Below are 55,015 nucleotides of genomic sequence, written 5' to 3'. Positions count from 1 at the left end.
TGGCCAGGTCCGAACGCACCTGGTCCAGCAAACGCATGAAGGTGAGGCCCTCCGCATCGAGCCGGCGATGCAGGGTGCGGCGGTCGACGCGCAGCAGCCGCGCCACCTCCGCCGCGGTGCAGGTGCCATTGGGCAGCAGCGCCAGCATCACCTGCCGGCAGCCTTGCTGCGCACTCGGGCTGCGGTCGACGCCGAGGTCCGCTTCCAGGAACTTCCTGGCGTAGCCCGCAGCCACTTGGTCGCCGGATTCGCGCGGCATCGACAGGTCGCTCGCCGAGCAGACCAACCCGTTGAACTCCTGGTTGAACTTGGGCGTGCGGCGAAAGAACGCGCGGTGCGCGGAAACGTCCTGCGGCGGGCGGTGCGCGAAGCACACCTCCTGCGGCCGCCACTGCGGGCCGATCAATTCGGCCAGGATCCGGAACATCGTGCCCACCGCCAGTTCCTCCGACTGCCGCATCGACAGGCCGGGCGTCGGCTGCAGGTCTTCGCGAATGATCACGACGCTGCCGGCGTCTTCCACGAGGATCGTCAGCGACGCGTTCACCAGCCTCAAGTAGCGGCAAAGCGTGTCCAGGGCAGCGCGCGGCGTCGGATCCTCGCGCATCACCAGGCTGACCGGCCCCAGGGTGGAGAGCCTGCGGGGCGCCGCCAGCCGCAGTGCGAAATCCTCGACCTGGGTGGCGCGGGCGGTGATCTCCAGCAGCTCGCGCACGGCGTCGCGCGGCACCAGCATCTCGGAATCTTCGAGCAGCTTCGCCTTCAGGCCCACGCTGCGCAGGAAGGCGTTGGGGTCGCGGCCGAGCGAGCGGACCAGGTCGACGTAGCCGTTCAGGCTGCCGCTGCGCACGAAGTCCGAGCCGTGTTTCACGGCCGCATCATCGCACCCGCCGCACCGCCTGTTGCGCGCTGGCCAGCCCGGCCCCCGCCACGCCGGCATTCAGCCAGAAGATGGGCAACACGCCCAGCACGCCGATCGCCGAGCCGAAGAACAGCGGCATCAGCACCGACGAACAGTTGCCCAGGAAATAGCGCAGGCCCAGCGCCTCGCCGCTGCGCGAGCGCGGCGTGGCCGCGTGCAGCAGCGACAGGATGTTCGGCTGGCTCAGGCCGATGGACACGCCCAGCAGCAGCGCCAGCACGATGAACAGCGCCGGCGCACGCACCAGCGGCAGCAGCACGAACATCGCCACGATGCCCACCAGCGAGGCCCGCACGTTGTGCCACTCGGGGAAACGCACGGCCAGCGTGGGCGTCAGCGCGCGGCTGATGAAGATGCCCAGCGCGAAGGCCGACGAGATCGTGCCGACGAGGGAGGCCGAGAAGCCGAGCCGCGTGCCGACCACCGGCAGCATGATGACGAACAGGTCCCAGCTGGCGGAGATGGTCAGGCCCACGAGCAGCAGCTGGCGCAAGCGCGGGCGCCGCAGCAGGTCGAACAGGCCGCGCACGGCCACCTCGGACCGGCGCGGCTGCGGCAGCTCCTGCGGCTCGGGCACGGTCTGGCCCAGGCGCGTGAAGACCAGCAGCAGCGTCACCAGCGTGCACGCCGCCGTCACCAGCAAGGCCACGCGGAAACCGAAGGCGTCGATCAGCACACCCGCCAGCGCCGGGCCGAGCGTCGCCGAAGTCGCGAAGCCCAGGCCCAGCCAGCCGAAATTGGCCAGCCGCTGGCGGCTCGACGCCGCATCGCCGGCGGACGCCGCCGCGTGCAGGCCCGCCATCGAGACGAGGTTGTAGCCGATGCCCACCAGCAAGGCCATGGCGAACAGCGAGGGCACCGACAGCCACAGCACCGGCAGCCAGGCGCCGGCCAGCACCAGCAGCGTGCCGCGCTGCATCACCCGCCGCGCGCCCACGCGGTCGATCCAGCGGCCCGAACGCAGCGAGGTGCAAAGCGGGATGAAGGCGAACAGGCCCATGAACACGCCGGCCCACAGTTCGCCGGCGCCCGAGCGCAGCGTGTAGAGCGACCCCGACAGACGCCCGCCGGAAAGCGCCAGGTGCGAAGTGAGGTTGACCAGGATCAGCGTGGGCAGGGGCGCGGCAAGGCGCCACCAGGGCGGTGTCGCGCTGGCCACGCCTTCAGCCGGCATGCAGGCTGCCACTCGGGCGGAAGCGGCTGCCCAGGCGATAGCGCGAGGCCGGATGCCAGCAGCGCACCATGGTCACCACCTGCTCCTGCATCCAGGTGCGCCGCGTCAGCAGCAGGCAGGGCTCGGCCTGCTGCATGGCGAGCTGCAGCGCCTGCTCCGGCGTCGGCAGCACCGCGTCGACGACGTGCTCGATCTGGTCGAAGGGCACGTTGCGCCGCAGGTACTCGCCGGGGGGTTCGATCGAGAAGTCCTGGTCCAGGAAGGCCGGCGCCATGCGCGCGTTGACGTAGCGGTCCTCCAGCTGCACCGGGATGCCGTTCTCGAAGTGCAGGCACACCGCGTGGAACACCGGCTCGCTGGGTGGCAGCTCCAGCCAGAAGCCGACGTCAGGCGGCGCCGCCAGCCGCTGGCGCGCCAGCGTCTGGCAGCGGTACTCGTGCCCGCGGGCGCGGATCTCCTCCGAGATGACGCCGAGGTGCACCAGCGTCGACTGCGGCTTGTTCTCGGCGACGTAGCTGCCCACGCCCTGCACGCGCACGATCAGCTTCTCGGCCACCAGCTCGCGCAGCGCGCGGTTCACCGTCATCCGCGAGATGCCCAGCTGGTCGACCAGTTCGTTCTCCGAGGGCAGGCGGTGGCCCGCGGGCCAGTCGCCGCTCTGGATCCTGCGCACCACGTGGTCCTTGACCTGCGCGTAGCGCGCGGGCGAAGTCTCCAGCGCGTCGGTGCGCTTCATGCTGCTTCAGCCGGCGCTGCGGACGATCATCAGCGCGTCCACGACCCGCAGTTCGCCCGTCGCCTTCTTCACGAGCACGGGGTTCAGGTCGCAAGCCGTGATGAGGTCGCCCAGGTCTGCGGCAAGGTCGGACAGGCCGCTGAGCAGCCTTGCCAGCGGCGCGATGTCGGTGCGCGGCATCAGGCTGCGGTAGCCATCCAGCAGCTTGCCGAGGCGCGTCTTCCCTATGAGTGCCCTGCCCTCTTCCACCGACAGCGGCGCCAACTGCAGGGCGCGGTCGTTCAGCAGTTCCACCATCGTGCCGCCGGTGCCCACCACCATCAGCGTGCCCAGCGGCGGCGTCTGCGCGAAACCGATCAGCGCCTCGGCGTCGCCGGCGATCTGCTCCTGCAGCTCGAAGCCGTCGATGACGGCCTGCGGCGCGTGCTGCGCCACGTTGCGCGTGATCGTGGCGAGCGCGTCGCGCAGCGCGGAGGCATCGCGCACGTCCAGCACCACGCCGCCGATGTCGGAGCGGTGGTTGATCTGGCGCGAAGCCACCTTCACCACCATCGGGAAGCCGACCTCGCCGGCGCGCGCCGACGCTTCTTCGGCGCTGGAAGCGATGAGCGATTTCACGACCGGCACGCCGTAGCTGCGCAGCAGGCGAAAGGCGAGTTCCGGCGGCAGGCTGCCGCTCAGGGCGGCCAGCTCGCGCCGCCACTGCGCCGCCGCGGGATTGCGCAGCGGCCGGTCCGGGCGGTGGGCGTCGGCCCAGGCCTTCGCGGCGCCGGGCCGGCCGCGACCCAGGTGGTCCATTGCGACCAGGCCTTCGCGCAGGCCGCGCAGCACCGGCACGCCGCTGCCCTGCACCGCTTCCTCGATGCCCGCATGCAGCCCTTCGCCGGTGGGCGAGATCATCACCACCGGCTTGCCCGTCTTGCGGGCGATCTCCGCATAGCCGGGGATATGCAGCATGTAGTTTTCGTAGGTCCTGGGGTTCAGGCTGGCCTGCGAGTCCTGCAGCAGCGCCAGTGCGCCTACCTCCGGATCGTTCAGGATGGCTTCGAAGGCGGCCGGCGTGTTGCGGTCTTCCTTGGAGACCGTGGCGCCGATGTCCACCGGGTTGTGGCCAGGCGCGCCCGGCAGGCTGGCATGCACGGTGGCCTGCGTCGCCTCCGAGAACACGGCCAGTGCTACGCCGGCTGCCTCCGCCACGTCGCAGGCCAGGGCCGTCTGGCCGCCCGAGATGCCGGCGACCGCGATACGTCCAGCACCGGGCCGGCGCTTGGCCAGCACCGCGCATTCCAGCGAAGCGACCAGTTCGTCGTAATCGCGCGCGATGGCGATGTCGCAGGAGCGGAAGAAGCTGTCGAAGGCGTCGCGGCTGCTGACCAGGGCCCCGGTGTGGGCCTGCGTCGCCGCCGCGCCCATCTCGGAATTGCCGACCTTCAGCACCACCAGCGCCTTGCCCGCCGCATGCAGCTTGTCGGCCGCATAGGCGAAGGCGACCGGGTCCTGGATGGATTCGGCGACCACGCCGACCACGGTCGTGGCCTCGTCCTGCGCCAGCCACACCAGGTAGTCGGCGGCCGTCACCTGGTACTCGCTGCCGACGGTGACGACCTTGGACAGCCCGGTCGTGATGCTGTTCATGACCGAGATCGCCGCGGAGCCCGACTGCGCCACCAGCGCGACGCGCCCCGGCTTCAGGCGCAGCGAGGGCCGCGACGGATACAGCGGCGCCTTGTCGGTGAAGTTCACCAGCCCCATGCAGTTGGGGCCGTTGATCGACATGGCCGTAGTCGTGCCGAAGGCGCGGATCGCGGCTTCCTGCTCCGCGCTGAAGCCGTTGGAAAACACGTTGGCCGAGCGCACGCCGGCCGCTTCCAGCTGGCGCAGCGTCTGCAGCACCTCCGCCGCCGGCACGGCGACGATGGCCGTGTCCACCGCAGGCGGCAGCGCAGCCGCGCCGTTGCAGGCGGGCAAGCCGTCGACCTCGGCGGCGCTCGGGTGCACCGGGAGGATGCGGCCCGGGTAGCCCCAGGCGCGCAGGTTCTCGATCACCACGTTGCCCTGGGTGCTGCGTTTGGCCGAAGCCCCCACGATGGCAACGGCCTGGGGCCGCACGAGCGCCGCGACGTCTCTGTACAAAGTGTGCTCCCGTCCCTGCTTACTTCTTCGCGAACCAGGCTTCGGCCCAGTTCGGGTGCGTGTTGAACGAGAAGTCGAACTGCGCGTCCAGGCCCTGCAGCCTGGTCGACACCGCCTCGTGCATCTGCTGGCTGGCCAAGGTGATCTGGTTCAGGTCGCGCGCCACGATCTCGGCATACACCTTGTACGCAGCGCGTTGCTTGTCCAGCGGCACGGTGGCCGCCGTGTTCACGGCCTTGTCCATCTCGGGGTTGCAGTAGCCGGTGGGGTTGACGAAGGGCAGGTTGCCCGTATTGCAGATGTAGCTGCGGTCCACGCCCAGCACCGGGTTCGTGCGGCCGGTCAGCGAGATGACCGAGGTGTCGAAGGCGTTCTGCTTGTAGACCTTGTCGGTCCAGATCTGCGGGTCCAGGCCCGCCATCTTCACGTCGACGCCCACGGCGTTCCAGTTGCTCTGCACCACCTTGGCCACGGCGTCATAGGGCGGCCGCGTGATGTAGGTCAGCTCGATCGTCATGCGCTTGCCGTCCTTCATCGGGTAGCCCGCTTCGTCCAGCAGCGCACCCGCCTTCTTGGGGTCGTACGGGTACAGCTTGTCGTAGTCGACCGAGGGGTCGTACAGGTTGGTGAACTGGTTCGGGATGGCATTCTTGGCCGTCTCGGCCAGGCCCTGGTAGACGTCGGCGACGACGCGCTTGCGGTCGATGGCCTGGAACAGCGCCTGGCGCACCTTCAGGTTGTTGAACGGCGCCTTGCGCATGTTGAAGTCGACCACCGCGCGCTCGGGCGCGTTGTTCTCGATGCGCAGCACCTTGTAGCCGCCCGACTTCTCGCCTTCCCGGGCCGCCAGCACCTGCGCGGCTTCGGGCCGGAACCACTGGATCTCGCCGCGCATCATCGCGTTCAGGCGCTGTTGCGGGTTCGGGATCAGCGCGAAGACCACCGAGTCGAGGTAGGGCTTGGGCGCTTCCCAGTAGAACGGGTTGCGCACGAAGGTGATCGAGCGGCCGCTGTCCCAGGACTGGAACTTGAACGGCCCCAGGCCCACCGGCGCGCGGTTGGCCGGGTGCGTGGCGACGTCGGCGCTGCCCTCGTACACGTGCTTGGGCATGATCGGGAAGACCTCCTTGTCGAAGAGGTCCAGCGTCGCGGTCAGCGGCTCCTTCAGCGTGACGACGAAGGTGTAGGGGTCCGGCGCCTCGGCCTTGTCGACGATGGGCAGCAGCTTGCCGAGGTAGGTGTTGTACTTGGCGAAGTTGTTCAGCGTGAACAGCACGTCGGCCGAGGTGAAGGGCTGGCCATCGGACCACTTCACGTTCTGCCGCAGCTTGAAGGTGTAGACCTTGCCGTCGGGGGAGATCGTCCACTCCGTCGCCAGGCGCGGCAGGCGCTTGCCGTGGCGGTCGTAAGTCATGAGGCCGTCGGCCCAGACGTCCGCCATGAACAGCATCGAAGTCAGCGACGTCAGGTGCGTGTTGAAGCTGGAGATGGCGCCGGGGTCGAGCGCGGCGATCACCGTGCCACCGCGCTGCGGCTGGCCCTGGGCCATGGCGGCGGGTGCGGCGGCGGCGAAGCAAACTGCCGCGGCCATGCTGGCGGCCAGCTTCTGCAGGGAGGTCCTCATGGTCTGGGGTCTTTCGTGGGTGTGTCGGGGGAATTCAGGCAATGGCCAGCCGCGCCCGGGCCTGGCGGGGATCGGGCGGCAGGCGGGCCGCCAGCAACAGCTTGGTGTACTCGTGCTGGGGACGGGCGAACACTTCGGTGCCCATCTCCACGATGCGGCCCTGGTGCATGACGGCCACGCGGTCGGCGATGGCTTCCATGGCATGCAGGTCGTGGCTGATGATGACGAAGCCGACGCCGGTGCGCTGCTTCAGCGCGCGCATCAGGTCCAGGATCTGGCCCTGGATGGACACGTCCAGGCTGGACAGGGGCTCGTCGGCCACGATGATGCGCGGCGCCAGCATCATGGCCCGCGCGATGGCAACCCGCTGCTGCTGCCCGCCGGACAGCTGGTTCGGGTAGCGCGTCATGAAGCTCGCGGGCGGCACCAGGCCGACGGAAGCCAGGTGGCCTTCGATGCAGCCGGCCTCGCCATCGGCGTCCGCCAGCGCGTGTCGCCGCACCACGTGGCCCAGCGACTCGGCCACCTGCATGCGCGGGTTCAGCGACGCGGACGGATCCTGGAACACCGCCTGCACGCTGCGGCGGTAGTCCGCATGCTGCGCGCCGCTCAATTGCTGCAGCGAGGTGCCGCGGAAGCGCACCTCGCCGCGCGTGGGCTTGTTCAGCGCCAGCAGCAGTTTGGCCAGCGTGCTCTTGCCGGAGCCCGACTCGCCGACGATGGCCAGGGTCTCGCCCTCATGGACGTCGAGGCTGACGCCATCCAGCGCGTTCTGGTAGCGGCGCCGCCAGCCTTGCTGGTTGCGGCTCACATAGGTCTGCGTGACCTCGTGCAGGCTGAGGATGGGTGCCGTCACGCCGCCTCCGCCGCCTCGCGGCCGCGCCGCGTCATCTGGATCAAGCGGGCCGAGTAGGGGTGGCGCGGCGCATCGAACAGCGCCAGCGTGTCGGCCTCCTCGACGACCTTGCCGCCGTTCATGACGTACACGCGATCGCACAGGGCCGCCACCACGCCGAGATCGTGCGTGATGATCACCATGCCCATGCGCCGCTGCTGGTGCAGCCGCTTCAGCGTCTCCAGCACCCGCAGCTGCACGGTCGCATCGAGTGCCGTCGTGGGTTCGTCAGCGAACAGCAGCTGCGGTTCGCTGGCCAGCGCGATGGCGATCATGATGCGCTGGCGCATGCCGCCGGACAGCTCGTGCGGGTAGCGGCGCGCCACGTACTCCACGTCGCGCAGCCCCACTTCGCGCAGCAGCGCGTAGATGCGCTCCTGCTCCGGCATCGCATGCTCGCCGGGGCTCAGGGCTTCCCGGACCTGCTTGCCCACCCGCATCGTCGGGTTCAGGTAGCCCATGGGATCCTGGAAGATCATCGAGAAGCCGGCCTTGCGGCGCAGGCGGCGCAGCGCTTCAGGCGCCATCGCCAGCGTGTCCGCGCCGTTGAAGAGGGCCTGGCCGCTCAATTCGGCGAACTCCACGTTGGCCATCAGGCGCGACACGGCGCGGGCCAGCGTGCTCTTGCCCGAGCCCGATTCGCCGACGATGCCCACGCATTCGCCGGGCATGACCAGCAGGTCGACGCCATCGACCGCCCGCACCACGGCGCCGCCGGTGCGCAGGTGCACCTTGAGGTCGCGGACGTCCAGCAAGGCTTCCATCTCAGTCCTCCAGTCCGACTTGCGGACCCTTGCGCCGGTTGTCCGCCATTTCGTTGAGGCCGTCGGCGAAGAGGTTGAAGGCGATCACCGCCAGGCAGATCGCCGCGCCCGGGAACACGCTCATCCACCAGGCCTGGCTCATGAAGTCCTGCGCCGCGAACAGCAGCTGGCCCCAGCTCACCATGTTCGGGTCCGACAGGCCGAGGAAGCCCAGGCCCGCCTCGATCAGGATCGCGACGCTGGCGTCCAGCGCCACCTGCACGATCACCGGCTGCATCGCGTTGGGCAGGATCTCGCGCAGGATGATGTGCGGGGTTGACAGGTCGAGCACCCGGGCCGCGGCAACGAACTCGCGATCGCGCAGCTTCAGGTATTGGCCGTAGACGAGGCGCGCTTCCACCGGCCAGATCGCCAGGGTGACGGCGGCGATCAGCAGCCAGAAGCTGGTACCGAACAACGCCACCGCCAGCAGCACGAACAGCACCACCGGCAAGGTCTGGAACAGCTCGGTGACGCGCATCAGCACGGCCTCGATCCAGCCGCCGAAGTAGCCGGCCAGGATGCCGACGCTGCCGCCCACGACGAGCGCGGCGAAGGCGGCGCCGAAGCCGATGGCCAGCGAGGCGCGGGTGCCGTAAAGCACCATCGAGAAGATGTCGCGCCCCACGTTGTCGGTGCCGAACAGGTGGCCCGCACCCGGCGCGGCCAGGCTCAGCGGCGTCTGTTGGAAGGGACCGTAGGGCGCGATCCAGGGCGCGCACAAGGCCACGAGCGCCAGGAAGGCCAGCAGCACGAGGCCGATGAAGCCATGGCGCGTGCGCAGGATGCCGCGCAGCGCTGCGCCCAGGCCGTGCAGCACCGGGCGTCGCGGCGAAGGGACGATGCCCGGGGTGGCGGAAGTGGTCGTCATGCGGGAGATTCAGCGCTGGTGCCGGATGCGCGGGTCGATCAGCGCGTACAGAACGTCGACCACGAAGTTCATCGTCACCACCGCGAGGGCGGAGAAGATCACCACGCCCATCACCATCAGGTTGTCGCTGGTGCGGATGGATTCGATCAGCAGCAGGCCCAGGCCCGGCCAGGTGAACACGGTTTCCAGCAGCACGGCGCCGCCCAGCGCGGAGCCGATGGCGTAGCCGGCGATGGTGACCAGCGGCAGGCTGGAGTTGCGCACGATGTGGCGCCAGATGATGGCGCTGCGCCGCAGGCCCTTCGCGCGCGCCGTCACGATGTAGCCCTGGCCCAGGGTGTCGATGACGCTCGCACGCATGATGCGGGCCACGCGCATGCCGTCATGGATGGCGAAGGCCGCCACCGGCAAGGCCAGGTAGTGCAGGCGCTCCAGCACCCACTGCAGGCCGGTGGCCTGCGACAGCAGCGGGCCCATGCCCTGCGTGGGGAACCAACCCAGCTTCAGCGCGAACAGGATGACCAGCAGCTGCCCGAGCCAGAAGGTCGGCACGGCATACAGGATCAAGGTGACTGTCGTCCCCGCCTGGTCCATCGACCTTCGCCGCGTGGTGCCGGTCAGCACGCCGATCAACATGCCCAATGGTATGGCGACAGCGAAGCCCGCAGCCGCGAGCAGGATGGTGCGCGGCGCGCGCTCGAGCACCATGTCCAGCACCGGCCGCTGCGCGTGGTACGAGAAGCCCAGGTCGCCGTGCAGCAGGTTGTTGAAATAGGTGCCGATGCGCACCGGCAGCGGATCGTTGAGGCGGTACTTCTTCTCGATGGCCTCGCGGAAGGCCGGCGGCACCGGGAAGTCGCCCACCATGGCCTGCACGGGGTCGCCGGGAATGGCCTGCTGCATCAGGAAGATGGCCAGGATCACGGCCACCAGCAGCGGCACCGCGTGCAGGATGCGGAAGATGGTGAAGCGCAGCATGCGCGGTGGCCGGCCTCAGCCCAGGCGGAAGAAGGTGGCGGCGTTCGTGTACAGCCACTTCTCCATCACTTTTTCCTTGATGGGGAGCGACTGGTATTCCTGGATCAATTCGCCGAACGAGCAGCCGAACAGGTAGCGCGACAGGCCCACCATGATCTTGTCCTGCAGCAGCGTGTTGCCGAACTGCAGGAACTGCTCCCAGCCCGAGCCCTCCTGCGCCAGGTACTTGGGGCGGTGCGCCGCCGTGTCGGCATACAGGTTGGGGTGGCGGCGCAGCAGGCCCACCATGTCGTTGATCCAGGGCCAGCCGCCCAGGCCGGCGATGACGCGCAGCTCGGGGAAGTGAATGCAGATGTCGTCCAGGTGGCGCGGGTGCGCGATGTCGTACGGACGGTCGTTGGCATACGTCATCGAGGTGTAGATGCGCACCGGCACGTCCAGCTCCACGCACTTCGCGTAAAGCGGGTAGTAGCGCTTGTCGTTGGCGGGAATGCAGGTGTAAAGCGGCGAGACGCGGATGCCGCCCGCGCCCTCCTCGCGCACCAGCCGCTCCAGCTCGCGCACGCCGCGCATGCCGTCGTTGGGATCGATCGTCACCAGGGTGAAGAAGCGGCCGGGAAACTTCTTGTGGATGGCGCCGATCTGGTCGTTGCGCGCGCCCACCAGCAGGCCGGCTTCGATGCCGGCCGCGTCCATGTCCTTGACCAGTTGCTCCGTGCCGCCGTCATGCTGCGCTTCGCCGGCCGGCTTGCGGTTGGTGGCCTGGCGGAACACGTGCTTGTAGTTCTCGAAGCCATAGCCCGGGGGGCGCGGCAGCGAGCCGGGAAACGGGTTGCCGGGACGGCCGTTGGTGATCTCGTGGATCGAAGGATCCGCTTCGCTCTTGGGCAGGGAGATCTCGAGATCGATGACGCGTGACATGGAAATCCTTCCGCAGTACGCGTTGCAGTCTCGCGGCCGGCCCCTTATCTTGTATATACAGGTTTACCCGGGCTGCTTTCCTCGCGCGCGCACGGCGTCTGCCAGCCAACGTTCCACCAGCTGCACGACGGCGGCCACCGACTGCACGCCCATCTTCTCCATGGCGCGCGCGCGATGGACCTTCACCGTCTTCTCGGCGATGTCCAGGTCGTAGGCGATCTGTTTGTTCAGGCGGCCGCTCATCACGTGCTGCAGCACCTCGAACTCGCGGGCGGTCAGCGTCGCCAGCCGGCGCTCGGCGTCGCTGCGCTCCGCCCGCCGCTCGCGCATCTGCGCGTCGCGTTGCAGCGCGCGCTCCAGCGCGGCGACCAGCATCGCCTCGTCCACGGGCTTCTTCAGGAAATCGACCGCGCCGTGCCGCATCGCCGCGGCGCAGGTCGCCACGTCCGCGAAGCCGCTGAGGAAGACCAGCGGAGGACCGTCCCGCTGCAGCAGCAGCGCCTGCAAGGCCAGGCCGTCCATCCCCGGCATCGCCACGTCCACCAGGGCACAACACGTCTGCGCCGGGTCGTAGGCGTCCAGGAAGGCTTGCGCACCGGCGTGGATGGCGACGTCGAAGTCGTGCAGCCGCAACAGCCGCGCAATCGCCGCCAGCACCATCGGGTCGTCGTCGACGACGTGCACCTTGCGCGATGGTCCGCCTGCCTCCTGTCGCTGTTCCGCGAGTCTTGTCATGCCTACTGCTCCGTCCAAGCGGCCGATCCTAGGAAGCGCACGGTCAGCCCCCACTCAGGCTGGCGCGATGCGTCAAGTCCTGGCGTGCAAAGTCAAGTCCCAGTGCTTTTCCACTACTATCGGCCGATGGGACCCCTGATCCGGAGCACCTTGCTGGTCAAGTTCACCGAAACCGCGAAGCGGGTGGGCGTCGATGCCGCCGACATGTTCCGCCACGTCGGCGCCGACCTGCAGTGCCTGGGAACCCCGGAGCTGCTGGTCCCCGAACGCTGGCTGGCCGGCATGCTCGATGCCACCGAGCGGCGCACCGGCTTCGTCTCGGTGGGCCTGGCGATGGCGGAGACCTGGCGGATGGCCGACAACGGCCCGCTCGCCCTGCTGCTGCAGCACCAGCCGACGCTGCGCCACGCCCTCGGCCACTACGAAAGCTACCGCCACCTGCGCAGCGAAACGGTGACCTTCCGGCTCTTCGAGTTCGGCGAACTCGCGGTCATCCGCCTGGAACTGGAGACCGAGCGCGCGCTCCCGGGCCGCCAACCCGTGGAACTGACGCTGGGCAGCCTGATGTCGCTGCTGCGCTGGTGCCTGGGCCCCGCCTGGAAGCCGAGAGAGGTCCGCTTCACCCATGCGGCGCCGCGCGAGCTGGACGTGCACGCCCGGGTGTTCGGATGCCCCGTGGAATTCGGCTGCGACTTCGACTGCATCGTGCTGAAGCAGGCGGACCTCGACCACCCCAATCCGCATGGCGACGTCCGGCTCGCCCGCTTCGCCAAGGAACTGCTCGATTACCAGCCCCACGGCATGCGCGCGCTGACGACGCTGGCCGTCCAACGCAACCTGAAAGTGCTGCTGCCGAAGGGGCGGTGCTCGATCGCGGAGGTCGCCTCGCAGCTGGGCACCAGCGCCCGCACGCTGCAGCGCCGGCTCGAGCATGAGCGCACCGAGTTTTCGGCGGTGACGAACGACGTGCGGCGCAGCCTGGCCAGCCTGTACCTGAGCGACGCGCGCTATCCGGTCTCGCAGGTCGCCACCTTGCTCGGGTTCTCCGAGCCCAGCGCCTTCTCGCGCTGGTTCGGCGCGCAGTTCGGGCAGTCGCCGCGCGAGTGGCGCGCCGGCGCCGTCGTCAGCTGACGGCGGCTCCGTCCCGGTAGACCTGGCGCTGCCGGCCCGAGGGCGTGACCAGTTCATAGCCGCTCGCGGCTGGCATCACCACCAGGTCCGCGGGCGCGCCGACGCGCAGCCGTCCGTCCCACGCCAGCCCCATGGCGCTTGCGGGGTTCGTCGTGATCGCATCCAGCCACGCCGCGGCATCGGGCAGGTGCGCCATCTGCACGGCCAGGCCCCAAGTCTCCAGCAGGTCGTAGCTGCCGTAGGGATAGAAGGCATCGGCGACGTTGTCGGTCGCGACGCAGACGTTGACGCCCGCCGCGCGCGCCTCGCGCACCCGCGTGATTCCGCGCTGCACCGGCGTGCCGCTCCAGTCCCCCTGCAGGTACAGGTTGGACGTGGGCAGCGCCACGAGGTGGATGCCGGCCGCCGCGCAGCGCGCCAGCGTTTCCTCGGCCTGGGCCCGCGGCTGGATGGCCAGCGAGCAGGCGTGGCCGCAGGTGACGCGTCCTTGCAGGCCGAATTCGACCGTCAGGTGCGCCACGGCTGACAAGGCCTGGGCGTCTGGGTGGAGGCCTTCGTCGACGTGCAGGTCCAGCAGCAGATCGTTGCGCGCGGCGAGTTCGAACACGCGCCTCAGCTTGTCCGCCGCGGCCTCGTTGCGGTACACGAAGGCGCCGAGGATGCCGCCGTGCTGGCGCAGCGTACCCGCACGCCGCTGCGCCGCGCCATCGACGTCGAACAGGTCGAGCGCGGTCAGCGAGACGAACTGCAGTTCGATGCGCCCCCGCCATTCCTCGCGCACCTCGCGCAGCACCGGCAGCGCCACCGGCACTTCCACGCCGGTCCAGTCCAGGTGCGTGCGCATCGCTCGCGTCCCGCTGGCCCAGGCGTCCTGCAAGGCGCGCGTCATGCGCGCGCGGACCTGCGCCTCGGTCCAGCGCCCGCGCGCGGCCTGCATCTTGCCGATCGCCGTCTGCAGGTCGCCCTGCGCCTCGCCCACCTCGTCCACCGTGTAGGTCTTGTCGATGTGCACGTGCAGGTCGACGAAGGCGCTGGCCGCGATGCCGCGCGGCGGCCCCGCCACGGGCTCGATCTGCGTGATGCGGCCCGCCGCCCACGCGAGGCGGAAGGCCCGGGCCGGCGGCGCCCCGGAGGCGAAGCCGCGCAGGGGCGGCGGGATGGCGACGGCGTCGATCTGCTGCTGGGTCATGGGATGCGCGCGTTTGTACACCGGCGCGGCCCGGCCCGGCAACGGCGGCACGGCTTCAGGGTTTCCACTGCGTCGCAATTCCGGGCCGCGGTCCCAGAATTCCGGAAGGTTTGACCAAACGGACAAACCACTCGTAACGGGAAGAGACGATGAAGCGCTTTTGGGCCGATTACTCCGCGCCGGAACTGGCCGCCCTGGACCGCGACCGGCTGATCGCCGTGCTGCCGGTTTCCGCCATCGAACAGCATGGGCCGCACCTGCCGCTGTCGGTGGACACCACCATCGTCGAAGGCATCGTGCAGCGCATCGCCGGGCAACTTCCCGACGACGTGCCCGCCCTGTTCCTGCCCACGCAGCGCATCGGCAAGAGCAACGAGCATTCGCGCTACCCCGGCACCCTGACCTTGTCCATCCAGACCCTGGTCAACCTGTGGATGGAGATCGGCGACTGCGTGGCTGCCGCGGGCGTGCGCAAGATGGTCATCTTCAACAGCCACGGCGGCCAGGGCATGGTGGGCGAGATCGTCGCCCGCGACCTGCGCGTCAAGCACGACATGCTGGTGGTCGCCACCAACACCTATTCCTTCGGCACGCCGCCCGGCCTGTTCAGCGCCTCCGAGACGCAGCACGGCATCCACGGCGGCGACAAGGAGACCTCCGTGGTGCTGGCCCTGCGGCCGGACCTGGTGGACATGACGAAGGCGCGCAACTTCCGCTCCAGCGCCGAGAAGCTGGTGGCGGAGACCCGGCACCTGTCGATCAACGCGCGCGCCAAGCTGGCCTGGCAGATCCAGGACCTGAACCCCGAAGGCGCCTGCGGCGACGCCAGCAACGCCACGGCGGAAAAGGGCCACGCCGTCATCGACCACGTCGCCACGCAGTTCATCGAGATGCTGCGCGACCTGGACGCGACCAGCCCCGACTGGCTGGCCCAGCGTCCGCTGCACGTCTGAGTTCTCGCCCATGCAAGACACCGAGGCCCCCGGCCGGCTGATCCGGCTGGCGCGCGCCAACAAGCGCTATTCCAACGGCACGCTCGCCCTGCGCGACATGACGCTCGACGTCAACCGCGGCGAGTTCATCAGCCTGCTGGGGCCTTCGGGCTGCGGCAAGAGCACGGCGCTGCGCATGATGGCCGGCCTGCTGGAGCCCTCCTCCGGCAGCGTCGAGTGGACCGCCGGCGCCAAGGGCGCGAGCGAGCACACGCGCGACGTCAGCTTCGTGCTCCAGGAGCCGACCCTGATGCCCTGGGCGTCGATCTTCGACAACGTCTACCTGCCGCTGCGCATTGCCGGCGTGTCGCGCGCCAAGGCCGCCGACGAAGTGAGGTCTGCGCTGGCGCTGGTCGGCCTCTCGCGCTTTGCCGACGTCTACCCGCGCGAGCTGTCCGGCGGCATGAAGATGCGCGCCTCGATCGCGCGCGCCATGGTGACCAAGCCGCGCCTGCTGTTGATGGACGAGCCCTTCGCCGCGCTGGACGAAATGACGCGCGCCAAGCTGAACGACGACGTCCTGCAGCTGTGGAGCGACCTGGGCCTGACGGTGGTCTTCGTCACGCACAACGTCTGGGAAGCCGTGTACCTGTCCACCCGCGTCGTCGTGATGGCCGCGCGCCCGGGCCGGGTGCTGGAGGAGATCGCCATCGACGGCCCGCAACCGCGCCAGGAAGCGTTCCGCGCTTCCGCAGGCTATGCCGAGCAATGCGTGCGCATCTCCGGTGCGCTGAAGGAGAGCCTGGTCCATGTTGGCGCCGACCATTGAAGTCCCCGAGGCCGCGCTGGCCGAAGACGACACGGCCCGCACGCGCGAGCGTGCACGGGTGCGGCGCGAACGGCTGCTGACCATCGGCGCGCCCCTGCTGCTGATGGTGCTGGCGCTGGGCGCCTGGGAAGCCTTCGTGCGCCTGAAGGAAATCCCGCCCTACATCCTGCCGGCGCCTTCGCTGGTGCTGAAGACGCTGTGGCTGAAGTGGCCGTCGCTGCAGCCTTCGCTGCTGTTCACCGCGAAGCTCACCTTGCTCGCACTGGGATGCGCCGTGCTGGGCGGCGTGGCGCTCGGGACGTTGTTCGCCCTCTCGCGCTACGTCGAGGTGGCCCTGTTCCCCTACGCAGTCATCCTGCAGGTAACGCCGATCGTCGCGATCGCCCCGCTGATCATGATCTACGTGGACAGCACCACGGCCGCCCTGCTGATCTGCGCGTGGATCGTCGCCTTCTTTCCCATCCTGTCCAACACGGTGATCGGCCTGCGCAGCGCCGACCACAACCTGCGCGACCTGTTCACCTTGTACAAGGCCAGCCCCTGGCAGCGCTTCCGCCTGCTGCTGGTGCCCACGGCGATGCCCAACTTCCTGGCCGGCCTCAAGGTGTCTGGCGGCCTGGCGCTGATCGGGGCGGTGGTGGCGGAGTTCGTGGCGGGCGCCGCCGGCAAGGAGACGGGCCTGGCTTCGCGCATCTTCGAGGCCAGCTTCCGCAGCGACGTGCCGCTGATGTTCGCGGCGCTGCTGCTCGTGTCCATGTGCGGCATCGTCATCTTCCTGGCCACCACCTGGCTCACGCGCAAGGTGCTGGGCCACTGGCACGAAAGCGAAATGAAGAGGGAGCGATGAACAACCTGGCTGCGTTCCAGCGCGATATCGAAGGCATCGCCTGCCTCACCAGCGACGGCGAGCTGCGCTCGCGGGCGCGCGACTACTACTGGTACAGCCCGGTGCTGGACGCGCAGCTGAGGGACTGCCGTGCCGACATCGTGGTGCTGCCGGCCACCGAGGACGAAGTGCTGCGCGTCGCCGCGGCCGTCGCGCGGCATCGCCTCAAGGTGACGGTGCGTGGCGGCGGCACCGGCAACTACGGCCAGGCCGTGCCCCTGCAAGGCGGCGTGGTGCTGGACATGACCCTGCTGAACCGGGTGCTGGAGATCGGGCCGGGCTTCGTGCGGGTGCAGGCCGGCGCCTGCCTGGAGGCGGTGTTGAACACGGTGCGGGCCGAGGGCCAGCAGCTGATGATCTACCCCTCGACGATGAGCATCGCCACGGTGGGCGGCTTCATCGCCGGCGGCTCGGCCGGCATCGGTTCGGTGCGGCACGGCATCCTGCGCGAATCCGGCACGATGCGCTCGCTGCGCGTGGTGACCCTGGAGGAGCAGCCGCGGGTGCTGACCCTGAAGGGCAAGGACGTCGAACTGGTGCACCACGCCTGGGGCACCAACGGCATCATGATCGAGGCGGAGCTCGCGCTGGTGCCGGCGGTGGACTGGCTGCAGTGCGTGGCCCTGTTCCCCAGCTATCCGGAGGTGATCCGCTTCGGCTCCGCGGTGCAGGCGAGCGGCATCGACGTCTTCCTCCTGAGCGCCGTGGACCGGCGCTTCGGCCCCTACTACCGGGACTTCGGCGCCCGCTTCGACGGCAGCGCCGACGCCATCTTCACGATGGTGAACCCGAGCGACCGCGCTCGCTTCACCGAGCTCGTGCAAAAGCACGGCGGCACGCTGTCCATGTGCATGACGCCGCAGGAGGCGCAGGCCGCGGGCCTGCCGCCCGTGCACGAGTGCGCCTACAACCACACGACCCTGCGCGCGCTGAAGGTCGATCGCGGCTGGACCTACCTGCAGATGGTCGTTCCGGTCGACCGCGCCCCCGAACTCGTCGCGCAGCAGATCGAGCGCTATGGCGACGAGATGCTGATGCACCACGAATTCGCCCGCCTCGCCGGCCAGCCGCGCCTGTCCGGCCTGGTGCTGCTGCAGTACCTGGACGAGGAGCGGCTCGACGAGGTGCAGCAGGAACTGCGGCAGGACGGCTGCCACGTGATGAACGCGCACGTCTACGTCCTCGAAAAGAGCGGGCGCAAGGAAATGGGCGACGAGGAGATCCGCTTCAAGCACAGCACCGACCCGCTGGGCCTGATGAACCCCGGCAAGATCCTTTCGCTCTCTTGACCCCACCGAACACCACGAAGGAGACAGCATGATCACGAAACGCATCGCCCTGGCGCTGGCCGCCGCCGCCCTGCTGCTGCCCGCCCTGGCGCAGGCGCAGCAGAAGATCGTGTTCGCCACGAACTGGAAGGCGCAGGCCAGCCACGGCGGCTTCTACCAGGCGCTGGCCGACGGCACCTACAAGAAGTACGGGCTCGACGTGGAGATCATGCAGGGCGGCCCGCAGGTGAACCCGCGCCCGCTGATGCTGGTGGGCAAGGTGGACATGATGATCCCGCTGGGGATGATCAGCATGATGGAGGCGAACAAGAGCAAGCTGCCCACCATCCTGGTCGGCGCCTTCATGCAGAAGGACCCCACTTCGCTGATGGCGCATGCGGGCCAGTACAAGACCTTCCAGGACCTGACCAAGGCCAAGACGATCTACATCGCCAAGGGCAGCCAGTTCAGCTTCTGGAAGTGGATGACGGCCAGCCGCGGCTTCAGCGACGACCAGTTCAAGCCCTACAACTATTCCTCGGCGCCCTTCCTGGCCGACAAGGCCTCCGTGCAGCAGGCCTACGTGACGGCGGAACCGATCTACCTGGCCATGGACGGCGTGAAGACCGATGTCTTCATGCTGGCCGACCAGGGCTGGGAGGCGTACGCGAACATGATCGAGGTGCGCCGCGACCTGGTGGAGAAGAACCCTGCGATGATCCAGAAGTTCATCGACGCGTCCGCGATCGGCTGGTACCAGTACCTGTATGGCGGCGACCGCAAGGCCGCCTACGCGCTGATGAAGAAGGACAATCCGGAGATGACGGACGAAAAGCTCGACGCCGAATTCCACAAGCTGCAGGAGATGGGCATGGTGGACGCGGGCGATGCTCGCGCCAAAGGCATCGGCGCGATGTCGATGGACCGCATCAAGCGCTTCAACGCGGAAATGGTGAAGGCCGGCGTGTTCGGCGCCGGCGACATCGACATCAACGGCCTGGCCACCGACCGCTTCGTCAACAAGGGCGTGGGCCTGGACCTGCGCGCCAAGCTGGCCAAGTAGTGCTGGAGGAACGCACGGTCGACGCGCGCTCGGCGGCTTTCGCCGAGCGGCGCGCCGGCATGATGGACCGCATCCATGCCGCGGGGCTGGAACAGTTCTCGCGCCATGGCCTGCAAGGCACGTCGACGCAGGACATCGCCGCGCGCGCCGGCATCTCCAAGCAGCAGCTGCACTACTACATCGAAAGCAAGGAAGCGCTGTACGAGTCCATCCTGCGCCGCACGATGCAGCACTGGGCGCACATCGGCCTGAACGTCGACGAGGACCACAGCGACCCCGCGGTGTCGCTGGCGCGGCTGGTGCAGCGCAAGCTGGATTTCACCTTCGAGCATCCGCAGGTCTGCCGCCTGTTCGCCGGCGAGATCCTGAGCGGCGGCCATGTGATCCGCCGGATCTGGAAGGACGGCCAGCCTTCGGTGGACGCCGCGGCCGCGCTGGTCCAGAGCTGGGTGGACGCCGGCAAGATCGCGCCCATCGACCCCATGTACCTGCTGTTCCACATCTGGGCGCTCACGCAGCACTACGCCGACTACGAGGCGCAGGTGCGCTTCTTCGCCCGCTGGCCGGACGCCAAGCCGCTGGACCGCGACGCGATCCGCGCCGAGATCACGGCGCTGGTGCTGCGCGGCGTCGGGCTGGAGCATCCGCCCAAAAAGCGCCGCGCAAGGGCGCGCTGACAGGAAGACGCACATGGCACAAACACAGACACCTGCAACCGGCCAGCCGCTGGCGCGCTATGCCAGCTGGCGCCGCGCCGGCGACCTGGTGCTGATGTCGGGCGTGATCGCCGTCGACCCCGCGAGCGGCGTCGTGCTCGATCGCTTCGACCAGGTGCCGGAGAGCGTGCGCAAGGAGCTCGGGCAGACCGGCGAGCTGTCGGTCGACATCTTCCAGGCGCCGGCGCTGGTCCAGAGCTGGGTGGTGCTCGATCGCATCCGCCAGCTCGCCGAGGAAGCCGGCGGCGGCATGGAGGACGTGATCAAGCTGGTCCAGTACTTCACCGACCTGCGCGACTACCCGCTGTACAACCGTGTGCGCCGCATGTTCTACCCGGACACGCCGCCGGCGTCGACGGTGGTCGAAGTGAGCGGAATGCTGCCTTCCCGTCAGGTTCGTATCGAAGTTGAGGCTACTGCTTACATCCCCTTAGGCGACAACGTGGCTTCTGCACGACGTTAAGCCCTGACTGAGCCTTTTGTAACGACGGGACTGGGCGCTTTCGCCACCCATGGGTAAAGTGTCGCTAACGACGCTTCAGGACTGCCATGGACTTCTTCAATTCGCTCACGCTGGACCTGAAGATGCTGGTCGTGGCCATCGCCGGCTGCGTTCTCCTGGCCCTTTTCAGCGGCAACCGGCGCTCCGAGACGCGCTACATGGTGGTCCTCGCGCTGCTTGCCGCGGTCGGTGTCTACCGCTTCATGCACAGCCCCCATGCCGTCGACCCGGGCGAAGCGGCCGCCGCGAACTTCCCCGAGACGAAGGTCGTGAAGGCGCAGCCCAAGCACACGCCTCTCGTCTCCACCTCGGCCAAGTAGCGCTTCAGGCCGCGAAGTAGCCGGCCGAATCCAGGTCCGCCAGCAGGCCCGGTTCCTGCGGCTGCCAGCCCAGCACGCTGCGCGTGCGCTCGCTCGATGCGGCCATGTCGATGGCCGCGAACGAACCCAGCCAGCCGAAGTGCTCCGGCTCCCGGCGTTCCACCGGCAGGCCCAGGTGCCGGCCGATGCTTTCGGCGATGGCGCGGAAAGCCACCCCTTCATCCGCGATGGCGTGATACGCGTGCTGCTCGCGCGTGCCCTTTTCCAGCACCAGCCGGTAGGCCCGCGCGGCATCGCGCCGGTGCACCGCGGCCCAGCGGTTGCTGCCTTCGCCCAGGTAGCCGGAGACGCCGGTGCGCCGCGCGATGGCGATCAGTTGCGGCACGAAGCCGTGGTCGCCCGCACCATGCACGGAAGGCGCCAGCCGCATCGTGGTCGCGAACACGCCCTGTGCCGCGAGCTCGCGCGCGGTGGCTTCGGACTTGCGCGGATACGAGGGCCCGCGCGCGGGAATGTCTTCTTCCGTCGCCAGCCGCCCCGGCGCCAGCAGTGCCACGCCGGACGTCACCACCAGCGGCTTGTCCGTGCCCCTCAAGACGCTGCCGAAGGCCTCGATCGCGCGCTGGTCCTGTTCGGCGTTCTGCGCGAACCTGGAGAAGTCATGGTTGAAGGCCGTGTGGATCACGGCGTCGGCGGAAGCCGCGGCTTCCTGCAGCCGGTCCAGGTCGTCCAGCGTCCCCAGCAGCACTTGCGCGCCCTGCGCCGCCAGTGCGGTGGCCTTCTCCGGCGCGCGCGCCAGGCCGGTCACGCTGTGGCCGTGTGCCACCAATTCCTGGACCACCGCCGAGCCCACCCAGCCCGTCGCGCCCGTCACGAAAACTCGCATGCATCATCTCCGAATGACAATGCCCGCATTCTGCGGATCGTCGCGCCGACTTTGAAGTAGTGACGTTATCCGGGTATAGCTTTTAACAGGATCAGCTCTTGAGCGAAGACAAGGCACTCGGCACTTACCTGCGCAGCCGCCGCACGCAGCTGGACGCGCTGGCGCTGGGCTACTCGGGCCGCCGCCGCACGGCGGGGCTGCGCCGCGAAGAGGTGGCGGACCGCGCCAGCATCAGCGCCACCTGGTACACCTGGCTGGAGCAAGGCCGCGGCGGCAAGCCCTCGGCCGAGGTGCTGGACCGCATTGCCCAGGCGCTGATGCTGACCGATGTCGAGCGCGAGCACCTGTTCGTGCTCGGGCTGGGGCATCCGCCCGAACAGCGCTACCGCGGCGGCGACCCCATCACGCCGCGGCTGCAGAGGCTGCTGGACGCGCTGCCGCACAGCCCCGCGCTCCTGCGCACGCCGACCTGGGACATCGTCGCCTGGAACCGCGCCGCGCGCGCCGTGCTGACCGACTACGAGACGATCCCGCCGCAGGGCCGCAACGTGCTGCGCATGATGTTCTGCGACCCGCACGTGCGCGAGCGGCAATTCGATTGGGAGGCGGTCGCCCGAGCGGTCGTCGCCGCCGCCCGCGTCGATGCGGCCCGCGCCGGCGCCGATGCGGAGATCGCCCCGCTGGTCGCCGAGCTGCGCGCCATCAGTCCCGAGTTCGGCGCCATGTGGGATTCCAGCCTGGTGCATTCGCACACGGAAGGCGTCAAGCGCCTGCGCCATCCGCGGCTCGGAGAGATCGCGCTGGAGTATTCCTCGTTCGCCGTCGAAGGCCGCAAGGACCTCAGCCTGATCGTCTACAACCCGGCGACCGAGCAGGACCGCGAGCGGATCCTGTCGGTGATTGGCGACGTGTAGCGCTTACGCGGCGACCGTCACCACGAGCGCTTCGATGCGCCCCTCCACCGGGCCGTCGCCGAAGCGGCGCACCAGTTCCGCTTCGGCCACCTGGGTGGCGCGCTGCAGGCCGTCGGGGTCGCGCGCCAGGATCTCGCCGCGCAGCGGCGTGCCTTCGCAGTAGGCGAGCGCGGCGATGTGCGCCGACACGGCGCGGCTGGTGAACGCGATGGTCTCGATCTGCGGCTGGTGCGTGAAGCCCGCTGCGGCGAGGTCCTTCGCGATCAGCGCGGCGTCGTGGTATCCGTGCGGCGTGCGCGCCATGAAGCGCGGCGGGTCCTGCGGGAACACCGTGGCGAGGGCGTCCGTCACCGCATCGGCAAATTCATTCATGCCGATCGCGCCCCAGGCACTGAAGGCGAACAGGCCGCCGGGGCGCAGCACGCCGCGCGTTTCGGCATACGCGTGCGGCCGGTCGGGGAAGAACATCACGCCGAACTGGCACACGACGGCGTCGAACGAAGCCGGGTCGAAAGGCAGCTGCATCGCGTCGGCCGGGCGCCATTGCACCGGCCGGGCCGTGCCGATGCGCGCGGCCTCTTCGATCATCGCGGGGTTGAGGTCGGTGGCGACGATCTCGGCGGAGCCGTCCAGCATCACCGCGAGCTGCCGCGTGACCACGCCGGTGCCGGCGGCCAGTTCCAGCACGCGGCGCGGGCCGGCCCGGGCCACGCGCTTCGCCATGTCGACGGCATACGGCTCGAAGATGAGCGGCACCATGTAGCGCTCGTAGAACCCGGCCACCGAGCCGGTGAATGCGGTGTCGACGCTGGCTGTCATGGAAGCTCCCGCAGCAAGGCGCCGATTGTGGGCCGGGGCTCCCGGAAACGGAAGCCGGGCCCGGCGTCAGCCGCGGACGGAGAGCAGGCGGGCGATGGCGGCCACGTGGGACTCGCCCAGGACCTGCGGCTTCACCTCGTCTTCGGCGGCCGACTCGTTTTCCTGGTTCTGCACTGCCGCGCGCATGGCTTCCTCGTTGCGCCAGACGATCACGTCCTTCTTGGGCGCCATCTGCCGCAGCGTGTGGTACCAGTAATAGCCGTCCTCGCCGCCGAACAGCTTGTCGATGCGGGCGAGGTCGTTGGACTTGATCCCGTGGTTCTGCAGGATCTCGTCGAGGATTTGGTTGGAAAGAAGGAGGGAAATGGAAATATCTCGCGCGAGGCTGCTGCTGGGGGCAGGAATTGTACGCTGCGGCCGCGCGGCCCGCCGGCGTCAGGCCGAAAACGCCTGCTGCAGCGCCGCCACGAGCACGTCCTCGTCGATCGGCTTGGCGAGGTGCGCGATGGCGCCCCGGGCCAGCCGCCGGTCGGCGCCCGGCTCGCCGGACATCGTGATCACCGGCAGCCGCATGCCGCCCTGCAGCATCTCGAGCACCTCGTGTCCCCTCACCCCGGGCATGTGCAGGTCCAGCAGCACGGCGGCCCACGGCGAGCCCGCGGGTTCCGCCAGGAAGCTGTCCACGCTGAGGAAGGTCTTCACCTCGAATCCGGCGAGACGAAGGACGCGGGAGAGCGCCCGCAGGATCATCTCTTCGTCGTCGATCACGGCCACGAGGCGGGCTGAAGGATCGGGTACACCCATGCGGTGGCTGCTTTCGTGAACGTCAGTGCGGAACTATGGACCGCCCGGCTTGCGCGGCTCTGACAGCTTCAGCCCGGCGAAGAAAGGCCTGCACTCCGCCCGCGTCCTACAGCCCGCGCCCGAGGCGACGGACAAGCACTACCGGCTGCGGCTGATCATTCGTGCTGCTAAGCCACGCCTAAGCTTGGCTCAGGCCTTGCACCCGCCGGGTGCGCCATTACAAAGGGAGTCGACATGCTGCATTACGCCGTCGTGTTTTTCGTCATCGCACTGATCGCCGCGGTCTTCGGCTTTGGCGGCATCGCCGCGGGCGCGATGGGAATCGCGAAGATCCTGTTCTTCGTCTTCATCATCCTGGCGATCATCGCCTTCGTCGTGGGCCGAGGCAGGCGCTGACGCGGCTGCAACCGGCCCGTGGGCCCCTCGCGGGGCCCTGGCCTTCGCGCGTGCGAGGCGCACAATGGTGCCGCCCGCACGCTTTTTTTCGCATGAACAACCTCGACCTGCTCGTACGCCTGGCCCAGCCAGGAGACGCGGAGGACATTGCCGCGCTGTCGCGCGAGCTGATCGAGCGCGGCCTGCCCTGGAACTGGCGCCCGGCCCGCGTGCTGAAGGCCATCCGCAACCCGGAAACCAACGTGGCGGTCGCCGGCGTGGCCGGTGAGCTGGCTGGCTTCGGCATCATGGAATACCTGGAAACCGACGCCTACCTGGCGCTCTTCGCCGTGGGCCACGCGAACCAGCGCAAGGGCATCGGCCGGTCCCTCCTGGGCTGGCTCGAAGCCTCGGCGCGGGTCGCAGGGGCGCAGCGAATCCGCCTGGAGACCCGGCGCGACAACGTGCCCGCCCGGAGCTTCTACAACGAGCTGGCCTACCAGGAGGTGGCGATCCGGCACAACCGCTACAGCGACGGCGTGGACGGCATCCTGCTGGAGAAGTGGCTGCGGCCGCGGCCGGAGGGCGAAGTCCTCGAATGAGGGCGGCGGTCACCGGAACCTGATCGTCACCAGGCGCGGAGCAGGTAGCCGCGCATCGCAACCGCGATGGCCACGAGCGCCGCGATCCAGATCAGCGAGATCGCAATCGCCCCGGCGGTGCTGCGCGGCCTGGCCTGGCCGGCCTTCAACCAGGCGTCCGCGTGCAGGCGGCAGTCGTCCAGCACCCCCACCGGCACCAGCTTCAGCGTCAGCCAGATCAGCACCGGCAGCAGGATGACGTCGTCCAGGTAGCCGAGGACCGGGATGAAGTCCGGGATGAGGTCGATGGGGCTCAGCGCATAGGCGACCACGAAGGCCGCCAGCGCTTTCGCATACCACGGCGTCCTGCGGTCCTTCAGCGCGAACCACAGGGTCAGGCCGTCACGCTTCAACTTCCGCGCCCATTGGCGCATGCGCTCACCGACCTGCACGCGCAGTCCGCAGCAGCCGCAGGCCGTTGAAGACGACCAGCAGGCTCGTCCCCATGTCGGCGAACACGGCCATCCACAGCGTCGCCTCGCCCGCCACCGTCAGGCCCAGGAACACGCCCTTGATCGCAATGGCAAGCACGATGTTCTGCCGAAGGACGGAGCGCGTGCGCCGCGACAGCGCGATGAAGGCCGGCAGCTTCCTCGGGTCGTCGTCCATCAGCGCGACGTCCGCCGTGTCGATGGCCGCGTCGGTGCCGGCCGCGCCCATCGCGAAGCCGCAGTCGGCGCGGGCCAGTGCCGGCGCATCGTTGGCGCCGTCGCCCACCATGCCGACGGCCACGCCGCCGGCCTGCAGCTGGGTGATCGCCGCCAACTTGTCATGCGGCAGCAGTTCGCTGCGCACCTCCTCGATGCCGACCTGCCGGGCGATCGCGCGGGCCGTGTGCGCGTTGTCGCCGGTGAGCATCACCGGGTGCACGCCCAGCCGCTTCAGCGCGGCGACGGCCTCGGCGCTTTCCGGGCGCACCGTATCGGCAACGCCGATCACCGCCTGCGGGACCTTGCCCTCGACGAGCACGATCGCCGTCTTGCCTTGCTCCTCCAGCGCCGCCAGCTGCGCTTCGAGTTCCGGTGAACACGCGCCGGCCTCTTCGACGAGGCGATGGTTTCCCATCTGCAGGAGCCGCCCCTCCACGTGGCCGGACACGCCGCGGCCTGGCTGCGCGGCGAAGCCGGTCACCTCCGGCAGTTCGCGCAACTGCGCAGCATGCACGGCGACCGCATGCGAAACCGGATGGTCGCTGCGCGCGGCAAGTGCCGCCGCGCGGCGCAGCTGCTCCTCCCGCGTTCCCACCAAGGCGATGAAGTCCGTCACGGCAGGCTTGCCGCGCGTGAGCGTGCCGGTCTTGTCCAGCGCCAGCACCCGCAGCTTGCCACCGCCTTCGAGGAAGCGGCCGCCCTTGACCAGGATGCCGCGCCGCGCCGCGGCGGTCAGCCCGGAAACGAGCGTCACCGGCGTCGAGATCACCAGCGCGCACGGGCAGGCGACGACCAGCATCACCAGCGCACGGTAGATCCACGTGAACCAGTCCGCGCCGGCAAGCAGCGGGGGCAGCACGGCGACGGCCATGGCGATGGCGACCACGGCTGGCGTGTACCAGGCGGCGAACTGGTCCACGAAACGCTGCATGGGCGCGCGGCTGGCCTGCGCCTCCTGCACGGTGCGCACGATGCGCGCCAGCGTGCTGTCGGACGCGGCCGCGGTCGTGCGGAACTCCAGCTCGCCGTGCTGGTTGACGCTGCCGGCGAACAGCGCGTCGCCGGCGGCCTTGTCCACCGGAACGCTTTCCCCGGTGATCGGCGCCTGGTCCACCGCGCTCGCACCCGCCGTGACGACGCCGTCCAGCGGAATGCGTTCGGCGGGGCGAACGCGCACGATGGACCCGATGGCGACACCGGCCACCGGCAGCGGCTGCCATCCGGAGACGGTGCGCACCGTCGCCGTTTCCGGCGCCATGGCCATCAGGCTCTGGACGGCGCGCCGGGCCCGGTCCAGCGAGCGCGCTTCGATGGCTTCGGCGATGCCGAAGAGGACCATCACCATCGCCGCTTCGGGCCATTGGCCGATGAGGACGGCGCCCGTGACGGCCAGCGCCATCAGCGCATTGATGTTCAGCGACAGGTGGCGCAGGGCGATGAAGCCCTTGCGATAGGTCTCGACGCCGCTCAACGCAATCGCGACCAGGGCGAAAGCAGCCGGCAGCAGCGAGTGGTCTCCCAGCGCCAGCGCGCAAAGTTCCGCTGCGAGCGCGCAAGCGCCGCCCAGCAGCAGCTTGCGGTTCTCCGCGAACCAGGACTTGCCGGCCGCCGGATCGGCCGCTTGCTGCGCGGGCGCGTCGGGCAGTCCCGCCATGCCCACGTCCGCCAGGGCCGCGAGCACCGCCGGCAAGGCATCGGGCACGTGCGCGACGCTCAGCTTGCGGTTCAACAGGTCGAAGCTCAGGTCCGCGACTTCCTGCATGCCGCCCAGGCGCTTGCGGATCAACGCTTCCTCCACGGGGCAGCACATGTTCGCGATGCGCAGCGTGCTGCGCTGCGTCGCCGCTTCCGGAGCCAGGGCGAACTTTTGCGGTACGGCGACAGGCGCCGTCACCGCAGCAATGGGGATGACACGGCGCGGGCGCGGGAGAGACGGTTCTGCAGGCATGGCCGCATTGGAAACCCTATACTCGGTACAGGGTCAAGCCATGAGGTTTCTGCAGTGAAGATCGGTGAGCTTGCTTCCGCGGCGGGGTGCGATGTGCAGACGGTGCGCTTCTACGAGCGCGAAGGCCTGTTGGCGGAGCCCGCCCGCACGGCGTCGGGCTATCGCAGCTACGACGACCGCCACCTGACGCGGCTGAACTTCATCCGGCACTGCCGCTCGCTCGACATCCCGCTGCCGGAAGTGCGGCAGCTGCTGGATTTCGCCGCGGCGCCGGAGCAGTCCTGCGGCCAGGTCAACGAGCTGCTGGACGAACACATCGCGCTGGTGAAGGGCCGCATCCAGGCGCTTGCGTCGCTCGAAAAGCAGCTGGTGGCGCTGCGCAAGACCTGCGACGGCGATGCGTCCCACCCTTGCGCCATCCTCGAATCCTTCATGAGCGCGGCCGAACAGCATGGCTGCGCATGCCACCGGCCAGAGCGCTAGCCGGTCGCGCCAGCGGCTTCCTACGTCATCCGCCCGCCTGCACCCGCTTTCCTCATCCTCCGCGCATGCTATCCATGAGGCATGCATTTCCGGAGTTCCAAGATGAAGAAATTCGCGATCCTGCTGCCCGCGCTGTGCCTCGCGTCCGCCGCCACCCTGGCGGCCACGACCACCACCACGACGACCACCCGCCACACGACCCGCGTCGGGCCGGACGTGCCGACGGTCGTGACCATCAACACGCACCCCGCGAAGAAGCACGTGCAGCACCGCCACGTCGTGCACCGCGTGACCACGGTGAACACGCACCAGCTGGGCGGCCCGGGCTCGAGCACCACGACCACCACAGTGCGCAAGCACTCGGTCGACTACAACTGATCGCCTAGAAGAGGTCGCCCTGCGCCGGCGGCGGCGGGGGTGGCTTCGGTGCCGGCGTCGGCTTGGGCGGCTTGGTGACCGCGTCGGCCTTCGGGGCTTGGGGCGCTTTGGGCACCTTGGGCACGCGCGGCGTCCGCGGTTCCGCGAACGCGTTGAACGGCCCCGGCCACTGCTGGAAGAAGCCCGCGGCCTCGCGCACCGGGCACGACATCCATGTGTCGTAGTCCTCCGGGTCCAGGAACACGGGCATGCGCTTTTCCTTGCCCGGCGCGTGGAACTGGCTGTAGAAGGCGTGCTCGTCACAGTTCACGGTGAGCATCGAGAAGCTGAACTTCTCCTCGCCGTTCTCGACCCATTCCGTGTAGACGCCCGCCACGCCGAAGGGCGTGCCGTCTTCCTTCTCGATGCGCCAGCGCTCGTTGCTGCCGTCGTCGTTGTAGCGAGGCTCGTACACCGCCTTCGCCGGGATGACGCAGCGCAGGCCGTAGCGCCAGCTCTCCTTGTAGCTCGGAAGCGAATGCACCGTCTCGCTGCGCGCGTTGTACGTGTGGGTGCCGTAGCGCACCTCGCGCCGCCACGGCGGCAGCAGGCCGAAGCGGCCGGCGTCCGCCGTGCGCTGGCCGTTCACCAGCCGGATGAAGGGGGCGAGATCGGTCGGGTAGGCCTCCGGGGGCGCTTCGCCAGAAAAGTCACGCTGGACGCCGAAAAAGGCGAGCAGCGTGTCGCCGTCGGTCACAGGTACGTAGTTGGAGCACACCGGCGCATCATAGGAAGTGAGATACTGTATATTCATACAGTTTATCCCGCGTCATGACCGCCGTTGCAGTTCCAGAGTGGCAGGACAGTGAGCCCGACCCCGGCCCGCCCGCGCGGCGGCTGCGGCCGCACGTGCTGCCGGGCGAAATCCCGCCCGGCGTGTGGCGCGGCAGCGAGCTCGGTTCCGAAGTGAGCACGACCCTGTCCACGGGCTGGAAAGAGCTCGATGCACAGCTGCCCGGTGGCGGCTGGCCTTGCCATGCCATCACCGAACTCCTCGCGCCACAGCCCGGCGTCGTCGAATGGCGCGTGCTGGGCGGCCTGCTGCGGCAGGTCGTGGCGCAGGACGGCCAGGTGGTCCTGGTCGGGCCGCCCAAGGATCCGCACTTGCCGGGCCTGGTGCATGCGGGCGCCGATGCGCGCCACCTGGTGTGGATCCGCGCCGACACGCCGGCGGAGCGCCTGTGGGTCACCGAACAGATGATCAAGTCCAACGCCGCCGGCGCCGTCGTCGCGTGGCTGCCGCAGGCGCGGCAGGAGCAGATCCGGCGCCTGCACGTGTGCGCCCTCGCCTGCGGCGCGCCGGTGTTCCTGTGCCGGCCCGAAGCCGCGCGCCATGAATCGTCCGCTGCGCCCCTGCGCGCGCACGTCAGCTACGGGCTCGACTGGGAACTGCGCGTCGACCTTTTCAAGCGGCGCGGGCCGACGCTGGACGCGCCGCTGCGCCTGCCTTCGATTCCGGGCGGGCTGGATTCGGTCCTCACGCCGCGCCTGTTGCAACCCAGCCTTCTGCTGAAGCGCCTGGAGACTTCCGATGCTGTGGGCAGCCCTGCTTCCCGACGCGCAGCCGGCCGGCAGCTCGCCGTCCACTGAGGTCCTCCATGGCACGGCAACCTGGGCACTGCAGTACACCCCCCGGGTCGCCGTGATGGAGGCGCAGGCGGTGGCCATGGAGCTCGCCGCGAGCACGCGCCTGTTCGGCGGCAAGCGGCGCCTGGTCGAACGCATCCGCAACGAGGCAGGCGAGCTGGGCCTGCGCGCACCGAGCTGGGCGCCGACCAGCCTGGCCGCATTGGCGCTCGCACGTGCCGGCCTCACGAACGGCTTCGGCAAGCCGCTGGAGCAGGTGCTCGATGCCATCCCGCTCGAGACCCTGACCGCTGCGCGAGCGCACGAAGCGACCTTGTCGCGGCTGGGATGCCGCACGCTGGGCGACGTGCGTGCGCTGCCGCGCGGCGGCTTGTCGCGCCGCTTCGATGCGCAACTGCTGAAGGCGCTGGACCAGGCCTACGGGCTGCGTCCCGAATCGCATGCATGGGTGCCCTTGCCGGACCGCTTCGCGCAGCGCCTGGAGCTGATGTCGCGCGTGGAGCTGGCTCCCGCCCTCCTCTTCGGCGCACGGCGCCTGCTGCTGCAGATGTGCGGCTGGCTCGCCGCGCGCCAAAGCGGCCTGACGGCCTTCACGCTGCGCTGGTGCCACGACGTGATGCGCTCGAAGACGGCGGGCGATGGCGGCGAGCTCACCGTGCGCACGGCGGAGGCCACGCGCAACCTCGAACACCTGAGCCGGCTGCTGGCCGAGCACCTGGCGAAAGTGGAATTGAAGGCGCCGGTCGGCGACCTGGAACTGATCGCCGATGAAGTGCATGCGCTCGAAGAAAAGAGCGGGACCTTGCTGCCGGACGCGGTGCAATCCGGCGAATCGCTCGCGCTGGTGCTGGAGCGCGTCGCCGCGCGCCTGGGGCCGGAGCGCGTGCTGCGCCCCGTGCCGGTGGCGGACCACCGCATGGAGTGGACGACGCACTGGCAGCCCGCCGCCGCCCCGCAGCCGCGGACGATGGCGGAAGCCGGCGGCCTGCCGCAACCCGGCTTCATCCTGCCGCGCCCGCTGAAGCTGGCGGTGCAGGCCGACGTGCCGCTCTACCAGGGCCCGCTGCTGCTGCTGTCCGGCCCGCATCGCATCGAAAGCGGCTGGTGGCACCGGCGCCGCGACGCCGAAGGCCACGAGCGCGAGCAGACCGTCGTGCGCGACTACTACGTGGCGCTGAGCGAGCACGCCGGCGTGCTGTGGATCTTCCAGACCCGCCTGGACCAGGAGCGCACGGCCTGGTTCCTGCAAGGCGTCTTCGCCTGAGCAGGGGCACGCATGGCCGGTCCGCAATACGCAGAGCTCTGGTGCCTCTCCAGTTTCTCTTTTCTTCGCGGCGCGAGCCGGCCGGAGGAACTGGTAGCACGCGCCCACACGCTCGGCTACTCCGCGCTGGCGATCACCGACGAATGCTCGATGGCCGGCGTCGTGCGCGCGCACGTGGCCGCCAGGGAGCACGGCATCCAGCTGCTGGTGGGCGCGCAGTTCGAGGTGCAGGGCGAGCACCCTTTCACGCTGGTGGTGCTGGCGCGCAACCTGGCGGGCTACGGCAACCTCTGCGAATTCATCACCGGCCTGCGCCGCAGCAGCGCCAAGGGGACTTATCGCCTGGACTTCGCGCAAGTCCAGCGCGAGGCCTTCGCGGACTGCCTGGTGCTGCTGGCGCCACGGCGCGGCAGCCGGCCGGCGCAGCTGGCCAGCCTGGGCCATTGGGCGGCTCGCGCCTACGCCGGGCGCTGCTGGTTCATCGCCTTGCGCGAACGCGTGCTGGGCGACGAGATGTGGCTGCACCGCCTGCGCCAGGCCGGCCGCACCACCGGCCTGCCGCTGGTGGCAGCCGGCGACGTCCACATGCACGTGCGCTCGCGCAAGCCGCTGCAGGACGTGATGACGGCCACGCGCGTGGGCCAGCCGCTGACGGAGTGCGGCTACGCGCTGCAGCCGAACGCCGAGCGCCACCTGCGCACGCGCCTGCGACTGGCGCAACTCTATGCGCAGGACTTGCTGGATGAGACCTTGCGCGTCGCCGAGCAATGCGCTTTCTCGCTCGACGAACTGCGCTACCAGTACCCCGACGAGGTGGTGCCCGCGGGCGAGACCGCGGCGTCCTTCCTGCGGCGCATCACCTACGAAGGCGCGGGCCGGCGCTGGCCGCAGGGCGTGCCCGCCAAGGTGCAGTTGCAGGTCGAACATGAACTCGAACTGATCTCGGAGCTGCAGTACGAAAAGTACTTCCTCACCGTCTACGACATCGTGCGCTTCGCGCGCTCGCAGCACATCCTCTGCCAGGGCCGCGGCTCGGCCGCCAACTCGGTGGTCTGCTACTGCCTGCACGTGACGGAGGTCGACCCGGCCCGCATGAGCGTGCTGTTCGAGCGCTTCATCAGCAAGGAGCGCAACGAGCCGCCGGACATCGACATCGATTTCGAGCACGAGCGGCGCGAGGAGGTGATGCAGTACCTGTACCGCAAGTACGGCCGCGAGCGCGCCGGTCTGACAGCCACCGTCATTTCCTACCGCCCGCGTTCGGCGCTGCGCGACGTCGGCAAGGCCCTGGGCTTCGATCTCGACACCGTCGACCGGCTGGCCAAGTCGCACCAGTGGTGGGACGGGCGCCAGGTGCGCGCCGAGGGTTTCGCCGAAGCGGGCCTGGACCCGGAGGACCTGCAGGTGCAGCAGCTGATCGCCCTCACCTCGCAGATCCTCGGCTTTCCGCGCCACCTGTCGCAGCACGTAGGCGGCTTCGTGCTCACGCGCGGGCCCTTGCACCGCATGGTGCCGATCGAAAACGCGGCTATGCCCGATCGCACGGTGATCGAATGGGACAAGGACGACCTCGACGCCGTCGGCCTGCTGAAGGTGGACTGCCTGGCGCTGGGCATGCTGACAGCGATCCGCAAGTCGCTGGAGTTCATCGGCGAGCGCAAGGGCTACCGCTTCGAGATGCAGGACATCCCGCCCGAAGACGGCACGACCTACGCCATGATCTGCAAGGCCGACACCGTAGGCGTGTTCCAGATCGAAAGCCGCGCGCAGATGTCGATGCTGCCGCGCATGAAGCCGCGCGAGTTCTACGACCTGGTGATCGAGGTCGCCATCGTCCGGCCCGGGCCCATCGTGGGCGGCATGGTCCACCCTTACCTGAACCGGCGCCAGGGCAAGGAGCCGGTCACCTACCCCAGCGAAGCCTTGAAGGAGGCCTTGGGCCGCACGCTGGGCGTGCCGGTGTTCCAGGAGCAGGTGATGCAGATCTCGATGCTGGCCGCCGGCTTCACGCCCGGCGAGGCGGACGGCCTGCGCCGCGCGATGGCGTCCTGGCGCCGCAAGGGCGGCCTGGAAAAGTACTACGACAAGATCGTGCAGGGCATGACCTCGCGCGGCTACGAGCGCGCTTTCGCCGAAAGCATCTTCGAGCAGATCAAGGGCTTCAGCGAATACGGCTTCCCGGAAAGCCACGCAGCCAGCTTCGCGCTCTTGGTCTATGCCAGCTGCTGGATCAAGTGCCACCACCCGGCGGAGTTCCTGGCGGCCATGCTCAATAGCCAGCCGCTGGGCTTCTACTCGCCTTCGCAGCTGGTGCAGGACGCGAAGCGGCACGGCGTGGAGGTGCGTCCCGTCGACGTGATGCGCAGCGACGTCGATTGCACTCTGGAAGACCTGCCGCATCCGCCGGCGGTGCGCCTGGGCCTGCGCATGGTGGACAAGCTGAAGGCGGAGTCGGCGCAGCGCATCGTGGCGGCGCGCGCGGACGCGCCCTTCGACGACGCCGCCGACCTGGCGCGCCGCGCCGGGCTGGAGCAGGCGGAAATGAAGCTGCTCGCGGCGGCCGACGCGCTGCAAAGCCTGTCCGGCCACCGGCGCCAGCAGGTGTGGGATGCGGCGGCGCTGCGGTCCACGCCCGTGCTGCTGCGCGATGCGCCGGTGGACGAGGAGGAGCTCGAACTGCAGGCCGCGCCCGAAGGCGAGGAGATCGTCTGGGACTATGCGTCGCTGGGCCTGACCTTGCGGCGCCACCCGCTCGCGCTGCTGCGCCCGCAACTCGCCGCGCGCAAGCTGGCGACCGCGGCGGACCTGCGGTCCGTGCCGAACGGCCGGCCGGTGCGCTACTGCGGCATCGTCACCTTGCGCCAGCAGCCCGACACGGCCAATGGAACCATCTTCGTATCGCTGGAAGACGAGACCGGCGTCGTGCAGGTGATCTGCTGGAAGAGCCTGCGGGAGCGCCAGCGCAAGGAGCTGCTGCGCGCGCGGCTGCTGGCCGTGCGCGGCATCTGGCAGCGCGAGGGCGAGGTGTGCAACCTGATCGCGGGGCACCTGGAGGACCTGACGCCGCTGCTGGGCCGGCTGGCCGGGTCCGCGCAGAGCCGGGACTTCCGCTAGCATCGCCGGCCATGGTGAGCGCCTTCCAGTCCCTCCGGATCCACCCCGACGCCGGCGATCCCGAGCTGGCGCAGCAGCAGTCGCGCTTCAACACGCTCGTGGAGGACGTCGCGCAGTGGCGCGCCGCGCTCGCCGAGTGGAAGGAACGCATCGAGCGCTACCACCAGTCCGTCGAACCCGTGCGGCGCGAACTGCACGCGGCCTGGCGCGAATGGGTGTTCGCGCTGGACCACGCGAGCCTGCAGCCCGGGCTGTCGCGCGCCGAGCGCGAACAGCTGGACGAAATGGTCCGCGAAACGGCGGCGGCCCTGTTGCAGTGGGACGACGATGCCGGGATCGCGGCCGTCCTTGCGCGGCACGCCGAGGAACCGTCGCCGGCACCGTCGAAACAGGAGACCGCTGCCGAGGCGCTGCTCGAAGACCTGGTGCAGGACTGGGAGCAGCAGGCCGCGGCCGCCGCCGCCCAGCGCGAAGCCCGTGCGGCGCAGCGCCGCGCCGCCAGCGTCCAGAAGCGGCGCCAGCAGGAGGAGCAGGCGGTCTCGCAATCGCTGCGCGACGTCTATCGCCGCCTCGCGAGCGCGCTGCACCCCGACCGCGAGCCGGACGCGCAGCAGCGGGCGCGCAAGACGGCGCTGATGCAGCAGGCCAACCAGGCTTACGCCGACGAAAACCTGCTGGCCCTGCTGGAACTGCAGCTGCAGGCCGAACAGATCGACGCGGCCCACCTGGCCTCCGTGGACCGGCGCCGCCTGCAGCACTACGTGACCGTGCTGCAGGAGCAGCTGGCCGACCTGCAAGCCGAGACGCAGCGCCTGGAGTCCGAATTCCGCGCAGCCACCGGCCTGGCGGCAGGCCGGGGACTGCAGCCGCGCAAGGCCGACCGGATGATCACGTCGGAGGCGAACCGGCTGCGCGGCGAGCTGCAGCAGTTGCGGCTGCAGACCCGGGCGCTGGCGGACGAAGGCGAGCTCACGGCCTGGCTGCGCGCAGTCCGCCAAAAGGGCTGAGCCGGGAATCCGTCCGGCCCAAGGATGAGGCATTGTCTGGCTCGTCCAGGGCGATGGATCGACGAAGATAAGGGTCGTACGACAACTTCCAGTCCCGAGATGGCTAAGCGATCCACAAAAAGCGCTCCTCCTCCGCAAGCCCTGAAGAAGACGCCCACGGGCATCACGGGGCTGGACGAAATCACCGAAGGGGGCCTGCCCCAAGGCCGCCCCACCCTCGTCTGCGGCGCGGCTGGCTGCGGCAAGACCATGCTCGCCGCCGAGTTCATCGTGCGCGGCGCGGTGGAGTACGACGAGCCGGGGGTCATCGTGACCTTCGAGGAGAGCGCGCAGGAGCTCTCCGACAACATGCGGTCCCTGGGCTTCGACCTCGACAAGCTGCAACGCCAGCGGAAGGTCGTGCTCGATTACGTGCGGGTCGAGCGCAGCGAGATCCAGGAGACCGGCGAGTACGACCTCGAGGGCCTGTTCATCCGCCTCGGCCATGCCATCGATTCGATCGGCGCGAAGCGCGTGGCGCTGGACACCATCGAAGCGCTGTTCGCCGGCCTGCCCAACGAGGCGATCCTGCGCGCCGAGCTGCGCCGCCTGTTCCACTGGCTGAAGGAAAAAGGCGTGACCGCCGTCATCACCGGCGAGCGCGGCGATGGCACCCTGACGCGCTACGGACTCGAGGAGTACGTGGCCGATTGCGTCATCCTGCTCGACCACCGCATCGTCGACCAGGTGTCCACGCGCCGCCTGCGCATCGTCAAGTACCGCGGCTCCTCGCACGGCACCAACGAGTACCCCTTCCTCATCGGATCCACCGGCGTGTCGGTGCTGCCCATCACCTCGCTGCGGCTGGACCACAAGGCGACGGACAAGCGCCTGGGCACGGGTATTCCGGGCCTGGACGAGATGTTCGATGGCAAGGGCGTGTTCAAGGGCAGCAGCATCCTGGTGTCCGGCACGCCGGGCACCGGCAAGAGCAGCATCGCCGCCAGCTTTGCCAACGCCGCCTGCATGCGCGGCGAGCGGGCCCTGCTGTTCGCCTACGAGGAATCCGAAAGCCAGGTGCTGCGCAACATGCGCTCCATCGGCCTGGACCTCGCGCCGTGGGTCCGGCAGGGCCTGCTGCAGATCCATGCCTCGCGCCCCACGCTGCACGGGCTGGAGCAGCACCTGGTGCTGATGTACGAGCTGATCCGCGACTTCAAGCCTTCGGTGGTCGTGGTGGACCCGATCAGCAACCTGAGCAACCAGCACGACGACGTGGGGCTCAAGCCCACGCTGATGCGCCTGATCGACTACCTCAAGCAGCAGGGCGTGACGGCCATGTTCACCAGCCTGACCTCGGACGCGAAGAACGAGGTGGCGACGTCCGAGGTCGGCGTGTCCTCGCTCATGGACACCTGGCTGCTGCTCACCAACCTGGCCTACAACGGCGAGAGGACGCGGACCTTGCAGGTGCTCAAGTCGCGCGGCATGTACCACTCCAACCAGGTGCGCGAATTCATCTTCAGCGACGCCGGCGTGGACCTCGTCGACGTCTACCTCTCGGGCGACCGCGTGTTGACCGGGACGGCGCGGATCGCCAAGGAAGCCCAGGAACTCGCGGCGAGCCAGCTGCGCGGCACCGACCACGAAAGGCGCCTGCGCGACCTGGCGACCCGGCGCCGCGCGCTCGACGCGCAGATTGCCGCACTGAACGCCGAAGCGGACGAACGCGCCGGCGAGCTCCAGTTCGCCATCGCGCGCGAGAAGTTCGAGGCCGAAAGCGTCGCCTCGCGCGCGCGCGACATCGCCGCGGCCAGCGGCAGGCAGAAGTCCTCCCACGCCGCGGTCTTGCCGGGGCGCAAGCCAGCGGGGTCCGCGCGATGATCACCGGCACCACGCCCCGGAAGAAGGCCGCGCCCGCGGCGGCCGAATGGCAGCTGCGGCTCTACGTCGCCGGCAAGACGGCCAAGTCGGAAGCGGCGCTGGCCAACCTCAAGGTGATCTGCGAAAACCACCTGGCCGGCCGCTACACCATCGAGGTCATCGACCTGCTGGTCAACCCGAAGCTGGCGGCGGGCGACCAGATCCTGGCCGTGCCCACGCTCGTGCGCAAGTTCCCGACGCCGATCCGCAAGATCATCGGCGACCTGTCGAACAAGGAGCGCGTCCTGGTCGGACTGAACCTGCTGCCCCTCGCGGCCGGCAAGACATGACCGTCCGCAAGGCCACCGAACACGCCCGGCCCCAAAGCGACGACTGCGCCTGCAGGCTGCGCTTGTGGGTGAGTCCGGCCGCCCCGCTGTCGGCGCGCGCCGTCGTCAACACCCGGGCCTTCTGCGAAGCGCACATGCCGGGCCGCTACGAACTGGAGATCCTGGGCATCGCCGAGAACGTGGAGCGCGCCGCCCGTGACCAGGTCATCGCGGCGCCGACGCTGCTGCGCGTCTGGCCGCTGCCCGTGCGCCGGTTCATCGGCGACATGGCCAACCCCGCCCGCCTGCTCGACGGGCTGGACCTGAAGCCCTAGCCCGCCGCCAGCCATGTCGACCGAACACGACGACCCGGACGCGCTGCGGCACGAGCTGCAGGAACTGCGCATCCGCCTGGCCGAGGCGGAGGAGACCCTGTCGGCCATCCAGCAGGGCGACGTCGACGCGCTGGTGGTCGGCAACGACATCTACACGCTGGACTCGTCGCACGCCGCGGCCAACCGGCTGCGGCAGGACGTGCTGGCGCAGATGCAGGATGCCGTCCTGGCTTTCGACGCCGGCGAGCACCTGGTGTTCATGAACCCGGCGGCCGAGAAGCAATACGGCAAGGACGCATCGGCCACCCTGGGACGCCTGAAAGGCGAGGTGTTCACGGAAGTGTGGCCGCGGCAGGGGCCAGGCCGCCAGGCGGCCGACGAAGCGCTGCGCGTGCACGGCGTGTTCCGCGGCAGCCTGGTGCACCGCAATGCCGACGACACGCAGACGCACGTCGAGACGACGATTTCGGTGCTGCACGATCGCGACGGGCAGGAGACCGGTGTCCTCTACGTGATCCGCGACATCACCGAGCGGGTCATCGCCGACCGCGCGCTGGCGCAGACGGCCGCGGCGCTGCAGGATGCCGACCGCAGGAAGGACGAATTCCTGGCCACGCTGGCGCACGAACTGCGCAACCCGCTCGCCCCCATCCGCAATGCGCTGCACATCATGGACCTCGCGCCGGAAGCGCAGGTGCAGGAATCGGCCCGCCGCATCATCGGGCGCCAGCTGGCGCAGCTGGTGCACCTGGTGGACGACCTGCTGGACGTGAGCCGCATCAGCCAGGGCAAGGTGGAACTGCGCATCGAGCTGGCCGACGTGGTGAAAGCCGTGCACGACGCGGTGGAGACGAGCCAGCCCATGATCGCGGCGGGCGGACACGAGCTGGTGCTCGTCCTGCCGCCGCCGCGCACGCTGTTCGTGGACGCCGACGCGACGCGCCTGTGCCAGATCATTGCCAACCTCCTGAACAACGCGGCAAAGTACACCCCCGACGGCGGGCACATCACCGTGACGGCGGCCCGGCAGGACGGCTTCGCGGTGGTCACGGTGGAAGACTCGGGCGTCGGTATCCCGGTGTCGCAGCTGCCGCGCGTGTTCGAAATGTTCGCCCAGGTCGACCGGTCCATGGAACGCTCGCAGGGCGGCCTGGGCATCGGCCTGGCCCTGGTGCGGCAGCTCGTGGAGATGCATGGCGGCCAGGTGGAAGCCGACAGCAGGGGGCCAGGCTCGGGCTCGAAGTTCACGGTGCGCCTGCCGGTGTCCAGCGCGCCGGCGCCGGCGGCTCCGCGCGCGGATGCGCACGCAATGCATGCATCGGACCAAAAGGGCGTGCGGGTGCTGGTGGTGGACGACAATGTGGACGGCGCGGAGACCATGGCGCAGTTCCTGGAACTCCTCGGCTACGAGACTTCCACGGTGCACGACGGGCTGGCCGCCGTCAGCGCCGCAGCCTCGTTCCGGCCGGACGTGGTCATCCTCGACATCGGCTTGCCGCACCTGAACGGGCACGAGGTAGCCAGGCGTATCCGCCAGGCCCCGGGCGGCGGCGAGATGCTGCTGGTGGCGGTGAGCGGCTGGGGCCAGGCCGAAGACCGGCGCAAGTCGAAGGAGGCGGGCTTCGACCGGCACTTCGTCAAGCCGGTGGAACTGGAAGCGCTGATGGAAGTGATGGCATTGGTGCACGCGCCGGGCCGCGGCGGCGAGTGATCCGCCCGCGCCGACCCGCGCGGCGCGCTACCAGCTCCGGCGGTGCCGCTGAAAGCGCGGGCCCCACTTGAACATCAGCGATTGCAGCATCTCCGGGGACCCGGAGGCGGCCTGGACCTTCCACTCTGCGCACCCGGTGCGGCGTTCCCGTTCGATGCCCACCAGGACCCTGCACGCGCAGGCCAGGTACATGGCGACGTCCGTGGGGGCCGAGCGCGCGAAGAGCAGAGCCGGATCGCGCCATTCGGCCGGGCAGTCGGCGAGCCAGGCCGCCAGTTCCCGCCCGGGGGGAAAGTCGCCCTCTTCCATCGCTTGTTCCAGCACCACCGCGATACGCCTTTCGCGGATGAATGCTTCCCAATCCTGCAGGCATTCTTTCGCGTCGGGATCGTTCGCCAGCGTGGCGCGCCACTCGGACAAGTCAGGCGCTCGCCAAGCGAGTTCGATCAGATCCCTGCGCTGGGGAACGTGCGCCTGGACTTCGGCGCTCCACGCGAGAGCGGAGTGGCTCATCGTGGCTCCGTTCTGAAGAACCTCAAGCCCGCCGGAAATCCAGCAGCCGCGTCTTCCAGTACTTCTCCTGGAACTCGTTCAGGCGAACGGTCCCGCCGGTGCTGGGTGCGTGCACGAAGCGCGACTCGCCGGCGTGGATGGCCGCGTGCGTCGGCGAACCGGCGCTGCCGAAGATCACCAGGTCCCCGGCGCGCAAATCGCTCGCGCTGATGGACTGCCCCCAGCGGCTGATCTGGGCGACGGTTCGCGGCGGCGCGATCCGGGACGACTGCCAGTACACGTAGCCGATCAGGCCGCTGCAATCGAACCCGGACTCCGGCGTGTTGCCGCCATAGCGGTAAGGCGTGCCGACCAGGCCCAGGGCGAGGAACGCGGCTTCGCCCGCCTGCTGGTCGGACATCGGTGATGGGTGAGGAAAGGAGGCGTCCTGGCGGTCAAGCCTGGGTGTCGAGGCGCAGCCGGCCAGGCCCGCCAGGGCCAGCCAGCTCGCCCCGGCGAGCCATCCCCGTCTTGCGGCATTCATGCGCGCGATCGTACGCCCCCGAGGACCTGTCAGGAACCCGCCCGGGCTGCGCAGGCCGCGGGCGGTCCCGATGCAGACTCAGAACATCCCGCGGTTGTGGCGGTGGCCATCGTCGTCGCTGTGGCCGCCGCCGTGGTCGTCGTCCAGCAGCAGGCCGAGGTCCAGCACGCGATTGCCATTGCTGATCACCGGGCCGACCACGATCGCGCCGCCCGTGAAGGTGCCGACCGCGATCACCTGGTCACCGGCCGTGATCAGTGTCGGCGTCGTGCCCTTCCTGCCTGGCGTCGTGACGGCGGCCGGGTCGGCACCGACCTTCACGCCATGCACGAAGAACACGGTGGGCGTGCCGCTCACGGTGCTGTTGACCGGCGCCGGGCTGGCGTCCACCGGACCGGCGATCGCCGCCACGGTGGAAGCAGGCAGGATGGTCAGCGACTTCGCCACGAGGGCGGCGCCGGTGCCCTGCTCCGCGACCACGAGCACGGTCTTGGAGACGCTCGCCGCCAGGTAGGCCTGGAAGGTCGTGATGTTGAACGGGTTGGCCGTCGGGTCGCGACGGTCCCAGCCGGCAATCGACAGGTCCTTGAGGCGCGTGCTGGCGTTGACCGTGATGGCCTGGCCAAGCACCGTCAGCGTGAAAGTGGTCGTCGTCGCGCCCGGGACGACATTGAGGGCCTGGCCTTGCAGCGCCAGCTTGGCCTCGCGGGCTTCGTCTTCGACGCTCAAGGTGGTGGCCTGCACGGTGCTGCCGTCGGTGGACAAGGTGCCGGCCACGCGCACTTCGTCCCCCACCTTGGGCAGCGTGGTGCCGGCCGGCAGGCCGGAGGTATCGATCGCCAGCCCCCGCACGACGAAGGTGCTGGTGCCGGTGACGGCAGACACGACGCCTTCGACTTCCACGGTGGCGCCGGCGTCCTCGACGGCCGCCTTGCTGACCTTGCGGGCAAAGTCGGCCACGAGCACGGTGGCGGGCAGGGCCGGTGCCGCGGTGGCTCCGGCGGAGACGACCTCGCCGGTCACGAAGGCGTTGGCGCAGTTCACCTGCACGCCAGCCGCGCGGCAGGCGGCCTTGGAGAGGTCCAGGCGCAGGTTGCCGATGGTGGCAGTGGTGACGGTGGCGGTGCCCGTGCCGGTGGTCGCGACGCTGATCACGCCTTCCACCTTGAAGTTGGCGGGCGAGTTGCCGGCCGGCGCGTCGCTCACCGAGACCAGCGTCGCGACCACGTTGCTGCTGGTGGGGGTCGCGCCGCTGTCGAACAGGAAGCCGTTGACGGTGACGTAGTTGCCCGGCGTCGTCGTCGTGGTGCCCGTGCCGGTGACCGTGGTGGCGACCAGGCCGCTGGCGCTGGTGACCGGCGTGCAGGGCGAGGTGGCCGCCGTGACGCAGGCCCGGCGGTCACTGAAGCCGGTGCCCGAGGTCAGTTGCACCTTCTGGCCCATGACGGTGATCGTGGCGTTCGTGGCGTCGCTGGCGTCGACGAAGCCGCGCGCCAGCGGGTGGGTGTGCAGTTCCTCGGCTTCGGCCTCGGGGTCGTCGTCGCGGCCCTTGTGCTTCACGTCGACCACCATGCCCACCTCGAGGCCGGTGGCGGATGTGCTCACCGCGCCGGTGTCGTCGTCGATCACGCGGGCGCTGTCGGTGTGGAAGCGATGCCCGTTGACGAACACGCTGCCGAACGCCGTGATCACGCCGGACGACATGGTCGACGCGGCCGCCGCCGGAGCCGGCGTGGTGGTGCCGCCGTCGCCGCCGCCACCACCGCCGCCGCCGCAGCCAGCCAGGCCCGCCGCCACGGCGAGCGCCAGGCCGGCCGGCAACAGGTGCCGCGCGGCCCAGGCCGGGAGTTTGGTTTCCTTCATGAGCGATCTCCTGTTGGACGGCGCGGTCCTTCCCGCGTCGGGATGGAGATTACGTGGGAAAAATTTCCATGCAACGAAAGTCGCCGTTACCATCGGCAAAATTGCAGGGGCGTTTGCTTCCACGGCCCTGCAGGCCGCACCCATGCCCCGCAAGCCGAAGATCGTCGCGCTGGAGCCTTCGGCCCGCGCAGCGCCGACCCTGCCGCCCGATGAGGTGGCGCAGGCGGTGGCGGCCGTGCTGCGGCCGATGATCGGACTGCTGTTACGCAGCGGCCTCGACTACCCGCGACTGTCGGGCGAATTGAAGACCCTGTTCATCGAAGAAGCTGTCGTGGAACTCGGACGCGCCGGCCAGGCCACCACCGACTCCGCCATCAGCCTGCTCAGCGGCGTGCACCGCAAGGACGTGCGCAATCGACGCGTGACCGGACGTCCCCCCGGCGCGGCGCGGCCCGTCGCCCTGAGCGCGCGGGTGTTCGCGCGCTGGATCAGCGATGCGGCCTGCGCCGGCGCGGACGGCCGCCCGCGCGCGCTGCCCCGCACCGGCCCCGCGCCTTCCTTCGAGGCGCTGGTGCGCGCCGTCACGCAGGATGTGCATCCGTTCACGGTGCTGCAGGAGCTGATCCGGCTCGGGATCGCCGAAGTGGAGATCCAGGATGGCGGCGAGCTCGTCGTGCCGGCGCACCCCGATTTCGTGCCGCCGGCCGGCTCGCGGGAAGCGCTCGACCTGCTGGCCGCGAACCTCGCGGACCACGCGAACGCGGCCGTCTCCAACGTGCTGGGCGGGCAGCCCACGCTGGAGCAGAGCGTGTTCGCGTCCGGCATCACGGCCGCATCGGCCGAGCGGCTGCAGGCCGTGGCGCGCTCGCTGTGGGCGCGGATGCGCGGCGACCTGATCGAAGCGGCCTCGCGCCTCTACGAAGCCGACCAGGACCGCCCGGACGCGCGCAGCCGCGTGCGCTTCGGCAGCTACTTCTGGTCCGGGCCATGGGAGCCGGCGGCGCCGGATCGCGACACCCCAGGGGATGAAACACCATGAAGCCGATGCATCGCGTGCTGGCGGTCGTGTTCACGCTGCTGCTGCTGTCCTGCGGCGGCGGCGCGGGGATTGGCGGGGCCGACGTCGCAGGCACCGGTGCCGGCGGCGGCGGGGTGGGCACCGGCGGCACGGGCATCGTGGCCGGTACGGTCACGGGCCTGGGCAGCGTGGTGGTGGAAGGCACGCGCTTCGACGACAGCCAGGCCGTGCTGGAAAGCCTGCCGGATCTCGTGCACGCCACATCGCTGGCGCTCTCGGACCTGCACATCGGCCAGTACGCCTATGTCAGTCTCGACGCCGGCGGCACGCCTGCGCGCGTACGCATCGAATCGCAGCTCGTGGGCTTCGCCGCCGCCGTCGATGCGGCCGGGGGTCGCCTCAGCCTCGGGGGCCAGCCGGTGCTGGTGAATGCCGATCCGGGCAGCGGCCCGGTGACCGTTTTCGACGGCTTCACCACCCTGGCCGATGTGCACGCTGGCGACCCGCTGCAGGTCTACGGCGTCCTGCAAGGCGGCGCCGGCGCCGGCGACCAGCTGCGCGCGACGCGCATCGAGAAACTCGCCGCCGCGGGCGTGCTGCCGGCGCGCGTCACGGGCACGCTGCAGCAAGGCAGCGGGTCGACCTTGCTGCTGGCAGGCCGGCCACTGGACGTGTCCGGCGCCGTGGGCGTGCCGACGCTGAGCCCCGGCACGGCGGTGATCGCCATCGTGCCCTGGACGACCCAACTGCCGGCGAGCTGGCAGGCCACCGCCGTGGCGCTGCTGGCGCCGGCTGCGACTTCCTCGCTGCGCGTGAGCGGCGCCGTGCACGTGCTGGCCGGCAACCATGCCGTGGTGCAGGGCGTGGACGTGGACCTGTCGGCGCTGCCGCAGGCGCAGCGCGATGCAGTGCGCGAAGGCAGCTACCTCACGGTGGAGGGCCGCGCGCCCGGCGACGACGGCCGGCGGCTCGATGCGGCGCGCGTGGAGACGCTGGCGCCGGGAGGACGCAGCGCGCAGTTGCGCGGCTCCATCACGACCGTCACCGGCACGACGAGCTTCGTCGTGCGCGGGCAGGCCGTCGATGCGTCGACGGCAACTTTCGATGGCGCAAGCGCGGCTGGGCTCACCGTCGGCACCTTCGTCGAGGTGGAAGGTGTGCAGCGGGCCGACGGCGTGATGGCGCGCAAGGTCACGATCCCCGGCGCCACGCCGGACCGGGCGGTGCTGGAACTCTCCGGCACGATCCAGGCGGTCGATGCGGCGAGCCGCGTGGCGCGCCTGCTGGCGCGCGACGGCCGTGTCCTGGAGCTCGTCCTGCCGGCCGGCAAGGCGCTGCCCGCCGTCGGTGCCGCAGTCAGTGCGGAGGGGTATTGGGACGGAACCCGGCTGCAGGTGCGCGAGCTGGAGCCGGACGACTCCGGCGGAGGTGGCGGAGATCACGGCGGCGGGAACGGCCGCTGAAGAATGAAAAACGGCCGCTCGCGGCGGCCGTTCCCTTACCGATCGAGCCCGCTCAGAGCGCTGCGTCCTTCAGCTTCTTGAGGGGACGCACCTTCAGCTTCACCGTCGCCGGCTTGGCCTTGAAGACAGTCTCTTCCTTGGTGAACGGGTTGATGCCCTTGCGCGCCTTCTTCGCAGGCACGGACACCGCGGTCACCTTCAGCAGACCGGGCAGCACGAATGCGCCAGCGCCCTTCTTGTTGACGGAAGCCAGCACGGTCCCTTCCAGAGCGGACAGGACGGCCTTGACCGCCTTCGGTTCGACGCCGGCGGACTGCGCCAGGTGGTTCACCAGGCCGGTCTTGTTCAGGGACTCCTTGATCGGCTTCATCGTGCCGGCCGCAGGCTTCGCGACAGCGCGGGACGCCTTCGGGGCGGCGGTCTTGGCGACCTTCTTCGGAGCGGCGGTCTGGGTCGCCTTCTTCGGAGCGGCCGCCTTGGTCTTCTTTGCAGTTGCCATGTTGAGTGATGCTTGTTGATGCCCCGGCAATCCCGGGGTACCGCGATTCTAGTGAAGCGCGCCGACGTTTTCGAGCGAACTCGCCGCGCGGATACAAACTCGTCTCAAGCCCTGCAGCAACCAGGCCGGGTGCGAGTATGCTGCCCACTTTGCCCAGAGTAAGTGCATGACGCAAGCCGAAACAAGCAGCAAGAACTCCGCCTTCATGAAGGCGCTGAAGCCGAGCCCCGAGCTGGCGGCCGTGATCGGCCCCGAACCCCTGCCGCGCACGGAGGCGACGAAGCGCCTGTGGGAGTACATCAAGGCGCACAACCTGCAGAACCCCGCCAACAAGCGCAACATCCTCTGCGACGACAAGCTGCTGGCGGTGATGGGCAAGCGTGAGGTCACCATGTTCGAGATGACCGGCTTGATGGGCAAGCACCTGCGCGCAGCCTAGGAGACCCCACCGCGCGCCGTGCAGATGTCCTGCAAGCCATCGGAGGCGCTCGACGATCCGCACAGGCCGACAACCGTCACCGCGATCCAGAGGATCCAGGCCAGGCGCCGGCGTGTGATGCCCCTTCGGATCGAAGTCATCATGGGTGCTCCTCGCTGGGGAACGTTGTCCCCGTCCGCCTCTGCAGGAAGGCGCCGCTGCGCACGAGCCTGATGGCGAGCCGGATGTCCTCCTGCATGACGCGGTCCCGTTCGACGGGTTCCCATCCGCTCTTGCGCAGGACGTCGCGGACCGCCGCGCCGCCACGTCCCGGCTTTCCCCCGTCACCCGGTCCGGTGGACGTCCGCAAATGCAGGCCCTGGGCCGCGCAAAGGAGCTCGAGGGCGACGACGGTCTCGGCGTTCCTCAGGACCTTCCGGGCGTGCAGGGCGGCGTTGAGGCTCATGCTCACGTGATCCTCCTGGTTGCCGGAGGAAGGGATGGAATCCACGCTGTCCGGGTGCGCGAGCACCTTGCAGTCCGAGACCAGGGCAGCGGCGGTCGCCTGCAGCATCATCAGGCCTGAGTTGAGCCCCGCGGTCTGCCGCGGCTCCGCGATGAGGAAACGGTTGCCCGCCTGCTCGGGGAACCGTTGCGCCGGCAGCTCGCAAAGTGTGAACATCCGCCGCTCCGACAGGCTCGCCACCTCGGTGGCCGCGATGGCCAGAAAGTCCATGGCCAGGGCGATGGGCTCACCGTGGAAATTGCCGCCGGACACCGCCTTGTAGTCGCGCGCCAGCGCGGGGAACACCAGCGGGTTGTCGGTGGCCGCGTTCAGGTCCATCTCCACCCACCGGCGGGCCAGCGCCAGCGTGTCCTCCGCGGTGCCGAGCACCTGCGGCGCGCAACGGACGCAGTAAGGGTCCTGCGGCGGGACCCGCTGCGGGTCCGTGTGGAGATCGCCCGGGTCCGCGAGCTCGCTGCCTTCCAGGTAGCCGAGGATGTTGCGCGCCGCCCGCCCTGCGGCTTCATGCCCGCGCGCCTCGTGCACTTGCGGAAAGAAGGGGTCGCGGAAGCCGCCGATGCATTCCACGCACGCGGCGACGGCGAGTTCCGCGTTCGCCAGCAGGTTGGCCATGTCGCGCACGACGAGCGCGGCAAGCGCGGCCGAGACCGTGGCTCCATTCAGCAGGGCGAGGGCTTCCTTGGCACGCAGCGCGATCTGGCCGCCGGCCTCCCGCATCGCCTGTGCACCCGGCACCCGCTGCCAGACGCTTTGCGTGCCGCTCTCGTAGTCCTCGTCGATGTGCAGCCGGTCGACCGCTGCGCCCGGCAGCGCAGCGCAGCGGACGAAGGCCTCGCCGTCGGTGGCGTCCACCGGGGCGTCGCCGCTTCCGGCAGCAGGCGGCGCGGTCATCATCAGCGCGATGTGGGCCAGCGGCGCGAGGTCGCCGCTGGCACCCAGCGAACCTTGCTCCGGAACCGCGGGGTAGACGCCGGCATTGAGCATGGCGACGAGTTTGGCAACCAGTTCCGGCCGCACGCCGGAGAAACCCTGCGCCAGGGATTGCGCACGCACCAGCAGGGTGGCGCGCACTGCTTCCTCGGGCAGCCAGGCGCCGACTCCCACGCAGTGGCTGGCAATGAGGTTGCGCCCCAGGACCTCCGTCAGGTGAGGGCTGCCCAGCGTGCTGCGGCCCGCCTGGGCCCCGAATCCGGTGTTGATGCCGTAGTAGGCGCGGTGGCTGGAGCCGCCGGCCACGTCCCGCACGACCTGTTCGACCCACTGCGCGCTGCGCTGCATCCTTGCGACGGCTTCAGGGCCCAGGGGCGCGACGGCCACATGCTGCCTGGCAACCCGCACCACGTCGTCGACGGTGAGGCGGCTGCCCAGGGTGACGGGGTGCGTGCTTGCCGTCATGGCAGTCGCGCGACGCGCTGGCGGAGCATCGCCACCACCTCGTCCTCGGAGCGCGGCCGGTCCGGCCAGGGCACGTAGTGCCGGGCGAGCGCGCGGTAGTCGCGGCCCATCAGCAGGAAGAAGATGTCGTTGCTGCTGATGCCACGGAACACGAGGTGATCCGCTGCGCGATAGGCGTCGATCTCATCGCGGAACGATTGCGGCCACAAGTGGTTGGGCAGTCCCGGATGCCGGTGGTGCGTCGCGTGGTAGCCCTCGTTGTAGCTCGCCCGGGTGTTGAACGGGCTGTCGACGATCGTGTACGCGTTGCCCAGCGGGTCGCCGGGGCAATCCGGGTTGATGAAGGCGTGCTCGGTCCAGTTGTTGGCGCGGTTGGCGGCCTGCACGAAAACATAGGGCACCGCGACGAGCAGCAGCGCCGCGACCCAGTCCACCCACAGCATCCCGAGGAACAGCGCAGCGAAAAGCAGCTGGCCGGCATGGAAGCGCCGCACCGCGCGCGGGCTGCCGCGGCTGCGCAGCATGCGTGACAGGCCGGCCGCGCCGGTCCGGCCCGCCAGGAAGCGGCCGATGTAGCGCCCCAGTTCGCCCCAGCTGTCACGCTGGTAAGGCATGGTGCAACTGAGGTCGCGCGGGCCGTTGTCGTGCGCGTGGTGGTTGACGACGTGCTCCGTGGCAAACAGGAAGGGCGGCTCGCCCAGCCAGGGCGACACCAGCCAGGTGGGCATCACGTCGAGGAAGCGCCAGGGCCGGCGCCACAACCGGCGGTGGCTGAGCATGTGCATGAACAGGCCCAGGGTCTCGCCTTGCACGAGGATGGCCAGGTAGACCAGCAGTACCGCCCACCAGGAGCGATGGAACAGCGCCCAGGCCGCGAAGGCGGCGCTGAGCGCCAGCACCGCGAAGCGCCGCACCATGAACGCGTCCTCCGGATACTGCAGCGCGCGCGCCAGCCATGCGTCGATGCGTGCAAGCCGGCGCGAGCGTGGCCGCTCGGAGTCGCTGCGGGACAGCACAAGGGCTTCGGGCTCTGCCAGCACCGTCGTTCCTTTCCGCTCAGGCCATGAGGTCCCGCACAGCATGGCCCGCGGCGCGCAGGGAGGCAAGCGCGCGCTCCAGGTCCGCTTGCGCGACGAACACGAAGTCGGCGCTCCAGACGGACACGAGGAAAAGGCTGATGCCCGCCGCGGCGATCGGCGCGCTCACCGTGGCCACGACGCCCACGGCATCGAGGCTGAACTCGCCGTCGACTTCCAGGCAGCGCAAACCGCCTTGCGCCGTGCATCCGGGCGGCACACAGGAAGCTTCGGCGATCACGCTCCACTCGCGCGCGCTGCGGCTCACGCAGTGGAACCGTCCCCGTGCCCAGTCGGGGCGCGGGGCGTCCGGCGCCAGCTTCGCCAGCGCATACATCTCCGTATGTAAGAGCAGTTGCAATGAACTCATGGAAGGTGTGCTGGAGCAGACGCAGGGCTCGCACGTCGCGCGCTGCTAGCGTGCACGGGCCCGGCCTGCGCGGCTAGAGGGCGCACCCTCCCTGCGACAGCGGGCCGTCCCGCGCGAAGCGGCGGGCCGGGCGCGCCTTGACCCGTCACCACTGCAAAGATATACCTGTTGCAGGGAGGGACTCCGCCATGACTACGACAACATGGGCTGGACCCGAGGCCGGCGAGTCGGGCACCGAAGGACTCGGTCGCGCCATCGAGCACGCGATCGAGCGTTCGCCCAACCACGACCTCTTGCAGCGGCGGCTGGAGGGCATCCGCGGCACGGAAGAACTGGTCTGCTTCCTGCACCGCTTCCTGCACTTCAACGACGCCCTCGCCGCGCGCGTGCCTTTCCTGGCGGGGCTGATCCACCTGCATCCCGAACTGTTCGCGGACCCGGCGGACGTGGAGGAGTTCTGCCGCCGCCGGAATGCCTGCCTCTCCGCCTATGTCGCGGAGGCGGCGAACGACGAGTACCGCATGACCGCGGCGGGCAACCTGGTCCACCAGCGGTTGTCGCAGCTGTTCTTCAAGGCCGTCCTGGGTCACTACGCGCTGCGCGGCCCCGACTTCGACCGGGCGCATCCGCTGCCGCAGTCCGTCGCGATGCTGCTGGACGAGGCCCGCACCCTCTTCTTCGCCGACGCGCGGCTGGAGACCGTCTGCCGCGCCATCGGCTTCCACGTCGGGCTGGAGTTCTATGCCGACCAGGAATTCAATCTCGTCGACAACTTCCTGCGCCACCAGCACGAGGGACTCGTGGCGGCCCTCTCGGCCAAGTTCGACGGCGAGCCGGCGGCCTACCTGTGGATGTCGCTCCACACCGTGGTGGAGATCGGCCACTACCGCGCAGGGCTCGCCGCGGTGGCGGACGCCGTGCGCTTCTGCGTGCCGCGCGACATGGCGCCGCGCGTCCAGGAGTGGATCCTGGAAGGCCTCGCGGCGTTCGCCGACCTGCAGCGGCGCTTCTACGAGTGCGTGCTGCCCGGCTAGGCAGGAGCTCACCATGCTGACGCAGTTGCTGGCTCGCGCGGTCCGACGGAACCCGGACAAGGCTGCGGTCGTGCAGGGTTCGCGCCGGATCGGCTACGGCGCCCTGGAAGCGGAAGTCGCACGCTGTGCAGCCGGCTTCGCGGCGCTCGGCGTCGGGGCGGGCGACGGCGTGGCGCTCGCGCTGGCGAACGCGCCCGAATTCATCGTGGGCCTGCTGGCCGTCGCGCGGCTGCACGGCATCGTGCTGCCGCTCAATCCGCAGTTCCGGCAGGACGAGATGGTCCGCCTGCTGCGCGATACGGCGCCGCTCGTGCTGGTCGCCGATGCGACCAGCCTTCCCGTTTGCCGGGATGCGGCGCAGCACATGGGAAACATGCACCTGATCGGCGTGCGGCTCGGCGACGAACTGCCGGACTTCGCAGCGCTCGGCCTCGGGCTTCCCGCCGTGGCGCCGCCCGAGGAAGCCTGGGACGGCCCTGCGCTGTGGCTCTCCACGTCGGGGACGACCGACAGCTACAAGCGCGTGTGCTGCACCCAGCGCAACCTGTACTCCGAGGCCGTGAACTTCGTCGAGACGATGGCGCTGTCGGCGGACGACACCATCCTGTGCACCATCCCGCTGTACCACTCCTACGGCATCGGCAACGCCTTGCTGGACGCCCTCTACCTTGGCGCCACGCTGGTGATGCCCGAGTTGCCGCCCGACCCGGTCGAGCCCCCTTTTGCCAGCCGCGTTGCGCAGGTGCTGGAGCTGGTGGCCCGCGAGCGCGTGCGCTTCTGGCCCGGCGTACCCCACCAGTTCCGCGTGCTTGCCGCGTCGCCGCTGCATGCGGCCGGCGATCTCGACCCCGTGCGCCTGTGCGTTTCGTCCGGGGACGTGCTGCCGCGCGCCACCTTCGAGGCGTTCCGCGAACGCTGGGGGCTGCCAGTGCGCTCGCTGTATGGGTCCACCGAGGCCGGCTCCATCGCGATCGACCGCCGACCGGATGCGCAAGTGCAGTTCGGCACGCTGGGCCAGCCGCTGAAGAACGTGGAGATCGAGATCCGCAACCCGGACGGCACCCTCCTCACCGCGGGCGAGACCGGCGCGATCTGGGTGCGCAGCCCCGTCATCCCGCCCACCCTCTACGACAACCGGCCCGCGGTGAATGCGCGGGTGTTCCGGGACGGCTTCTACGACACGGGCGACGTCGGAAGCGTCGACGCGCAGGGTTTCCTGGCGCTCACTGGCCGCCAGCAGGCGTTCGTGAACGTGGGCGGCTACAAGGTGGACGTCGCGGAAGTGGAGGAAGTGCTGCAGTCCTGCCCGGGCGTGAGCGAGGCCGCGGCCCTCGGCGTCGAGGTCCCCGCGATGGGAACGCTCGTCAAGGCGGTGATCGTCGCGAGCCACGCATGCACGAACGCGCAGGTGCGCAAGCACTGCCAGGAGCGGCTGGCCTTCTTCAAGGTCCCCCGGCTGATCGAGCGCCGCGACGCCCTGCCGCGCAGCCCGGTGGGCAAGGTGCTGAAGTCCGAGCTGGGCGACGTCTCCGACTACCTCGCCCGCCTTTCGCAGGGAGCGGCCGCCCGCCTGGCGCAGCGCTGGCCCTATGCGCTCCCGGGGCGCCGGCAGGCCATGCTGGAAGACCTGGTCGGACTGCAGCTGGCGGACGTGCTGAACCGGCCCGCCGCGGGGATCCCCCGCAACACCGGCTTCGTGGACCTCGGCCTGGATTCGCTCGGCGCGATCGAGCTGCGCGGGCGCCTCGAGTACCTGCTCGCGCGCAAGCTGCCGGAGACGCTCACCTTCGACCACCCCACCGTGCGCGCGGTTGCGGCGCACCTTCTCGCCCAGCAAGCCGCTCCGTACGACCGGGGCAGGGAGAACGCACCATGAGCCCAGGAGCGTTGCGCGCCGAGCCGATCGCGATCGTCGGCATGGCCTGCCGGTACCCCGGCGGCCGGACGCCCCAGGAGTTCTGGGAGTTCCTCCTCGCGCGCGGGGACGGCACCGGCGAGATCCCGCCGGAACGCTGGGACATGGCGGCCTACTACGACGCCGACCCCGAGGTCCCCGGCAAGATGTACGTGCGGCGCGGCGCCTTCCTCGGCGACTTCGACCTCTTCGCGCCCGCCTTCTTCGGCATCTCGCCGCGCGAAGCACAGTTCATGGACCCGCAGCAGCGCCTTCTGCTGGAGGTGCATTGGGAAGCGCTGGAGAACGCGGGCGTCGTCCCGGAACGGCTCGCCGAGCGGCAGGTGGGCGTCTTCGTCGGCATCGGCACCACCGACTATGGCGACCTGCAGGCGACGCTGGGGTCGACGGCCGCGGACGCCTACAACGGCACGGGCGGCTCGCACGCGGCCGCCGCCGGCCGGCTGTCCTATGTGCTGGGCGTGCGCGGCCCGTCGCTCGCCGTCGACACGGCGTGTTCCGCCTCGCTGGTCAGCGCGCACCTGGCCGTGACGAGCCTGCGCAGCGGCGAAAGCGACCTGGCGCTCGCTTCGGGCGTGTCCATCAACTTCTCGCCCGACGTCTTCGTCAGCCTGTGCAAGGCGCGCATGCTCGCGCCGGACGGCCGCTGCAAGACCTTCGACGCGCGCGCGAACGGCTATGTGCGGGGCGAAGGCTGCGGCGTGCTGGTGCTGAAGCGCTACGCCGACGCGCTGGCGGACGGCGACAACGTCCTCGCGCTGATCCGCGGCAGCGCCACGAACCACAACGGCCACACCAGCGGCCTGACGGTGCCCAGCGGCCCCGCGCAACAGGAGGTGGTGCGCAGGGCCCTGCGCGACGCCGGCGTCCGCCCCGAGGAAGTCAACTACCTGGAAGCGCACGGCACCGGCACGGCGGTGGGCGACCCGATCGAGCTGAATGCGCTGGGCGCCGTGTTCGCCGGCCGCCAGGATCCCCTCCTGGTCGGATCGGTGAAGACGAATACCGGCCACCTGGAATGGGCGGCCGGCGTGTGCGGCCTCACCAAGCTCGTGATGTCGATGCAGGATGGACGCATCCCGCCCAACCTGCACTTCGAGCAGCCGAACCCGATGGTGGACTGGACGAAGCTGCCGCTGCGCGTCGTGCAGGAGGAGACCCGTTGGCCGGCAGGGCCGCGCATCGGCGGCGTCAGCTCCTTCGGCTTCGGCGGCAGCAACGCGCACATGGTGCTGGAAGCCGCGCCGCCGCTGCCGGCCCGCGAAGTCGCCAGCGAGCGGCCGCTCCACCTGCTGAGCCTCTCGGCCAAGTCGGAAACGGCGCTGCGCGAGGTGGCGCAGCGCATGGCCGCCGCCCTGCGTCCCTGCCCGCCGGCGGAGTTTCCGGATTTCGCCTTCACGGCCAACGCGGCCCGTTCGCACTTCGCGTTCCGTCTCGCAACAGTGGCCGCGAGCGCGGCAGAGGCTGCGGAGCAACTCACCGATTTCGTGGACGGCAAGCCGGCGCCCGCGCTGGCGCTGGCGCATGCGCCCGAACGCGGACCGCAGCTCGCGATGCTGTTCACCGGCCAGGGCTCCCAGTTCCCGGGCATGGGGCGCGAGCTGTACGAAACGCACCCGCCCTTCCGGCGCGCCATGGACGATTGCGACGCCGTGCTGCGCGGGCTGCTCGAAGTCCCGCTGCTGCAGGTGCTGTACGGCGACACCGGGCCGGCGGAGGAATCGCTGGTCCACCAGACGGCCTACACGCAGCCGGCCCTCTTCGCGCTGGAATGGTCGCTCGCCACGCTCTGGCGTTCCTGGGGCGTGGAGCCGGACGTGGTGCTGGGACACAGCGTCGGCGAGTACGTGGCGGCGGCCGTCGCCGGCGTGTTCGGGTGGGAAGAAGGCCTGCGGCTGATTGCGGAACGGGCCCGCCTGATGCAGTCGCTGCCGCGCACGGGCGCGATGCTCGCGGTGCGCGCCGACGAACAGCGCGTCCAATCGCACATCGAGCCCTGGTCCGACCGCGTCGCGATCGCCACGCTGAACAGCCCCATGGACCTGGTCGTATCCGGCGAACGTGCTGCGGTCGAGGCGCTGGGCCAGCAACTCACGGCAGAAGGGGTGGCGGTGCGGCCCTTGAAGGTGTCGCACGCCTTCCACTCGCCGTTGATGGCGCCTATCCTGGAACAGTTCGAGCGCGCGGCATCGGCCGTCACTATGGCATCGCCGCGCATTCCCTTGATCTCGAACCTCACGGGCGAATTGGCAGGCGATGCGGTTCGCGATCCGCACTACTGGACACGGCATCTCCGGGAAGCGGTGCGCTTCGGCGCTGGGCTGCAGACGGCGCTTGCGCTTGGATGCGAGGCCTTCCTGGAGCTCGGACCCAACCCGGTGCTCTCGACGCTGGGACGCATGGCCGGCGCGCCCGAGGGCACGCTCTGGCTGGAAAGCCTCAACGCGAAGAAGTCCGACTGGCGCCAGCTGCTCGAGACGCTGGGCCGGCTGCACCTGGCCGGCGCATCCATCGATTTCGCGGCCTTCGACAGCGCTTACCCGCGGCGCAAGCGCCTGTTGCCCAACTATCCCCTGGAGCGCCAGCGCTACTGGTTTCCCGGCGTCGCGGGCGCGCAGGGCCATGCTTCCCTGCGGCCCCTGGTCGAC

At 69.7% G+C, this 55,015-nt stretch carries 55 protein-coding genes (2 of these 55 only partly in view); 28 read left to right on the top strand and 27 right to left on the bottom strand.

What is annotated here, in order from left to right:
- From HHL11_RS12325 to HHL11_RS12275, 11 genes are all read right to left on the bottom strand, one after another.
- On the bottom strand, window positions 1–871 hold the 5' portion of the coding sequence (locus HHL11_RS12325) for an AraC family transcriptional regulator (RefSeq protein WP_342593206.1). Its footprint begins 176 nt before the window's first position; only the first 871 of its 1,047 coding nucleotides appear in the window; it begins with the start codon at window positions 869–871; its stop codon lies beyond the left edge, outside the window.
- A gap of 7 nt (window positions 872–878) precedes the next feature.
- Complete coding sequence (locus HHL11_RS12320) at window positions 879–2,096, bottom strand: MFS transporter (protein ID WP_169418661.1); 1,218 nt, start codon at window positions 2,094–2,096, stop codon at window positions 879–881.
- Complete coding sequence (hutC, locus tag HHL11_RS12315; RefSeq protein ID WP_169418660.1) at window positions 2,086–2,832, bottom strand: histidine utilization transcriptional repressor HutC; 747 nt, start codon at window positions 2,830–2,832, stop codon at window positions 2,086–2,088. The genes HHL11_RS12320 and hutC overlap by 11 nt, the downstream gene beginning before the upstream one ends.
- A gap of 6 nt (window positions 2,833–2,838) precedes the next feature.
- Window positions 2,839–4,965, bottom strand: coding sequence for an acetate--CoA ligase family protein (locus tag HHL11_RS12310; RefSeq protein WP_169418659.1), 2,127 nt, complete (start codon window positions 4,963–4,965; stop codon window positions 2,839–2,841).
- Between the two features lie 19 nt (window positions 4,966–4,984).
- Window positions 4,985–6,589 (bottom strand): ABC transporter substrate-binding protein, encoded by a 1,605-nt coding sequence (locus tag HHL11_RS12305; protein ID WP_205964262.1) that lies wholly within the window; start codon window positions 6,587–6,589, stop codon window positions 4,985–4,987.
- 34 nt (window positions 6,590–6,623) lie between these two features.
- On the bottom strand, window positions 6,624–7,445 hold the full coding sequence (locus HHL11_RS12300; RefSeq protein WP_169418658.1) for an ATP-binding cassette domain-containing protein: 822 nt from the start codon (window positions 7,443–7,445) through the stop codon (window positions 6,624–6,626).
- A complete protein-coding gene (locus tag HHL11_RS12295) occupies window positions 7,442–8,248 on the bottom strand; it encodes an ABC transporter ATP-binding protein (RefSeq protein WP_169418657.1) in 807 nt (268 codons plus the stop codon). The genes HHL11_RS12300 and HHL11_RS12295 overlap by 4 nt, the downstream gene beginning before the upstream one ends.
- A 1-nt stretch (window position 8,249) precedes the next feature.
- Window positions 8,250–9,158 carry an ABC transporter permease gene (locus HHL11_RS12290; RefSeq protein WP_169418656.1) on the bottom strand — a complete coding sequence of 303 codons (909 nt, stop codon included), beginning with the start codon at window positions 9,156–9,158 and terminating at the stop codon, window positions 8,250–8,252.
- 9 nt (window positions 9,159–9,167) lie between these two features.
- Window positions 9,168–10,136 (bottom strand): ABC transporter permease, encoded by a 969-nt coding sequence (locus HHL11_RS12285; protein ID WP_169418655.1) that lies wholly within the window; start codon window positions 10,134–10,136, stop codon window positions 9,168–9,170.
- A gap of 15 nt (window positions 10,137–10,151) precedes the next feature.
- Complete coding sequence (locus HHL11_RS12280; protein WP_169418654.1) at window positions 10,152–11,057, bottom strand: amidohydrolase family protein; 906 nt, start codon at window positions 11,055–11,057, stop codon at window positions 10,152–10,154.
- Between the two features lie 63 nt (window positions 11,058–11,120).
- A complete protein-coding gene (locus tag HHL11_RS12275) occupies window positions 11,121–11,792 on the bottom strand; it encodes a response regulator transcription factor (protein WP_169418653.1) in 672 nt (223 codons plus the stop codon).
- 126 nt (window positions 11,793–11,918) lie between these two features.
- On the opposite strand from HHL11_RS12275, the gene HHL11_RS12270 reads away from it, so the two are divergent.
- Window positions 11,919–12,923: an AraC family transcriptional regulator gene (locus HHL11_RS12270; RefSeq protein ID WP_169418652.1), complete on the top strand. Its 1,005-nt coding sequence runs from the start codon at window positions 11,919–11,921 to the stop codon at window positions 12,921–12,923.
- Here the strand turns inward: HHL11_RS12270 and HHL11_RS12265 are convergent.
- Entirely contained in the window at window positions 12,916–14,112 is a 1,197-nt protein-coding gene (locus HHL11_RS12265) for an amidohydrolase family protein (protein WP_169418651.1), read from the bottom strand. The two genes, HHL11_RS12270 and HHL11_RS12265, sit on opposite strands and share 8 nt — an antisense overlap.
- A 149-nt stretch (window positions 14,113–14,261) precedes the next feature.
- On the opposite strand from HHL11_RS12265, the gene HHL11_RS12260 reads away from it, so the two are divergent.
- The 8 genes from HHL11_RS12260 (at window position 14,262) to HHL11_RS12225 (ending at window position 20,628) form a co-directional block, all read left to right on the top strand.
- On the top strand, window positions 14,262–15,065 hold the full coding sequence (locus tag HHL11_RS12260; protein ID WP_169418650.1) for a creatininase family protein: 804 nt from the start codon (window positions 14,262–14,264) through the stop codon (window positions 15,063–15,065).
- A 10-nt stretch (window positions 15,066–15,075) separates the two neighbouring features.
- Window positions 15,076–15,873, top strand: a complete 798-nt coding sequence (locus HHL11_RS12255; RefSeq protein ID WP_169418649.1) for an ABC transporter ATP-binding protein — start codon at window positions 15,076–15,078, stop codon at window positions 15,871–15,873.
- Window positions 15,854–16,720, top strand: a complete 867-nt coding sequence (locus HHL11_RS12250; RefSeq protein ID WP_169418648.1) for an ABC transporter permease — start codon at window positions 15,854–15,856, stop codon at window positions 16,718–16,720. The genes HHL11_RS12255 and HHL11_RS12250 overlap by 20 nt, the downstream gene beginning before the upstream one ends.
- Window positions 16,717–18,048: an FAD-binding oxidoreductase gene (locus HHL11_RS12245; RefSeq protein ID WP_169418647.1), complete on the top strand. Its 1,332-nt coding sequence runs from the start codon at window positions 16,717–16,719 to the stop codon at window positions 18,046–18,048. The genes HHL11_RS12250 and HHL11_RS12245 overlap by 4 nt, the downstream gene beginning before the upstream one ends.
- A gap of 28 nt (window positions 18,049–18,076) precedes the next feature.
- Entirely contained in the window at window positions 18,077–19,090 is a 1,014-nt protein-coding gene (locus HHL11_RS12240; RefSeq protein ID WP_169418646.1) for an ABC transporter substrate-binding protein, read from the top strand.
- The gene (locus HHL11_RS12235) at window positions 19,090–19,767 is read left to right on the top strand and encodes a TetR family transcriptional regulator C-terminal domain-containing protein (protein WP_169418645.1); all 678 of its coding nucleotides are present in this window, start codon (window positions 19,090–19,092) and stop codon (window positions 19,765–19,767) included. The genes HHL11_RS12240 and HHL11_RS12235 overlap by 1 nt, the downstream gene beginning before the upstream one ends.
- Before the next feature lie 13 nt (window positions 19,768–19,780).
- Window positions 19,781–20,269, top strand: a complete 489-nt coding sequence (locus HHL11_RS12230; RefSeq protein ID WP_169418644.1) for a RidA family protein — start codon at window positions 19,781–19,783, stop codon at window positions 20,267–20,269.
- An 86-nt stretch (window positions 20,270–20,355) separates the two neighbouring features.
- Entirely contained in the window at window positions 20,356–20,628 is a 273-nt protein-coding gene (locus tag HHL11_RS12225) for a hypothetical protein (protein ID WP_169418643.1), read from the top strand.
- 4 nt (window positions 20,629–20,632) lie between these two features.
- On the opposite strand, the gene HHL11_RS12220 is transcribed toward HHL11_RS12225, so the two are convergent.
- On the bottom strand, window positions 20,633–21,514 hold the full coding sequence (locus HHL11_RS12220) for an SDR family oxidoreductase (RefSeq protein ID WP_169418642.1): 882 nt from the start codon (window positions 21,512–21,514) through the stop codon (window positions 20,633–20,635).
- 98 nt (window positions 21,515–21,612) lie between these two features.
- Between HHL11_RS12220 and HHL11_RS12215 the strand changes: the two genes are divergently transcribed.
- Window positions 21,613–22,428, top strand: coding sequence for a helix-turn-helix transcriptional regulator (locus tag HHL11_RS12215; RefSeq protein ID WP_169418641.1), 816 nt, complete (start codon window positions 21,613–21,615; stop codon window positions 22,426–22,428).
- A gap of 3 nt (window positions 22,429–22,431) precedes the next feature.
- On the opposite strand, the gene HHL11_RS12210 is transcribed toward HHL11_RS12215, so the two are convergent.
- From HHL11_RS12210 to HHL11_RS12200, 3 genes are all read right to left on the bottom strand, one after another.
- Window positions 22,432–23,247 (bottom strand): class I SAM-dependent methyltransferase, encoded by an 816-nt coding sequence (locus HHL11_RS12210; RefSeq protein WP_169418640.1) that lies wholly within the window; start codon window positions 23,245–23,247, stop codon window positions 22,432–22,434.
- 66 nt (window positions 23,248–23,313) lie between these two features.
- Window positions 23,314–23,478: a hypothetical protein gene (locus HHL11_RS12205; RefSeq protein WP_169418639.1), complete on the bottom strand. Its 165-nt coding sequence runs from the start codon at window positions 23,476–23,478 to the stop codon at window positions 23,314–23,316.
- A 204-nt stretch (window positions 23,479–23,682) separates the two neighbouring features.
- The gene (locus HHL11_RS12200; RefSeq protein ID WP_169418638.1) at window positions 23,683–24,051 is read right to left on the bottom strand and encodes a response regulator transcription factor; all 369 of its coding nucleotides are present in this window, start codon (window positions 24,049–24,051) and stop codon (window positions 23,683–23,685) included.
- Between the two features lie 234 nt (window positions 24,052–24,285).
- Here HHL11_RS12200 and HHL11_RS12195 point away from each other — a divergent pair, with 234 nt between their 5' ends.
- Together HHL11_RS12195 and HHL11_RS12190 are read left to right on the top strand one after the other, a co-directional pair.
- Window positions 24,286–24,447 carry a DUF1328 domain-containing protein gene (locus HHL11_RS12195; RefSeq protein ID WP_169418637.1) on the top strand — a complete coding sequence of 54 codons (162 nt, stop codon included), beginning with the start codon at window positions 24,286–24,288 and terminating at the stop codon, window positions 24,445–24,447.
- A 92-nt stretch (window positions 24,448–24,539) separates the two neighbouring features.
- On the top strand, window positions 24,540–25,028 hold the full coding sequence (locus HHL11_RS12190) for a GNAT family N-acetyltransferase (RefSeq protein WP_169418636.1): 489 nt from the start codon (window positions 24,540–24,542) through the stop codon (window positions 25,026–25,028).
- Window positions 25,029–25,054: 26 nt separating this feature from the next.
- Here HHL11_RS12190 and HHL11_RS12185 read toward each other — a convergent pair whose 3' ends face one another.
- A complete protein-coding gene (locus tag HHL11_RS12185) occupies window positions 25,055–25,459 on the bottom strand; it encodes a DUF1232 domain-containing protein (RefSeq protein ID WP_169418635.1) in 405 nt (134 codons plus the stop codon).
- Window positions 25,446–27,611 (bottom strand): heavy metal translocating P-type ATPase, encoded by a 2,166-nt coding sequence (locus HHL11_RS12180; protein WP_425355196.1) that lies wholly within the window; start codon window positions 27,609–27,611, stop codon window positions 25,446–25,448. The genes HHL11_RS12185 and HHL11_RS12180 overlap by 14 nt, the downstream gene beginning before the upstream one ends.
- 108 nt (window positions 27,612–27,719) lie before the next feature.
- On the opposite strand from HHL11_RS12180, the gene cadR reads away from it, so the two are divergent.
- Entirely contained in the window at window positions 27,720–28,148 is a 429-nt protein-coding gene (gene cadR, locus HHL11_RS12175; RefSeq protein WP_169418633.1) for a Cd(II)/Pb(II)-responsive transcriptional regulator, read from the top strand.
- Between the two features lie 102 nt (window positions 28,149–28,250).
- Complete coding sequence (locus tag HHL11_RS12170) at window positions 28,251–28,526, top strand: hypothetical protein (protein ID WP_169418632.1); 276 nt, start codon at window positions 28,251–28,253, stop codon at window positions 28,524–28,526.
- 4 nt (window positions 28,527–28,530) lie between these two features.
- Here the strand turns inward: HHL11_RS12170 and HHL11_RS12165 are convergent, their stop codons facing one another.
- Window positions 28,531–29,319 (bottom strand): SOS response-associated peptidase, encoded by a 789-nt coding sequence (locus HHL11_RS12165; protein ID WP_169418631.1) that lies wholly within the window; start codon window positions 29,317–29,319, stop codon window positions 28,531–28,533.
- A 17-nt stretch (window positions 29,320–29,336) separates the two neighbouring features.
- Here HHL11_RS12165 and imuA point away from each other — a divergent pair, with 17 nt between their 5' ends.
- The 8 genes from imuA (at window position 29,337) to HHL11_RS12125 (ending at window position 39,754) form a co-directional block, all read left to right on the top strand.
- Complete coding sequence (gene imuA, locus HHL11_RS12160; protein ID WP_169418630.1) at window positions 29,337–30,155, top strand: translesion DNA synthesis-associated protein ImuA; 819 nt, start codon at window positions 29,337–29,339, stop codon at window positions 30,153–30,155.
- Window positions 30,097–31,416, top strand: coding sequence for a Y-family DNA polymerase (locus HHL11_RS12155; RefSeq protein ID WP_169418629.1), 1,320 nt, complete (start codon window positions 30,097–30,099; stop codon window positions 31,414–31,416). Before imuA ends, HHL11_RS12155 begins: the two co-directional genes overlap by 59 nt.
- Before the next feature lie 12 nt (window positions 31,417–31,428).
- On the top strand, window positions 31,429–34,530 hold the full coding sequence (locus HHL11_RS12150; RefSeq protein WP_169418628.1) for an error-prone DNA polymerase: 3,102 nt from the start codon (window positions 31,429–31,431) through the stop codon (window positions 34,528–34,530).
- An 11-nt stretch (window positions 34,531–34,541) separates the two neighbouring features.
- Window positions 34,542–35,537 (top strand): J domain-containing protein, encoded by a 996-nt coding sequence (locus HHL11_RS12145; RefSeq protein WP_169418627.1) that lies wholly within the window; start codon window positions 34,542–34,544, stop codon window positions 35,535–35,537.
- A gap of 99 nt (window positions 35,538–35,636) precedes the next feature.
- Window positions 35,637–37,400 (top strand): circadian clock protein KaiC, encoded by a 1,764-nt coding sequence (kaiC, locus tag HHL11_RS12140; protein WP_169418626.1) that lies wholly within the window; start codon window positions 35,637–35,639, stop codon window positions 37,398–37,400.
- Window positions 37,397–37,729 carry a circadian clock KaiB family protein gene (locus HHL11_RS12135; RefSeq protein WP_169418625.1) on the top strand — a complete coding sequence of 111 codons (333 nt, stop codon included), beginning with the start codon at window positions 37,397–37,399 and terminating at the stop codon, window positions 37,727–37,729. Before kaiC ends, HHL11_RS12135 begins: the two co-directional genes overlap by 4 nt.
- Window positions 37,726–38,043, top strand: a complete 318-nt coding sequence (locus HHL11_RS12130) for a circadian clock KaiB family protein (RefSeq protein ID WP_169418624.1) — start codon at window positions 37,726–37,728, stop codon at window positions 38,041–38,043. Before HHL11_RS12135 ends, HHL11_RS12130 begins: the two co-directional genes overlap by 4 nt.
- Window positions 38,044–38,056: 13 nt before the next feature.
- Complete coding sequence (locus HHL11_RS12125; RefSeq protein WP_169418623.1) at window positions 38,057–39,754, top strand: hybrid sensor histidine kinase/response regulator; 1,698 nt, start codon at window positions 38,057–38,059, stop codon at window positions 39,752–39,754.
- 27 nt (window positions 39,755–39,781) lie between these two features.
- Here the strand turns inward: HHL11_RS12125 and HHL11_RS12120 are convergent, their stop codons facing one another.
- From HHL11_RS12120 to HHL11_RS34615, 3 genes are all read right to left on the bottom strand, one after another.
- The gene (locus HHL11_RS12120) at window positions 39,782–40,267 is read right to left on the bottom strand and encodes a hypothetical protein (protein WP_169418622.1); all 486 of its coding nucleotides are present in this window, start codon (window positions 40,265–40,267) and stop codon (window positions 39,782–39,784) included.
- A 22-nt stretch (window positions 40,268–40,289) separates the two neighbouring features.
- The gene (locus tag HHL11_RS12115; protein ID WP_425355195.1) at window positions 40,290–40,667 is read right to left on the bottom strand and encodes a C40 family peptidase; all 378 of its coding nucleotides are present in this window, start codon (window positions 40,665–40,667) and stop codon (window positions 40,290–40,292) included.
- A gap of 201 nt (window positions 40,668–40,868) precedes the next feature.
- Window positions 40,869–42,653, bottom strand: a complete 1,785-nt coding sequence (locus HHL11_RS34615) for a DUF5666 domain-containing protein (protein WP_169418620.1) — start codon at window positions 42,651–42,653, stop codon at window positions 40,869–40,871.
- Window positions 42,654–42,795: 142 nt separating this feature from the next.
- Here HHL11_RS34615 and HHL11_RS12105 point away from each other — a divergent pair, with 142 nt between their 5' ends.
- Complete coding sequence (locus tag HHL11_RS12105; protein WP_169418619.1) at window positions 42,796–43,692, top strand: DUF6502 family protein; 897 nt, start codon at window positions 42,796–42,798, stop codon at window positions 43,690–43,692.
- Window positions 43,689–45,134 (top strand): DUF5666 domain-containing protein, encoded by a 1,446-nt coding sequence (locus tag HHL11_RS12100; RefSeq protein ID WP_169418618.1) that lies wholly within the window; start codon window positions 43,689–43,691, stop codon window positions 45,132–45,134. The genes HHL11_RS12105 and HHL11_RS12100 overlap by 4 nt, the downstream gene beginning before the upstream one ends.
- A 52-nt stretch (window positions 45,135–45,186) precedes the next feature.
- On the opposite strand, the gene HHL11_RS12095 is transcribed toward HHL11_RS12100, so the two are convergent.
- On the bottom strand, window positions 45,187–45,633 hold the full coding sequence (locus HHL11_RS12095) for an HU family DNA-binding protein (protein ID WP_169418617.1): 447 nt from the start codon (window positions 45,631–45,633) through the stop codon (window positions 45,187–45,189).
- 166 nt (window positions 45,634–45,799) lie between these two features.
- Between HHL11_RS12095 and HHL11_RS12090 the strand changes: the two genes are divergently transcribed.
- Window positions 45,800–46,072 carry an SWIB/MDM2 domain-containing protein gene (locus HHL11_RS12090; RefSeq protein ID WP_169418616.1) on the top strand — a complete coding sequence of 91 codons (273 nt, stop codon included), beginning with the start codon at window positions 45,800–45,802 and terminating at the stop codon, window positions 46,070–46,072.
- Here HHL11_RS12090 and HHL11_RS12085 read toward each other — a convergent pair.
- The 4 genes from HHL11_RS12085 to HHL11_RS12070 are packed head-to-tail and all read right to left on the bottom strand — an operon-like array spanning window position 46,069 to window position 49,418.
- Complete coding sequence (locus HHL11_RS12085) at window positions 46,069–46,215, bottom strand: hypothetical protein (RefSeq protein ID WP_169418615.1); 147 nt, start codon at window positions 46,213–46,215, stop codon at window positions 46,069–46,071. The genes HHL11_RS12090 and HHL11_RS12085 overlap by 4 nt on opposite strands.
- Entirely contained in the window at window positions 46,212–47,972 is a 1,761-nt protein-coding gene (locus HHL11_RS12080) for an HAL/PAL/TAL family ammonia-lyase (RefSeq protein ID WP_169418614.1), read from the bottom strand. The genes HHL11_RS12085 and HHL11_RS12080 overlap by 4 nt, the downstream gene beginning before the upstream one ends.
- Window positions 47,969–49,012, bottom strand: coding sequence for a fatty acid desaturase (locus HHL11_RS12075; protein ID WP_169418613.1), 1,044 nt, complete (start codon window positions 49,010–49,012; stop codon window positions 47,969–47,971). Before HHL11_RS12075 ends, HHL11_RS12080 begins: the two co-directional genes overlap by 4 nt.
- Window positions 49,013–49,028: 16 nt before the next feature.
- Complete coding sequence (locus HHL11_RS12070; RefSeq protein WP_169418612.1) at window positions 49,029–49,418, bottom strand: ACT domain-containing protein; 390 nt, start codon at window positions 49,416–49,418, stop codon at window positions 49,029–49,031.
- A 188-nt stretch (window positions 49,419–49,606) separates the two neighbouring features.
- Between HHL11_RS12070 and HHL11_RS12065 the strand changes: the two genes are divergently transcribed.
- The 3 genes in view from HHL11_RS12065 to HHL11_RS12055 are tightly spaced (at most 13 nt apart) and all read left to right on the top strand, a layout consistent with a single transcriptional unit that may run on beyond the window.
- Window positions 49,607–50,452, top strand: a complete 846-nt coding sequence (locus HHL11_RS12065) for a hypothetical protein (protein ID WP_169418611.1) — start codon at window positions 49,607–49,609, stop codon at window positions 50,450–50,452.
- A 13-nt stretch (window positions 50,453–50,465) separates the two neighbouring features.
- Entirely contained in the window at window positions 50,466–52,328 is a 1,863-nt protein-coding gene (locus HHL11_RS12060) for an AMP-binding protein (RefSeq protein WP_169418610.1), read from the top strand.
- Window positions 52,325–55,015 carry the 5' portion of a type I polyketide synthase gene (locus tag HHL11_RS12055; protein ID WP_169418609.1) on the top strand. 4,794 nt of this gene lie beyond the right edge of the window, so 2,691 of the gene's 7,485 nt are visible here — the first part of the coding sequence; the start codon lies at window positions 52,325–52,327; its stop codon lies off the right edge, out of view. The genes HHL11_RS12060 and HHL11_RS12055 overlap by 4 nt, the downstream gene beginning before the upstream one ends.

The organism is Ramlibacter agri (genome assembly GCF_012927085.1).
In the GTDB taxonomy this organism is placed as follows: Bacteria; Pseudomonadota; Gammaproteobacteria; order Burkholderiales; family Burkholderiaceae_C; genus Ramlibacter; species Ramlibacter agri.
This window is presented reverse-complemented; position numbering and strand designations above follow the sequence as displayed.

What these genes read in the sequence shown, in the direction of transcription:
- HHL11_RS12135 (WP_169418625.1), top strand. Translation starts at nt 37,397, where the DNA reads ATGATCACCGGCACCACGCCCCGGAAGAAGGCCGCGCCCGCGGCGGCC.
- HHL11_RS12265 (WP_169418651.1), bottom strand. Translation starts at nt 14,112, where the DNA reads ATGACCCAGCAGCAGATCGACGCCGTCGCCATCCCGCCGCCCCTGCGC.
- HHL11_RS12275 (WP_169418653.1), bottom strand. Translation starts at nt 11,792, where the DNA reads ATGACAAGACTCGCGGAACAGCGACAGGAGGCAGGCGGACCATCGCGC.
- imuA (WP_169418630.1), top strand. Translation starts at nt 29,337, where the DNA reads ATGACCGCCGTTGCAGTTCCAGAGTGGCAGGACAGTGAGCCCGACCCC.
- HHL11_RS12095 (WP_169418617.1), bottom strand. Translation starts at nt 45,633, where the DNA reads ATGGCAACTGCAAAGAAGACCAAGGCGGCCGCTCCGAAGAAGGCGACC.
- hutC (WP_169418660.1), bottom strand. Translation starts at nt 2,832, where the DNA reads ATGAAGCGCACCGACGCGCTGGAGACTTCGCCCGCGCGCTACGCGCAG.
- HHL11_RS12145 (WP_169418627.1), top strand. Translation starts at nt 34,542, where the DNA reads ATGGTGAGCGCCTTCCAGTCCCTCCGGATCCACCCCGACGCCGGCGAT.
- HHL11_RS12065 (WP_169418611.1), top strand. Translation starts at nt 49,607, where the DNA reads ATGACTACGACAACATGGGCTGGACCCGAGGCCGGCGAGTCGGGCACC.
- HHL11_RS12115 (WP_425355195.1), bottom strand. Translation starts at nt 40,667, where the DNA reads ATGTCCGACCAGCAGGCGGGCGAAGCCGCGTTCCTCGCCCTGGGCCTG.
- HHL11_RS12090 (WP_169418616.1), top strand. Translation starts at nt 45,800, where the DNA reads ATGACGCAAGCCGAAACAAGCAGCAAGAACTCCGCCTTCATGAAGGCG.
- HHL11_RS12220 (WP_169418642.1), bottom strand. Translation starts at nt 21,514, where the DNA reads ATGCGAGTTTTCGTGACGGGCGCGACGGGCTGGGTGGGCTCGGCGGTG.
- HHL11_RS12210 (WP_169418640.1), bottom strand. Translation starts at nt 23,247, where the DNA reads ATGACAGCCAGCGTCGACACCGCATTCACCGGCTCGGTGGCCGGGTTC.
- HHL11_RS12205 (WP_169418639.1), bottom strand. Translation starts at nt 23,478, where the DNA reads ATGGCGCCCAAGAAGGACGTGATCGTCTGGCGCAACGAGGAAGCCATG.
- HHL11_RS12105 (WP_169418619.1), top strand. Translation starts at nt 42,796, where the DNA reads ATGCCCCGCAAGCCGAAGATCGTCGCGCTGGAGCCTTCGGCCCGCGCA.
- HHL11_RS12060 (WP_169418610.1), top strand. Translation starts at nt 50,466, where the DNA reads ATGCTGACGCAGTTGCTGGCTCGCGCGGTCCGACGGAACCCGGACAAG.
- HHL11_RS12080 (WP_169418614.1), bottom strand. Translation starts at nt 47,972, where the DNA reads ATGACGGCAAGCACGCACCCCGTCACCCTGGGCAGCCGCCTCACCGTC.
- HHL11_RS12190 (WP_169418636.1), top strand. Translation starts at nt 24,540, where the DNA reads ATGAACAACCTCGACCTGCTCGTACGCCTGGCCCAGCCAGGAGACGCG.
- HHL11_RS12195 (WP_169418637.1), top strand. Translation starts at nt 24,286, where the DNA reads ATGCTGCATTACGCCGTCGTGTTTTTCGTCATCGCACTGATCGCCGCG.
- HHL11_RS12290 (WP_169418656.1), bottom strand. Translation starts at nt 9,158, where the DNA reads ATGACGACCACTTCCGCCACCCCGGGCATCGTCCCTTCGCCGCGACGC.
- HHL11_RS34615 (WP_169418620.1), bottom strand. Translation starts at nt 42,653, where the DNA reads ATGAAGGAAACCAAACTCCCGGCCTGGGCCGCGCGGCACCTGTTGCCG.
- HHL11_RS12245 (WP_169418647.1), top strand. Translation starts at nt 16,717, where the DNA reads ATGAACAACCTGGCTGCGTTCCAGCGCGATATCGAAGGCATCGCCTGC.
- HHL11_RS12295 (WP_169418657.1), bottom strand. Translation starts at nt 8,248, where the DNA reads ATGGAAGCCTTGCTGGACGTCCGCGACCTCAAGGTGCACCTGCGCACC.
- HHL11_RS12170 (WP_169418632.1), top strand. Translation starts at nt 28,251, where the DNA reads ATGAAGAAATTCGCGATCCTGCTGCCCGCGCTGTGCCTCGCGTCCGCC.
- HHL11_RS12125 (WP_169418623.1), top strand. Translation starts at nt 38,057, where the DNA reads ATGTCGACCGAACACGACGACCCGGACGCGCTGCGGCACGAGCTGCAG.
- HHL11_RS12320 (WP_169418661.1), bottom strand. Translation starts at nt 2,096, where the DNA reads ATGCCGGCTGAAGGCGTGGCCAGCGCGACACCGCCCTGGTGGCGCCTT.
- HHL11_RS12085 (WP_169418615.1), bottom strand. Translation starts at nt 46,215, where the DNA reads ATGATGACTTCGATCCGAAGGGGCATCACACGCCGGCGCCTGGCCTGG.
- HHL11_RS12165 (WP_169418631.1), bottom strand. Translation starts at nt 29,319, where the DNA reads ATGAATATACAGTATCTCACTTCCTATGATGCGCCGGTGTGCTCCAAC.
- HHL11_RS12305 (WP_205964262.1), bottom strand. Translation starts at nt 6,589, where the DNA reads ATGAGGACCTCCCTGCAGAAGCTGGCCGCCAGCATGGCCGCGGCAGTT.
- HHL11_RS12240 (WP_169418646.1), top strand. Translation starts at nt 18,077, where the DNA reads ATGATCACGAAACGCATCGCCCTGGCGCTGGCCGCCGCCGCCCTGCTG.
- HHL11_RS12250 (WP_169418648.1), top strand. Translation starts at nt 15,854, where the DNA reads ATGTTGGCGCCGACCATTGAAGTCCCCGAGGCCGCGCTGGCCGAAGAC.
- HHL11_RS12120 (WP_169418622.1), bottom strand. Translation starts at nt 40,267, where the DNA reads ATGAGCCACTCCGCTCTCGCGTGGAGCGCCGAAGTCCAGGCGCACGTT.
- HHL11_RS12100 (WP_169418618.1), top strand. Translation starts at nt 43,689, where the DNA reads ATGAAGCCGATGCATCGCGTGCTGGCGGTCGTGTTCACGCTGCTGCTG.
- HHL11_RS12070 (WP_169418612.1), bottom strand. Translation starts at nt 49,418, where the DNA reads ATGAGTTCATTGCAACTGCTCTTACATACGGAGATGTATGCGCTGGCG.
- HHL11_RS12285 (WP_169418655.1), bottom strand. Translation starts at nt 10,136, where the DNA reads ATGCTGCGCTTCACCATCTTCCGCATCCTGCACGCGGTGCCGCTGCTG.
- HHL11_RS12255 (WP_169418649.1), top strand. Translation starts at nt 15,076, where the DNA reads ATGCAAGACACCGAGGCCCCCGGCCGGCTGATCCGGCTGGCGCGCGCC.
- kaiC (WP_169418626.1), top strand. Translation starts at nt 35,637, where the DNA reads ATGGCTAAGCGATCCACAAAAAGCGCTCCTCCTCCGCAAGCCCTGAAG.
- HHL11_RS12270 (WP_169418652.1), top strand. Translation starts at nt 11,919, where the DNA reads ATGGGACCCCTGATCCGGAGCACCTTGCTGGTCAAGTTCACCGAAACC.
- HHL11_RS12130 (WP_169418624.1), top strand. Translation starts at nt 37,726, where the DNA reads ATGACCGTCCGCAAGGCCACCGAACACGCCCGGCCCCAAAGCGACGAC.
- HHL11_RS12200 (WP_169418638.1), bottom strand. Translation starts at nt 24,051, where the DNA reads ATGGGTGTACCCGATCCTTCAGCCCGCCTCGTGGCCGTGATCGACGAC.
- HHL11_RS12260 (WP_169418650.1), top strand. Translation starts at nt 14,262, where the DNA reads ATGAAGCGCTTTTGGGCCGATTACTCCGCGCCGGAACTGGCCGCCCTG.
- HHL11_RS12280 (WP_169418654.1), bottom strand. Translation starts at nt 11,057, where the DNA reads ATGTCACGCGTCATCGATCTCGAGATCTCCCTGCCCAAGAGCGAAGCG.
- HHL11_RS12230 (WP_169418644.1), top strand. Translation starts at nt 19,781, where the DNA reads ATGGCACAAACACAGACACCTGCAACCGGCCAGCCGCTGGCGCGCTAT.
- HHL11_RS12155 (WP_169418629.1), top strand. Translation starts at nt 30,097, where the DNA reads ATGCTGTGGGCAGCCCTGCTTCCCGACGCGCAGCCGGCCGGCAGCTCG.
- HHL11_RS12150 (WP_169418628.1), top strand. Translation starts at nt 31,429, where the DNA reads ATGGCCGGTCCGCAATACGCAGAGCTCTGGTGCCTCTCCAGTTTCTCT.
- HHL11_RS12225 (WP_169418643.1), top strand. Translation starts at nt 20,356, where the DNA reads ATGGACTTCTTCAATTCGCTCACGCTGGACCTGAAGATGCTGGTCGTG.